Raw genomic sequence first — 47,176 nt, forward strand, 5'->3', positions numbered from 1 at the left:
AAGTGGCCAAACGCAGCAGACTGTAAATCTGTTCTCTGACGAGTTCGGTGGTTCGAATCCATCAGCCTCCACCAGTTATTCTCTCGAGCCATTAGCTCAGTTGGTAGAGCACCTGACTTTTAATCAGGGTGTCGTAGGTTCGAGTCCTACATGGCTCACCATTTAGGTGAAAAGTAAAGAGACCCCTTGAGGTCTCTTTTTGCATTGTACTTACTTATTTTACTTCATGATTGAAGTTTGTCGCGGACGGAGCGAAGCTTCTGGTCCATTGAAGCGTTTTTGTCTCGGCGGTCATCGATTTTGATCGATGTGGATACGCGTTTGGCTCCATGCTGGAACGGGGCTTCGTGCAACCGCTGAAGCACTTGAAATAAATCTGATAATTCTCCTTCGATGATGGTGCTCATCGGCATTGAATCGGTTCCGGGGCTTGTTCCAGCAGGCGGTGAAGATCGGCAACATATCCGCTTAAGCTGGTCGTTTCGGTTCCGATGGGAATGACGGTCACTTCGACTATAGCCAACGGTTCTCCCTCCTTCTAACTTGTAAACACGGCATGTGTTTATTTTACAGTAAAGGATGGGCAGGGTATAGTCACAACTCCATTCGCTTCATAGTCGCCTTGATATAATCGGCAGTTCGGGCCGCTAGCGCCATCACCGTATTGGTCGGATTGCCGCCTCCGGACGTTACGAAAATACTGGCATCGCATATGAATAGGTTCGGAATATCGTGCGTTTGCCCGTAAGAGTTCACGACGGACGTATCGGGATCGTTGCCCATACGGCAGCCTCCCATCAAATGGGCGGTATCGGGTACGACGAATTCGGGCTTGCCTCCTGCGGCGCTTAAAATTTCGCTCATCGTTCCGATCGCGTGCCGGATAAGCCGATCGTCGTTTTCTCCATAGCTGAAAGTGACTTTCGCGCGAGGCATGCCGAAAGTATCCTTTTCATCGCTCAAGGTAACGGCGTTGTCCGGATTCGGAAGCACTTCCCCGACCAACGTGACTCGCCCGTAGTAATTGTAGTCGAGTACCGTTTCCCGCAAACGTGTCCCCCAAACCGGACCATTTTTACCCGATTGGGTAATCCCGCTGGCAAAGCTCACGGGCCGGACCCCATGGGCGTGCAGCGTATAGCCACGGGCAAAATCGCGTTCAGGGGAAGTGGTGTAAAAGTCCTGCGTCGTTGCAAGCACCGGGGTTCCTTTATATAGGCGGACCTCCTCTTCAAATCGCGCATAGACATCGTGACTGCTGTGAGTCATGAATGCTTTCCCAACCCATCCGCTTCTGTTGGCAAGGCCGTTCGGAAACCGGTTGTTGGCTGAATTCAGGAGCAGCCTCGGAGTCTCTACGACATAGGCGGACAAAATGACCAACCGCGCCCGCTGCTCATAGGTCACATCGTTATGAACAAACGTCACTCCCGTGGCCCGGCCGCTGGCGTCCGTATTTACTTGGGTAACCCTGCAATCGGCTAGCAATTCCGCACCGGCTTCAATCGCTTTGGGAATATGGACGATCAGGGTGCTAAACTTGGCGTTCGGCATACAGCCTTGGTTGCAAAACCCGCGGTTGATGCAAGGCGGGCGGCCTTCGAAGGGCGCGGACAAAATGGCAAGCGGACTGACGACCCAGCGAATGCCGAGCTTTTCGCAGCCTCTGGCAAATACCTGCGCGTTCGGGCTGATCGGGTCGCGTTCGGGATAAGGATAGGGGCCGTGAAACTCGCCCCATGGGAAATCTTTTGGACCCGAGACGGCGATCTCCTTTTCGATCTTGGTATAGTAAGGCTCAAGATCGGAATAACTGATCGGCCAATCCTCTCCGACGCCGTCGAGCGTTTTGGTTCGAAAATCGCTTTCATGAAAACGCAAAAAGACTCCGGTAAAATGCGTTGTTCCCCCGCCAACCCCCCAGCCGGAATTGTTATGGCCCATTTGCAGCGGGTCATGACCATCCACGATACGTGCCTCCTGCCAACCCAAACTCTGCATAGATAGCTCATCGCTGGCAAAATCGTGCTGCGGGTCCCGAAACGGTCCGGCTTCCAGCACGACAACGCTCATACCGGCTTCGCTCAGCTCTTTGGCCAGCACACCGCCGGCAGCCCCGGCTCCAACAATGACGGCATCGACCGTCTCGCCCTCATATTTACGCTTCATGCTGTTTTTTCTCCTCCTTAGGCTCCCATGGATCAAGCTGCCCCGGATGCATACGTACATAGCCGCGGGGATAAGCGGGACCTCCGTATCCGATCTCCGACCATATTTCAGGATGAGAATAATAAGCCTCGACAGTGAGGTTCAGCAATTTCTTGAACAACGCGGCTTGCGGTACGTGCTGCCACACTTCGGGAGGCACCGCTTGATTACGGCTGACATCGAGCATGAGCTGTTTTTTTCGTTTCGGTTCAAGGTGAAAAAAGCGCTCGGTATGGATCGTTTGACATGCGGTATCCAGGGCATGAAGTCCTTCGCGCACCAGCACGGCCGCTTCAGGCTCACCGCTTTTACGCTGACTTTCTTGTCCGCCCGCCAGCGTCCGGTCGATATGATCCAATACGAACTGAATGATCTCCGGACGTTCGTCATCGACCAAGAGAGAGCACCAGGCCCGCAAATGTTCGGCCTCGACGGTCGTCAGGAACACATAATCGCCGGTAGTGTGCAAACGGGAAAGCACGATTCGCTGGGTATGATCGTCCCAAGCGTCTTTCTCGTGCATGACATCATAGGAAGGGTACCTTGTGAGCTTTTTCATCGTTTTACCTCCAATAATAGGCGAGAAGTCCAAGGACGCTCAACGCGCTGAACAAGACCGGAAGCACAACAGGAGGACCGACAAGAAAGTTTCGCATCGTATAGCCGCCGACGCGAACGCCTACCCCATGGAAATGAAAGTAAAACCCGATGCCGCCTGCAACAACACCGAACCACATAAGATAGGAAAAAAGGTAAAGCAGCCAATCCAGCCGATAATAGGCAAGCGTTACGGCAAGCAGGCTGAATATAGGGGCAGAGACGACGGGAACCCACATGGCTTTATGGTGAAAGTTTTGACGGTAATGTGAGATGGTTACTTGTATCCAAATGGCAAAGAAAGCGACGCCTACGAACAAAAAGACGACGCGTGCCAAGGGCCAACCGATCCAGTTCATACGAATCTTCCTCCGTTCCTGTTAGCGATGATGCCGCGGATAGGTTAGTGAGCCGAACGGCATGAGAGCCAGCTTCGTACCGGGGTCTTGCAGCAGAGCTTGGGTCGTCGCACTCAAATCATCGGCTGGATAAAAGCCTAGCAATTCAACCAAGTGACGAGGCAATGAGGAACGGACAAACACCCGGGCGCGGCGCAGCACTTCTTCCACATGCAAGATTTTGTGGGCACCGAGGACGAATCGTTCACGCAGCTTGTCCGTCATCTTTCGGCGATCGCCCATCGTTTCGATCCAATGCTGAAATAAGCCGTTTCCCATCCCTTCGGGACACTCCGCCACAAGAAGCAGGGAGCCTCCCGGCTTTACGAAAGCGGCGGCATTGCGGAGCGCTTTTAAGGCTTGATACATTTGTAAATCTTTCGGAGCTCCTCCGGCCGATACGACGACGACATCGTACAACTCGGTTACCTGCCGAGTAAACCAGCGGGCGGCAAATTCGGTTCCTATCTTATGAGCTTCCGCGGTATGTCCGGCTACGGCTTTCAGCACATGACGATCGTGGTCGACGATCACATTAAGCAGGAAATGGATAGGGACGAACCGCTCGGCTTCCTCTAAATCGAGGTGCAGCGGATTATACGGGTCGCCGGGAACGGCCGTGTACGTTAACGACAACGCATGATGGAATTCAATGGTGCGCTTGGATGCTACCCCGGGGACGAGCGCTTTGACGCCTCCGGAAATGCCCACCATCGCATGAGGCTCGATATTGCCCGTCGCAATGCGCAGCGGCGTCTCGGCGACCATGCGATTGATCTCGACCGGGGTGCCGAGCGACGTTGTCCCCATATAAACACAATCTTCCGATGCGGCGGAATGATTATGCACGCGGACTCTCGCGTAAATTTCGGCGCCGACCAGCCGCTTCAGTTCATCGGGCGTGTGCTTACGATGGGCGCCCAGCGCCACGACAATATCGACCTGATCGTCACGAAGGCCAGTCGCGTTCAGCTCTTCCAGCAGCGGAGGCAAAAGCAGCCTGGTAGGGCACAAACGGGTACCGTCGCTGATCAGAATGACGGCCCGGCTTGTCCCCTTGGCAAGCTCACGGAGTCTCTTGCTTCCTATAGGCGACGCCAATGCTTCGCAAATCCGGTTTCTGGACCATTCGGGAGATGTCTCTAAAGCTTCGAGCCCGTACGTCAATGTATCGTACGTCTTGCCCGAAGGCAGTTCCAGCGGGATAGTGGTGCAGCCATAACGCAGCTCGAGAATGGTACAATCCTCCTTCTCTTTGCAAATCAAGAATGGATGACGATGGAAAATATATATTTAGTATTACCGTATCTTAAGCTCTTATCCGCAGCTAAAAACGCGATTAATGATTTACGTCCTTAAGGCAGTTCCTTCTTGCGGTTCCTGGGCCTGATTGTGTTACAATGGATTGTACCTAGTTATTTTGAATAAAGATATAAGGTTGGGAGCGAGGAGATGGATTGGGAACAAGTGAGGGAGCAGCTTGAAGCCATACTGAATACTCCGGTTCAAACCACCAGATGGGCCTGGGAAGCGTGGCGGCGCGAAGTAAAGAAGCATAAAGCAGAGCCGGGGTCCGAAGGCGGAAGCTTGATCAAAGAGGGCAGGCTTCTTTTTTTGGCGCAAAAAGAAGAGCAGGATGCGCTGCTTCTGAGCATACAAGCAGATGCCGTATCCCCTGTGGAGCGGCGTCTCGTGGAGCTTACGCTGGAAAGCCGCAAAACGCAGGATAAAAAGTCTCCGGCGCTCGTCAACGAGGAGGAACGCAAAGCAGGGATGGTGCGCGATTGGCTTCGCACACAGCAGGAGCTTGGCTTGGCGCAGGCCGAGATGCCCGATTCCCTGGTATCGCAGTTGTCGCTCTACTCCAAAAAAATTCCGTTACTGTTGTATGGGGACTACACCACCTCGCGGCGGGCGCACGACCGGGAGCTGAAGAAGCTGCTGGAATCGTTCTTCGATGCGGATATGACCCTGATTCCTCTGACGGATAAGGAATGGCTCATTCTCGGCTCGGAGAAAATATTGTCGATAGTCTCTGGCGACGATAAGGAAGACTCGGATGGCGAAACGCTGGAAGACCGGCTTGCGGCCATCGGCTACGGCTTGCACGAAATGCTTGAGAATGAATGGGTAGGCGAATGCCATCTGGCCATCCACTACCCGATCATGCCGGCCCAATCGTTATATGCCGCAGTGCTTCAGCTCGGGGAGACGATGATGCTGGGACGCACATATCACGTGGGCAGCAATATGCATATGCCATGGGAGCTCCAACTGGAAAGGCTGGTGCATTTGGTGCCGGAAGCGGAGAAGGCTAGCTTTCTCGAGAACGTGGTAAAACGGCTCGATGTGGCGTTCGATGCGGAGACGATGACGACGCTCGAACAGTTTTTCCAGCTGGACTGCAACGTCAGCGAGACGGCCAAGAAGCTGTATATTCACCGCAATACGCTGTTGTACCGCTTGGACAAATTCAAGCAGGAGACGGGATTGGACGTACGGACGTTCAACAACGCCGTGCTTGTGAAGATTGCCATGCTATTGTACAAAGTAACGAAAAGGAAGTAATTTTTTTGTGAAGATTGTGCATAGTCATGATACGCCTTGTTACGGTATGATTTAAACAATGAACACGATACTAATTCGTAGGGGGAAACAATCATGGCAGGTGTACGTTTGAACCACATCGTCAAAAGATATCCGGGTGCAGAAGAAGCAACGGTAAAAGACTTCCATCTTGATATTCAGGACAAGGAATTTCTGGTTCTGGTAGGCGCTTCCGGTTGCGGTAAATCCACGACGCTGCGGATGATCGCCGGGTTGGAGGAAATTACGGAAGGCGAACTGTATATCGGCGACCGTCTCGTGAACGACGTCGCTCCGAAAGACCGTGATATTGCGATGGTATTCCAATCCTACGCTTTGTATCCCCACATGAACGTATATCAAAACATGGCATTCGGCTTGAAGCTGCGTAAATTCAAAAAAACCGACATCGACGCTCGCGTGCGCGAAGCGGCCAAAATTCTCGATATTGAGCACTTGCTCGACCGTAAGCCGAAGGCGCTCTCCGGCGGTCAGCGTCAGCGCGTTGCCTTGGGCCGGGCAATTGTCCGTGAGCCGCAAGTGTTCCTGATGGACGAACCGCTGTCCAACTTGGACGCAAAGCTGCGCGTACAAATGCGCGCCGAAATTACGAAGCTCGTAAAACGTCTCGAAACGACAACCATCTACGTAACGCATGACCAAACGGAAGCGATGACGATGGGCGACCGGATCGTCGTTATGGATAAAGGCATCATTCAACAAGCGGCATCTCCGGAGGACATCTACAACTATCCGGTGAACATGTTCGTAGCGGGCTTTATTGGTTCCCCGTCCATGAACTTCCTGCATGGCGCATTCGCTGAGCAAGGCGGCAGCTTGTACTTTAAAGCATCGGGCTTTAATGTCGAAGTACCGGAAGGCAAAGCCAAAATTCTCCGCGAGAAGGGCTATGCCAGCAAGGAAGTCGTGCTGGGCGTACGTCCGGAAGATTTCCACGAAGAAGCGATCTTTATGGAAGCTTCTCCGAACACGATCATCAACGCTCATATCGAAGTAGCGGAGAACCTTGGTCATGAAATGCTCTTGCACCTCAGCGGAATCGGCAGCCAAATCGCCGTGGTTCGTGTAGACGGCCGCTCGAACGCCAAAGAAGGCTCCAGCATAAAGCTTGCTGTGGATATGAACAAAGTTCACTTCTTCGATAAAGAAACGACGAATTCCATTTTGCTGAACGCTTAACGCGTATCAAACGGAATAAAAGGTCAGTCCTGACGGGCTGGCCTTTTTTGCTGCGGTTGGCATTGGAAGAGAAATCGCGATATGCTAGGCGTAGCCTCTATGAATGAAGGGTTCGTCCGAACAGCGCAACTGGCTGTACGGAGAACTGGGGAGTGGGGATTTCATGAGTATCGAGCAATTAAAAGTGTTTGTGACGGTAGCGGAGCTGCAGCATTTCTCACGTGCCGCAGAGCTGCTGCATTTGTCTCAGCCGGGAGTCAGCATGCATATCCGCAGCTTGGAAAACGAGTTCGGGACGAAGCTGCTGCATCGTTCGTCGAAGCGGGTGAAGCTGACGGAGGCAGGGGAAATCTTGTATCGTCAAGCGAAGGCGATACTGCTGCAATACGAGACGGCGAAGCATGAGATCGAGAGGCTGAACCAAGTCGTCTCCGGCAGTTTGAGCGTCGGGGCAAGCTTTACGATCGGCGAGTTTCTTTTGCCCAAGCTGCTGGCGAGCTATGCACGGCTGTATCCGGGGGTGGAGGTACAGGTCACCGTCGGTAATACGGATGAAATCGAGCGGCTTGTGCAGGCGCACGAGTTGGAGGTCGGGCTGGTCGAAGGAGAGCTGCAGCGGCCGGGGATTCGTTCGGAGACGTTCATGGAGGACGAAATGATCGTGGCCGTTCCGGCGGGACATCCGCTTGCGGCTTACCGGGAAGTGATGCCGGAGGCTTTGCAGGATCAAGTCTGGATTTTCCGCGAGGTCGGCTCCGGTACCCGGGCCTACAGCGACCGGCTGATCCGCGAGTGGGGACTGCGGGTGCAGCGGGCTTACGTGCTGAGCAGCACGCAAGGCGTCAAGGAGACGGTTGCTGCGGGACTGGGCATTGCCGTATTGTCGCGCTGGACTGTAGGACGAATGGTTGCGACGGAGGAACTGAAGGAGCTGCGAATTAGCGGCCAGCGGCTGACCCGTTTGTTGTCGCTGATTCAGGGCGAGGAGCGGGCGGGGACGCTTGCGCTGGACCGGTTCGTCCAGCAGGTGAGAGGGCTTCGCACGGCCTCTTCCGGTTGATTTATGCGGCTGATTCCTTTAGGATGAGGATATTGGGATAAAAAGGAGAAAGATCACGATGCCGAAAAAAGTGAAAGTATCGGATTTGGTGAGAGAGTTCCATCTGGAGATTATTTGCGGCGAAGAGGGACTGAAGCGTCCGATCGTCACGGCGGATTTGTACCGTCCCGGGCTTGAGATGGCTGGATATTACGAATTCCATCCGACGGACCGGGTCCAAATTCTCGGCAAAACGGAGCTGACGTTCTTCGACGGGTTGTCATCGGAGGAGCGAATGGACCGGATGCACCGACTGTGCGCGCCGGAGGAAACGCCTTGCATTATTATCAGCCGCGGGATGGACGCGCCGATCGAGCTGCTGGCGGCGGCGAACGACCATCAGATCACGGTTGTTCGGACGGCGATGGCAACGACGATTTTGGCCAGCCGCGTAACGAACTTTCTGGAAAACCGGCTTGCCCCTACGACAACGATTCATGGGGTGCTGGTCGACGTATATGGTATCGGTATGCTGATTTCCGGGTCCAGCGGGATCGGCAAAAGCGAAACGGCATTGGAGCTGGTGAAGCGGGGACACCGGCTGATCGCGGACGATGCGGTGGAAATCCGTCAAACGGCCGACCATCAGCTGATCGGCAACGCGCCCGAATTAATTCGGCATCTGCTTGAAATCCGCGGCATCGGGATTATTAACGTCATGACGCTGTTCGGCGCTGGTGCGGTGCGTACCGAGAAGAAAATATCCGTGGTCGTCAAGCTGGAGACATGGCAGCAGGACAAGCAGTACGACCGGCTCGGCCTGGACGAGGAAACGACCCAGATTATTGATACGAACATACCGCTCGTGACGATTCCGGTCCGGCCTGGACGAAACTTGGCGGTTATTATTGAAGTTGCGGCGATGAACTACCGCTTGAAACGGATGGGTTATAACGCCGCCCTGCAGTTTACGAATAAATTGACCGAGTCGCTGGCCGAGGACATGGACGATTTGTAAGGGAAGCCCGATTTGACGGGTGGACAATTTTTGGCATAAGGAAGGAGTTACAAGCATGTTTCTCGCGATTAATCCGATTGCTTTTTCCATCGGTCCGTTAAGCATCCGTTGGTACGGCATCATCTTAGGGACGGCGGCGCTGGTCGGTTTGCTGCTCGCGATTCGAGAAGGGAAACGGTTCCGCATGTCCCCGGACTTCTTCATGGATCTGGTGCTAATCGGGGTGCCGTCGGCGATCGTTGGCGCAAGAATTTACTATGTCGCTTTCAAATGGGAGGATTACCAAGATAATCTGTGGAAAGTCTTTGCCGTTTGGGAAGGCGGTATTGCCATCTACGGAGCGTTGATCGGCGCCATTATCGCGGCGGTCATTTATGTGCGGCGGAAAGGTTACTCGTTCTGGCGCATCGCCGATATTTGCGCGCCGGGCTTAATCATCGGACAAGCGATCGGGCGTTGGGGCAATTTCATTAATCAGGAAGCGCACGGCGGGCCGGTGGCGGAGTCGTTCCTCAGGAACAACCTTCATCTGCCGGATTGGATCATCAATCAAATGCTTATTGAAGGCCAGTATTACCATCCGACGTTTTTATATGAGTCGCTTTGGAACGTCGCAGGGCTCCTCCTGCTGTTCGTGCTGCGGCGGCGTTCGTTTTTACGGGCGGGAGAGCTCTTCTTCAGTTATTTCATCTGGTATTCGATCGGGCGGTTTTTCGTAGAAGGCCTGCGGACGGACAGTCTCGATTTTACGGGACCAAGCTGGCTGGTCGCGCTGATGAACGGCATGTGGTCGCCGATGACAGCTTTCGGCTTCGAGCCAGGATTCATGACCTACGGAGGCAATGTGCGAATTTCTCAGCTTCTGGCGGTGCTGATCGTGCTGGCCGCGATTGCGCTGATCTTCGTTCGCCGCCGGACGGGCGCAGCTTCGGAGCGCTATAGCGATCCGATTGTACGGATCGGACAAGTCTCGGAGGAAGCGAGCAAAGCCGGCGATGCAGACAATCGGCCGGATGCCACCAAGGAAGCAGACATAAAGGCAAAGGAGTAGCAGCATGATACAAACGGTGTTATTTGATCTGGACGGAACGATTGTCGATACGAACGAGCTCATTATTCAGTCGTTCTTGCATACGTTCGAGGGAATAACCGCAGAGCCGGTAACCCGGGAACACATTGTGCCGAACATGGGACGGCCGTTGATCGAGCAGATGGTGTTCTTCTCCGGACGGGAGCAGGTGGACGATCTGGTGCAAAAGTACCGGGCGTTTAACGTTGTGCATCATGACGAGCTGGTGCGGGAATTTCCTTATGTTCGCGAGACGCTGGCCAAGCTCCATGCCGCCGGCGTCAAGCTGGGCGTGGTGACAAGCAAAATCCGGCAGACGACGGAAATGGGGCTGAAGCTGACGGGGCTATACGACTACTTCGGCACGATCGTGACGGTGGACGACGTCGGGAAAGCGAAGCCGGACCCGGAAGGGATTCATAGAGCGGTCCGGGAGCTTGGCGGCGATCTCTCGTCCGTGCTAATGGTCGGCGACAGCCACTATGACATCGAAGCGGCGCACAATGCGGGCATTCCGTCGGTAGCGGTCGCTTGGTCGTTGAAAGGGACCGAATATTTGAAAGAGTATCACCCGACCCATATCATTCAGAATATGCGCGATATTGTGCCGATTGTCGGGATCGAGGGGAAGTAGCGCTTGAGAAACACGGACAAATATCCGGTGGAAGGGCCAAACTCGCTGTGGCAGGTATATAAGACGATCAGCCGTTTCAAGGCGGTCCGCAATTTTATTTTTATCCAAATTTCCAGGTATGCGCCCTCCTTGCCGATGAAACGGTGGATTTACCGCCACGTGCTTGGGATGAAGGTAGGGGAGCATGCCTCCTTTGCGTTAATGGTGATGGTGGATGTGTTTTTTCCGGAGAAGATCGAGGTTGGAGACAATACGATTATCGGTTACAATTCGACGATTTTGACGCATGAGTATTTGATCAAGGAATACCGGCTCGGGCGGGTGAAAATCGGGTCGCATGTGATGATCGGAGCGAATACGACGATTTTGCCCGGGGTGACGATTGGCGATCATGCGGTCGTGGGCGCGGGCTCGGTCGTGCATAAGGATGTTGCGCCGTACAGCTTTGTGGCGGGGAATCCGCTTCAGGTGATCCGGGAGGATGTGCGCATGACGGAGCAGGATAGATGAGCTGGCATGTTTTATCGGTTGCAAATTTAAAATTTTGCAAAAGTTAACAATATGTTCTATAATACGGCTTATACAATAAAAAGGCTTGCAAGGGCGGTCGGCTAATCTCCCGGAAGGGAGGTGGTGCCTGTGGAGGCTAAGGACACGCTAACTTTAATGATCGGCTTCGGGATGCTGCTTATTGCGCTGCTCACGCTGATAGTTAACATCATTGTCGCTCTTATCCAAAACAAAAAGAAATAGACCGCCCATCACACAGGGAATACGGTCTATTTCGCAATCATTCCTTATTCAGCCGACCGCCTTTGAAGCGGTTATTGTGCCAAGGGAGAACGGTAGCAGCCGTTGCTCCCTTGTATTGTTTATTATATGCTCTTGCCTTTATTCGTGCAACCGGCTCCATGCGATCGGATCATTGACGAATCAAGCGTTCCCGTGATAAACTTACGATTACATTCTTTATTTTGGTAGCATGGTAGCGCACTAAAGCAAAATTAAAGATAGCAGGGTGAAGACGGTGTCCAAACCGAAGGTGTTTGAAAAGCCAACAGGCGTAAAAGATTACCTCCCCGAAGCGGCGGCCAAGCTCCGCCGCATCGAATATAAAGTCATGCAGTGCATGGAGCGCTGGGGCTATAGAGAAATTATTACTCCTACTCTGGAGTATTACGATACCGTTGGGGTGGCCAGCTCGACGGAGGACAAAAAGCTGTTCAAGCTGCTGGACCGGAATGGCACGACGCTTGTGATGCGTTCCGATATGACGGCGCCAATCGCCCGGGTTGCTTCCTCGCTGCTCAAGGAGCATCCGTTTCCGCTGCGGCTCTCGTATCAAGCGAACGTATTTCGGGCGTTCGAAGCGGAGGCGGGACGGGATGCGGAGTTTTTCCAGACGGGCGTGGAGCTCATAGGCGATGCTTCCAGCGAAGCCGATGCCGAGGTGATCGCTTTGGCGATTGCTTGCTTGCAAGCAGCGGGTGTGCAGCAGTTCAAGATCGCCCTCGGCCATGTGGGCTTCCTCAACGGCTTGTTCCAAGAGATGCTGCAGCAGCGTCAGGATGCACAGACCGCGCTGAAAGCGTGTCTGCTCAGCCGCGATCACGTCGGCTACCGGGAGACGATCAAGTCGCTTGGCCTTCCTCGCGAAGTGCAGCAGGAGTTGGAAGGCATTCTCCGGCTGCGCGGCGGGCGGGAAATCTGCAATCAGGCGCGGCAGGTAACGAAGGACCCTGTTGCCCAGCATGCGATTGCGCATCTGTGCGAAATCTGGGATGTGCTGGAAGCGCATGGCGTCACCGAGCATGTGCTGATCGATCTGACGATGATCGGCGATTTCTCGTACTATACGGGGATGACGTTCGAAGGCTACGCTGCGGATCTGGGCTTTCCCGTGTGCAGCGGGGGACGGTACGATAACCTGCTGGCGCAGTTCGGGCGTCCGGCACCGGCGACGGGCTTCGGGCTGAAGACGAACCGGATCTTGGAAGTGATCGGCAAAAGCAAAACGGAAGAAGTCCCGCAGCGGGTGCTGATTGTCTACACGGAGCGTCATCGGGCGGCAGCACTGGCTAAGGCAAGGGAGTACCGCTCGCGAGAAGGCTTTATTGCGGAGACGCGTCTTCTGGCGGACGGACAACAAGGGCTGAATGAAGTTCGGCAAGCAGACGGCGCACTGCAAGTGCACGGCTCCCGCTATGGCGACATCATATCGTTTACGGAGTAAGGAGGGGCAGCGCATGCAGGACTTATTGAAGGTGGCAATGCCCAAAGGGCGTATTTATAAACAGGCATCCAAGCTGTTCCGCGAAGCGGGCCTCGCCATCCCGGAGGAGACGGACGATTCGCGCAAGCTGATTATTGCCGTGCCGGAGGCGCGGATGGAATTCATTATGGCGAAGCCGGTCGATGTGCCGACCTACGTCGAATATGGCGTGGCGGATATTGGCGTCGTCGGCAAAGACGTGCTGATGGAGGAGAACCGGGACGTATACGAGCTGCTGGATCTCGGGATTGCGCGCTGCCGCATGTCGGTCATCGGGCTGCCGGATTGGCAGCCGGTGCTGAACCCGCGGGTGGCGACGAAATATCCGAACGTGGCTTCGCAATATTTTCGGGAGCAGGGTCAGCAGGTGGAGGTCATCAAGCTGAACGGCTCGATCGAGCTGGCGCCGCTGATCGGTTTGGCCGACCGGATCGTCGATATGGTGGAGACCGGCAGCACGATCCGGGAAAACGGGCTGGCGGAGCATGAGCAAATTTTTGCGATTACAAGCCGGCTCATTGCCAACCGTGTCAGCTACCGGATGAAGAACGACGCTATTCAGGCGCTCTGCGACCGGCTGCAGCCGGTCATTGCCGCTGTGATGGCAAAGGTATAGCCTCATAACTGGCTGTATAGCCGGAAGAATAAGAAGAGAAATTCGCATACATCAAAGGAGGCGTGGTCATGAGAGTGATGCCCGCATCGGAATTTTCGCTGCAGCGGGAGGTCGAATACGGCACGCCCGAGCAAAACGAGAGCGTACAGCGCATTATCGAAGAGGTGCGCCGGGACAGGGATGCCGCACTGCGCAAGTTCGCGCAACAGTTTGATGGCGTCAAGATAGGAGAGCTGCGCGTCACACAGGAGGAGATCGAAGCCGCCTATACGCAGGTGGATGAAGGCTTCCTGGCGGCGCTGCGCGAAGCGGCCGTGAATATACGCCGCTTCCATGAGAAGCAGATGCGCAATTCGTGGATGGACCTGCAAGCCGACGGCAGCATTCTCGGCCAAGTGATCCGCCCGCTGCGCCGGGTCGGGCTGTATGTGCCCGGCGGCAAGGCAGCGTATCCGTCGTCGGTGCTGATGAACGCGATCCCGGCACAGGTTGCGGGCGTGCCCGAAATCGTGATGGTGACGCCACCGGCTACGGCCGGGGTGGAGGGCATCAACCCGCATATTCTCGTTGCAGCCGCGGAAGCAGGCGTGCGTGAAATTTACCGCGTCGGCGGCGCGCAGGCGGTAGCTGCGCTGGCGTACGGGACGGAGTCGATTCCGGCGGCGGACAAAATCGTCGGCCCCGGCAACATCTACGTCGCGCTGGCGAAGCGCAGTGTGTTCGGCGCGGTGGACATCGACAGCATCGCCGGGCCGAGCGAGATCGTCGTTCTGGCGGACGAAACGGCGGATGCCGCCTATGTGGCGGCGGATCTGCTATCGCAGGCCGAGCACGACGAGATGGCCTCGGCCATTCTCGTCACGCCGTCGCAGGAGCTGGCCGAAGCGGTCCGCCTGGAGGTGGACCGTCAGTTGAGCGAGCTGCCGCGCCGCGATATTGCCGCACAATCGATTCGCGATTATGGCGCGATTTTGACCGTGGATAGCCTCGAGGAAGGCGTCCGCGCTGTGAACCGGCTGGCGCCGGAGCATTTGGAAATCATCGTGCGTGAGCCGTTTGATTATTTGAGCCGGATCGAGAACGCCGGAGCGATTTTCCTCGGGCCTTACAGCTCGGAGCCGGTGGGGGACTATTTTGCGGGACCGAACCACGTGCTGCCGACGAATGGAACGGCACGGTTCTCGTCGCCGCTGAACGTCGACGACTTTCTGAAAAAATCGAGCGTCATCTATTATAGCAAGGAAGCGCTGCTGCGCGACGGAGAGAAAATTATAACGCTAGCCCGTCACGAAGGGCTGGATGCGCATGCGCGGGCAATCGAAATTCGCTTGAAGAAAGAAGGGGACCAGCGTGGCTGAGCAAAACCAGCTAGGGGCCGGGCGACAGGCCGAAATCGCGCGCAAAACGAACGAGACGGACATCCGGCTCGCATTTAACGTGGACGGTACCGGCGTATCCGAAATCGAAACGGATGTGCCGTTCTTGAATCATATGCTCGATCTGTTCACGAAGCATGGGCAGTTCGATTTGAAGGTGGACGCCAAAGGCGACGTCGATATTGACGATCATCATACAGTCGAGGATATCGGCATCTGCCTCGGACAGACGCTGCGCGAGGCGCTGGGCGACAAGAGGGGAATCAAGCGCTACGCCAACGTATTCATTCCGATGGACGAAGCGCTGGCGCAGGTGGCGATCGATATCAGCAACCGGCCGCATTTGGAATATCGGGCCCAATATCCGTCGGCGACGGTCGGCAGCTTTACGACGGAGCTGGTGCACGAATTTTTGTGGAAATTTGCGCTGGAGGCGCGGATTACGCTGCATGTCATCGTGCACTACGGACATAACACGCACCATATGGTCGAAGCGGTATTCAAGGCGCTCGGACGGGCGCTCGACGAGGCGACGAGCATTGATCCCCGCGTACAGGGCGTGCCGTCGACGAAAGGGGTTCTGTAATCCATGATCGCCATCATCGATTACGGCATGGGCAACCTGCACAGCGTCGCTTCAGCGGTGGAACGGCTTGGCTACCGCGGCGTGATCGTTTCGGACGAGCAGGAGCTGCTTCAGGCGGAAGGAGCCATTCTTCCCGGCGTCGGGGCGTTCGGCGATGCGATGGACCACCTGCGCGAATCGAAGCTGGATGCGGCCGTGAAGCGTTATGCGGCAAGCGGGAAGCCGCTGCTTGGCATCTGCCTGGGCATGCAGCTTTTGTTTAGCCGCAGCGAGGAGCACGGTTTGCATGAGGGGCTGAACCTACTGCCCGGAGACGTCGTCCGCTTCCGCGGCGATTACAAGGTGCCTCATATGGGATGGAACAAGCTCGAATTCCGGCAGGCAAGCCCGCTGTTTGAAGAGGTAGAAGAGGGGCATGTGTACTTCGTTCACTCGTTTCATGTCAAGCCGGAGCAGCCAGGTGATCTGCTGGCGGTAACGGATTACTACCAGCAGGTGACGGCCATCGTCGGCCGCAATAACGTATTCGGGATGCAATTTCACCCCGAAAAAAGCGGCAGCGTCGGCATGAATCTGCTCGGCAATTTTCTTGCGCTGTGTACGCGTAAGTAGACGAGCCGTGCGCTTGGCTCCGGTACGCCGGACCGGGCTTTCAAACGATCGGCGCGATTCATATTTCCAAGGTTGGAGGAACGTTTTCATGTCTTCATTCATCATTTATCCCGCCATCGATATTCGCGGGGGCAAGTGCGTGCGCCTGGTCCAAGGCGATTACAATCAGGAAACCGTGTATAACGAAAATCCGCTGGAGGTCGCCAAAGCTTGGGAAGCGCAAGGAGCCAAATGGATTCATCTCGTCGATCTGGACGGAGCGAAGGCAGGCTATCCGGTTAACGACAAGCTGGTCGGGGAGATAGCCAAGGCCGTTAACGTTCCGGTGCAGCTCGGAGGCGGCTTGCGCACGGAAGCGGACGTGGATCATATTTTATCGCTCGGCGTCTCGCGCATCATTCTCGGCACGGCGGCCATCGAAAACCGCGAGTTCGTGAGCCGGGTGCTTCAGAAGCACGGGGACAAAGTCGCTATCGGCATCGACGCCCGGGACGGGTATGTGGCGACCCGCGGCTGGCTCGAAACGTCCGCGGTCAAAGCGGATGAGCTTGCCGCCGAGCTGGCGAAGGAAGGCGCGAAGACGTTTATTTTCACGGATATTTCGCGCGACGGCATGATGGGCGGTCCGAACGTGGAGGCGATCGTCCATTTGGCGAAAGTATCGGGGCAGTCGGTGATCGCTTCCGGCGGCGTAAGCCGTTACGAGGATTTGGAGCGGCTGGCGCAGCATGCGGCGGATGGCGTTGGCGGGGCTATCGTCGGCAAGGCGTTGTACACCGGCAGCATCAAGCTGGAGGAAGCGCACGGACGGGTGTAAAGGCAGAAAGGAGGACGGCTTATGCTGGCCAAACGGATCATCCCTTGTCTTGACGTGAAGGACGGGCGGGTCGTCAAGGGAGTCAATTTTGTCAATTTGCGCGATGCCGGCGATCCGGTCGAGCTCGCATCGATCTATGACCGCGAAGGAGCCGACGAACTGGTGTTCCTGGACATCTCCGCCTCCCATGAGGGACGGGCGACGATGGTCAACGTCGTGCAGCAGACGGCCGGTCAAATTACGATCCCGTTCACGGTCGGCGGCGGAATTTCGAGCGTGGACGACATGAAACGGCTGCTGCGGGCGGGCGCGGACAAAATCGGGATCAACACGGCTGCGGTCCGCAATCCTCAGCTTGTATCCGACGGTGCGCGCCGCTTCGGCTCGCAGTGCATTGTCGTCGCGATCGATGCCCGGTACAATCCGGAGTGGAACGAATGGGAAGTATTCACCCACGGCGGGCGGAACGGCACGGGTATCCGGGCGCTCGAATGGGCCAAGCGGATCGAAGAACTCGGCGCCGGTGAAATTTTGCTGACGAGCATGGATGCGGACGGCACAAAGGACGGGTTTGACCTGCGGCTCACACGGGCGGTTTCGGAGCTTGTATCAATCCCGGTTATCGCCTCCGGCGGAGCGGGCAAGAAGGAGCATTTCTACGACGTGTTTGCGGAAGGCAAGGCGGACGCAGGACTGGCTGCCACGATTTTTCACTATAAAGAGATGACGATCGAAGAGGTTAAGGACGACCTCAGGCATAAAGGAGTGGAGGTCCGGTGAGCGGGCAAACGGCAGGAACCTTAGAGGAGTTAACGGCGGCGATCAAATGGGACGCGAACGGCCTCGTGCCAGCCATCGTGCAGGATGCAGCAAGCAAGGACGTGCTGATGATGGCCTACATGAACCAGGGGTCGCTGAAGCTGACGCTGGAATCGGGTGAAACGTGGTTTTGGAGCCGTTCGCGCAGCGAGCTGTGGCATAAGGGCGCGACGTCCGGCCATGTGCAGAAGGTCAAGGCCTTGAAATACGATTGCGACGGCGACACGCTGCTGGTGCTTGTGGATCAAGCGGGGCCGGCTTGTCATACCGGGCGCTACAGCTGCTTCTACAACGAAGTGAAGCTCGGGGCTTTGGCGGATGGCGGGGAAGCTGCGGCAGAATCGCCGTCTGCGGACCGTTTTGCCATGCTTGGCCGACTGGAGTCGGTGATCGCGCAGCGCGACGCGGAACGACCGGAAGGCGCTTATACGACGTATCTGTTTGAAAAAGGCATCGATAAAATATTGAAAAAAGTCGGCGAGGAAACGGCCGAGGTCATCATCGCGGCGAAAAACCGCGACAACGACGAGCTGCGGTACGAAGCGAGCGACCTTATTTTCCACCTGATGGTGCTGCTGCGCGAAGCGAAGCTGCCGCTCGACGAGGTGATGCGCGAGTTGGACCGCCGGCATAAAAAATAACGGCGCCGAAGAAGGGGCAGGCTGGTGATCATGCCGCCCTCCGCCGCCTAAAAGGAGAATTCACCCGAATGCGCATCGATTATCATACGCACCATGTGCGGTGCGGACATGCGTCGGGAGAGCTGGAGGAATACGTGCTGAAGGGCATTGAGATCGGACTGGACCAACTGGGGCTGTCCGATCACATGCCCTTGCTGCATGTGGACCCGGCTTCCTATTACCCGGGCATGGCCATGCCGATGGACGAACTGCCGAACTATGTGGAAGAAGCGCTGCGTTTGCAGCAAAAATACAAAGATCGGATCGATATCCGGGTTGGACTCGAAGGCGATTATATCGAAGGCTGCGAAGCGGAAATCGAGCGGATCATCAAAGCGTATCCGTGGGATTATGTGATCGGGTCCGTTCATTTTCTCGGGGAATGGGATATTTCGGATTATCGGCAGACGGACGGCTGGAAGGAGCGGGACGCCTACGAGGTCTATGTGCAATATTACGACGCCGTTGGCAAAGCATGCCGGACCGGCTTTTACGACTACATCGGGCATATCGACGTGATCAAGCGGTTCGGCTTCAAGCCGGAGCAGAGCGTGGAGCATTTGGAGCGTCAGGCGCTGGACGCTGTCCGGCACGCGGGCATGGCCATTGAGCTGAACGCATCGGGCTTGCGCATGCCGGTAGAGGAAATGTTCCCAAGCCTCCGTATGCTGGAGTACGCCCGCGAGCTCGGAATTCCTGTGACACTCGGCTCGGACGCGCACCAGCCGGAGCGGCTCGCGCAGTACCTTGACCAAGCGACCAACCTGCTGCGGCAGGCAGGATTTAACGAATTAGCCACATTTAAAAGCAGGAAACGCGCCATGGTGCCTATTGGATTCGCTTCATTTCATGTATAATGGGGACGTGGGCATTAAATATTGTGTAAACCGGCCAACCGAAGCCTTTTTGAGAAGGTCCATCCAACGTCAAATGACCCATTGTAACATAAGCAAAAGCGGAGGTAACCATGTATAGCGACAAAATGAAGATTTTCTCGGGTTCGTCCAACCCGAAACTGGCGGAGCGCATATGCGATGAGCTGAAAGTGCCGCTCGGCAAAATCAAGCTTTCCCGATTCAAGAGCGGGGAAATTTACTGTCTCTACGAAGAAAGCATCCGGAACTGCGACGTCTTTCTGGTGCAAACGTTCTCTCATCCGATCAACGAGAATTTCATGGAGCTTCTCGTCATGATGGATGCCGCTAAACGGGCTTCGGCGAGAACGATCAATCTTGTCGTTCCTTACTATGGTTATTCCCGCCAAGAGCGCAAAGCCGCGCCTCGGGAACCGATCTCGGCTAAGCTGGTGGCGGACCTGCTGACGGCAGCGGGTGCGGACCGTGTCATCACGATCGATCTGCATGCCCCGGCGATTCAAGGCTTCTTCAACATCCCTGTGGACCATTTGACTGCGCTGGACTTGGTTAGCGATTATATTAAAAAGCTTAATATCCAAAACCCGATCATCGTCTCCCCGGATGCGGGACGCGCGACGACAGCCGAGAAGATGGCGAACATTCTCGATGCGCCGTTTGCGATGATGATCAAGAAAAGACCGGCTCACAACGAAGCGGTCATTACGCATGTCATCGGTGACGTAGCCGGCCGCACGCCGATCATCATCGAGGATCTGATCGATACCGGCTCGACCATCGTCAATGTCGTGGAAGGCCTGAAGGAACGCGGAGCCCACGACGCTTATGTCTGTGCGACGCACCCGGTATTCTCCGGACCGGCCTTGCAGCGACTGGATCATCCGAACATCAAGGAAGTCGTTATTACGGATTCCATCGCTATTCCAGACGACCATCCCAGCCGATTCCGGGTGCTCTCGGTTGCCCATCTGCTTTCGGACGCGATCAACATCATCATGTCCGGCGGTTCGCTTAGCTCGCTGTTCAAATACGGCGGCGTATAATAATTATTACCACACGACTCCGGCTGTCGAAACCTTACGGTTTTGGGCCGGATTGTGTTATACTTAAGAATCATTATTACTCCGGCGATGTAGAAATGAAGCTCTGAAATGCACAGGCGGGTTTCTCATGTAATTCCGGACGGGTCACGGAGGTGCCTGAATTATGGAGAAGAAAAAACGTGTGCTGCCGAAACCCAGCACCAATGTCGTACCGATGAAAATGGACGCCACGTTCTTTTTCGAAAAAGCCGTTCAGTCCTTGGACCGTTATCATTACGATAAGGCATTGAAATATTTTCGTCGTGCGGCTGAGTACGAGCCGGAAAACCCGGTCAATCACTGCAACTTGGCCGGGCTGCTGTCCGAGATGGGGAATTACGAGGAATCCAACCGCATTTTGCAGCACGTACTGGACCGGATCGATCCGACGATGACGGAATGCTACTTCTATATGGCGAACAATTTTGCTAACATGGAAAATTTCGAATCGGCGGAAAAAGCGATTATTCATTACCTTGAGAACGATCCGACCGGACAGTTTCTGGAAGAGTCCGAGGAAATGATGGAGTTGCTCAGCTACGAGTTGGACCGCCCTGCGAAGCTGTCGACGATCAAGAGCCGGGAAGGCTTGTTCGATCACGACCGGGCGCGCTCGATGCTGGAGGAAGGAAAGTTCTCCGAAGCGGTTCGTCTCTTGGAAAATATCATCAGCAAGCATTCCGATTTTATGGCCGCGCGCAACAACTTGGCCTTGGCCTATTATTATATGGGACATTTCGACAAGTCGGTCGACATGATCCGGCAGGTGCTGGAGATGGAGCCCGGCAATTTGCATGCGCTCTGCAACCTGGCAATCTTCTACCAGCATTTCGGCGATCAGGAGAGCTTGGCGGAACTGCTCGGAGTGCTGCGCAAAACGTACCCGTTTCATCAGGACCACGTCTTTAAGCTGGCCACAACGATGGGGATCTTAAGCGAGCATGAGAAAGCATTCCGTCTGTTCAAGCGGCTGTTGAAAACAGGCGAAGCGGGTCTGGACCCTTGCTTGTTCCATTACACCGCCGTGGCCGCTTACAATACAGGGCGGTACGAGGAAGCTCATAGGCAGTGGAAGCAGGCGGAGAAATTCGATCCGGGCTCGGATATCCCGAAGTTCTATCTGAATTTGCTGGATAAGCACCGGGAGGAAACGAGAAAGCCTCCGGTCAGCTATCACTACCATCTGCCGTTCGAGGAGCAATTTCGCGGGCTGGAGCGCGCCGAGGGCGGGCTGCCGGAGCATATGAAGCGTGATCCGCTGGTCCGGTCGTCGTTCTTCTGGGCGCTGCGTCACGGAGACGGAGATACGAAGCTGCAGGTGATCCAAGCGTTCGGTCTGATTGCGGACGACGAAGTGAAGGATGCGCTGACGGAATTTATTATGCTGCCGGACGAGGACGATTACTTGAAGCAGGTGGCTATCTTCGTGCTGCGCAGTATCGGGATGAAGGAGCCGTTGAGTGCCATGCTGAACGGCAAGCCGACGACGGTCGAGCCTTCGCCGTTCTCCCCGGGGCTTCCTGTGTGGGAAAGCAAGTGGCAGGCCATCATGGAAACGGCACTGCGGCATATGGCCCGGCGTTACGATATGGTGCAGCAGTACGATTTGCAGACGCTTTGGGTAGAATATTTATCGCGGGTGTTTCCGAACGTGCCCAAGATGACCAAGGTCGAAGGCTGGGCGGCTGCGCTTGAGTATTTGACGGCCAAGATGCACCGGCGTCCGATCAGTTATCACGAGGCGGCGCAGCGTTACGGGGTGTCGGTGGCGACGGTGAGCAAGAATGCGAAGCTGATCGACGAAGCTTGCGGTTTGAAAGAGAAAATGGATGCCATTTTCAAAAAATGGACCGGCATGGAGTCTCAATCTTAATATAGAGATCAAGAAGATACGACAGGAGGAAGCTCTATGTACAAATCGATCGTAATCGGAACCGGCCCGGCGGGACTCACGGCTGCCATTTATTTGGCCCGTGCCAACTTGAACCCGCTCGTCATCGAAGGACCGGAGCCGGGCGGACAATTGACGACGACCACCGAAGTCGAGAACTTCCCGGGATTCCCCGAAGGAATCATGGGTCCGGAGCTCATGGACAACATGAGGAAGCAAGCGGAGCGTTTCGGCGCCGAGTTCAAAACGGGCTGGGTCAACAAGGTCGATCTGTCCAAGCGTCCGTTCAAGCTGAATGTGGAAGGACTCGGCGATATCGAAGCCGAATCGCTCATCATCTCGACCGGCGCTTCGGCGAAGCTGCTCGGTATTACGAACGAGAAGGAAAGCATCGGCCGCGGCGTCAGCACCTGCGCCACGTGCGACGGCTTCTTCTTCCGTGGCAAGAAAATTATCGTCGTAGGCGGCGGGGACTCGGCGATGGAGGAAGCGAACTTCCTGACGCGTTTTGCGACGGAAGTGCGCATCGTGCACCGCAGAAACGAGCTGCGCGCCTCCAAAATCATGCAGGACCGCGCGCGTCAAAACGAGAAAATTACATGGAGCCTGAACCGCACGCCTCTGGAAGTCATGTCCGGCGAAAAGGGCGTGACCGGCTTGAAGGTGAAAAACAACGAGACCGGTCAAGAGGAATTGATCGAAACGGACGGGATCTTTGTGGCGATCGGCCACAAGCCGAACACGGACTTCCTCGGCGGGCAAATCGTTACGGACGAAGTCGGTTACATTTTGGTCAAGCCGGGTACGTCCCTGACCAACGTCGAAGGCGTCTTTGCCTGCGGCGACGTGCAGGACAGCAAATACCGCCAGGCGATTACAGCGGCCGGCAGCGGCTGTATGGCGGCGCTCGACTGCGAGAAGTTCCTGGAAGGGCATATGGTGCACGACTGGAGCAAGTCCCTGTAACAACGCCATATAGGCGTGGAACCCCGCGTTCTGCGCCTTTTTCATGCTTCAAAAAATAACGTTCCGACTTAAGCTTCTCGGGAGCGCTCTTCCGTGATTAAGCGGCTGGAAAGCGGTCATTGACACTTTCTCGACACACTCTTGGAGGAGTCTCCTGCTTCCCCTTGGCTAATCTTGACCTTCTAGGGAGGTTGGCTTATAGTTGGAACAGGTGCTTATAGATAACGGATAGGGTACGAGGTGATTCGACAGGTATGGGAGAACGTGTTTATGTAGGAGTCGATTTGGGAGGAACCGCGATTAAAGTCGGATTGTGCGACGAGCAGGGTAAGCTGCTGCAAACGTACGAGGGCCCGACCGGTACCGAACATGGCGCAGAGGTAGTGCTGGAAAATATCGCGCAGTATGTGCGTAAGCTGGTTGACGAATCTCCATACGAGTGGGAGCAGGTCGGCGGCATCGGTGCGGGAATCGCCGGGTTCATGGATATTCCCGAGGGCTTCATCAAGCTGTCGCCCAACCTGGGCTGGCGCAACGTGCCGGTGAAGAAGATTCTGGAAGAGAAGCTTGGCAAAACGGTCAAAATCGATAACGACGCCAACGTCGCAGCGCTCGGGGAAGCATGGAGCGGCGCAGGCGCGGGCATTCCGAATGTTGTCTGCTATACGCTGGGGACCGGAGTAGGCGGCGGGGTTATTATCCATGGCCGCATCTACCAGGGCTACAACGGTATGGCCGGCGAGCTCGGCCACATGGTTGTTGTGCCGGACCTCGAAGCCATCGAATGCGGCTGCGGCAAGAAAGGCTGCCTGGAGACCGTATCGTCGGCGACCGGTATCATCCGCATGGCCAAAGAAGCCGTGGAGCGGGGCGAGCATACGTCTCTGGCGCTTGTCGAGAACATTATGGCGAAAGACGTGTTTGACGCGGCCAAAACGGGCGACGAAACGGCGCTGCGGATCATTAACCGCGCCGCGCTATATCTCGGTAAATCGATGGCGGCGATTTCCGTCGTTCTGAACCCGCAGCGCTTTATCGTGGGAGGCGGCGTATCCAAGGCAGGCGACATCCTGTTCGATGCGATTCGCAAGTACTACAACGAGCATGCCCAGGAAACGGCCAAAGAAGGCGTGGACATCGTCCCTGCCGTTCTCGGCAACGATGCCGGCGTCGTTGGCGCAGCGGGCCTCAACCTGCACAGCTAGACGCAGGCGACGGACCTGTACGGCTGATGATATGCGAAGTTTAGCAATGGACTGAGCAGACGCACAAGGGCATGCGATTGGCAAGCTTGATCCGGCCCACGCTAGTGCCCAGAAACCCGGGCTTAATTTTCACGTATAAACAACCGGCGCGCAAATTACAGCGCGCCAGCAGATATATTTATAGCGAAGGTCGGGTCTGCGTAAGCAGCAGGAAAGATACTGGAGAGTTTACGTGGTCCCTTTTAAATCGTGTTCCGACCATTTTATTGTTATTCCGGGAACACGATTTGAACAGGAGCCGAAGGTACTTTCCTGCTGCGACAGCGAAAAGACCCGAACGGAGCGTCCTCAGGAGGAGCAGCCATGGAAGAAATGCAAACTCTCGGAAAGCTGGTCATCATTACGGGCATGTCCGGAGCCGGCAAGACGATTGCGGTGCAGAGCTTGGAAGACTTGGGCTTTTTTTGCGTGGATAACCTTCCTCCGGTGTTGATTCCCAAATTTGCCGAGCTGATCGAGCAGTCCAAAGGCCGGATCGGCAAAGTGGCGCTGGTCATTGACCTGCGGGGAAGAGAATTTTTCACTTCACTGTCCGAATCGCTGCGCTACTTGAGCGAGAACTACACGCTGACACACGAGATTTTGTTTCTTGACGCGATGGATGCGACGCTTGTGCAGCGTTATAAAGAAAGCCGACGCAAGCACCCTTTGGCTCCGACGGGCGCCCCGCTGGAAGGGATTCATCAGGAGCGCAAGCTGCTGGAGGAGCTCAAAGGTCTGGCAACACAGGTGATCGATACATCCAACCTGAAGCCGGCGCAGCTGAAGGAAAAAATCATATCCCGGTTCACCAATCTCGAAAAAAGCGGGATTTCGATCAACGTCATCTCGTTCGGTTTTAAGTACGGCATTCCGATCGACGCTGATCTTATTTTTGACGTCCGCTTTTTGCCGAACCCGCATTATGTGGATAATCTGCGCCCCAACACCGGGCAAGACCCGGATGTGTACGATTATGTCATGAAGTGGACCGAAACGCAGGAGTTTCTCGCGAAGCTGCTCGACATGCTCTACTTTCTCGTTCCCCAGTACAAGAAAGAAGGCAAAAGCCAGATCGTCATCGGCATTGGCTGTACGGGCGGAAAGCATCGTTCGGTGGCGATTGCCGAATATCTCGGTAAAATGATGGGCAATAGCGAAACGGAAGTCGTTCGGGTCAGCCACCGCGATTCTGAACGCGACCGGGTTGAGGTGAAGAAATGACGTTTGACCGGGAGAGGGAAACGTACATTCCGCGCATCGTCGTGATCGGCGGGGGAACCGGGCTGTCGGTCATGCTCCGGGGGCTGAAGCATAAACCCGTGGACATTACGGCGGTCGTCACCGTAGCCGATGACGGAGGAAGCTCGGGCATCTTGCGGTCGGAGCTGGAAATGATCCCGCCGGGCGATATCCGCAACGTCTTGTCTGCGCTGGCGGACGTAGAGCCGCTGCTCGGTCAGCTGCTCGATTACCGTTTTGATAAAGGGAACGGATTGGCAGGCCACAGTTTGGGCAACCTAATGTTGGCAGCCATGTGCGATATCACCGGCGATTTCGTCACCGGTGTGCGCGAGCTAAGCCGGGTGCTGGCCGTACGGGGACGCGTTCTCCCGGCTTCCGATCACTCGATCGTGCTGCGGGCGCTTATGGAAGACGGCTCGATCGTCGAAGGAGAGTCCAATATCCCGAAGGCAAGAGGCGTTATACACCGGGTGTCGATCGAACCGCAGGACGTTCGGGCGCTCCCGGAGGCGCTGGAGGCTCTGCGGGAGGCGGACGCGATTCTGGTCGGTCCGGGAAGCTTGTATACGAGCATTTTGCCCAATCTGCTGGTGCCGGAAATCGCGAAAACGATCGTCGAGTCGAATGCGCTCAAAATTTTTATTTGCAACGTGATGACGCAGCCGGGCGAAACCGACGATTACAAGGTCAGCGACCATCTTAAAGCAGTGCGCGACCACGTCGGCATCGACCTGTTCGATTATGTGATTGTGAACAACGGGGACATCCCGGAGCAGGTGCAGAGCAAGTATGCCGAACAGGGGGCCAAGATCGTTCCGCTCGATTTGGACGAAGTGACTAAGCAGGGCTATAAGGTCATTGCCGACCAGCTCGTTCTGTTCCGGACTTATCTGCGTCATGACGCCGAGAAGCTGAGTCAACACATTTATCAACTGGTGGAGAGCTGGATGTTCAAGAAGAGGTGATTCCCATGTCCTTCGCCGCCCAGACGAAAAAAGAACTGACCATGATGGAGTCGGAGTGCTGCTGCGAGAAAGCCGAGCTGTCCGCTCTTATCCGCATGAACGGGGCTGTGCAGTTGACCAGCCAGAAGATCGTGCTCGATATTTCGACGGAAAACGCCGCAATTGCAAGACGCATTTATTCGCTGCTCAAAAAATCGTTCAAGGTGCACACCGAGCTGCTCGTCCGTAAAAAAATGCGGCTCAAAAAAAACAACGTGTATATCGTACGCGTGCCGAATCAAGTGCAGAACCTGCTGTCGGAGCTGTATATCGTCTCCGAAGGCTTTTTGTTCACCCCCGGCATCGAGCCGGATATCATTAAACGCAGCTGCTGCAAGCGCGCTTATTTACGCGGGGCGTTCCTTGCTGGCGGCTCCGTGAACAACCCGGAGGGGACGTCGTACCATCTGGAGATTTATTCGATGTACGAGGAGCACTGTCAGGCTCTGGTACGGCTGGCCAATGAGTTCGATTTGAACGCCAGATGCATCGAGCGGAAAAAGGGCTTCGTCCTGTACATCAAAGAAGGCGAGAGGATCATCGAGTTTCTCAGCCTGATCGGCGCTCACCAAGCGCTTCTCCGGTTCGAGGACGTCCGGATTATGAAGGATATGCGCAATTCCGTCAACCGTCTGGTCAACTGCGAAACCGCCAATCTGAACAAGACGATCGGCGCCGCCGTCCGGCAGATCGACAACATCCGGCTGCTGCAAAAGGAAGTAGGGCTGGACAACCTGCCCGACAAGCTTCGGGAAGTGGCGGAGATCCGGCTTAAGCATCCGGATATGAACCTTAAAGAGGTCGGCGATCTGCTGAAAGGCAAAGTCAGCAAATCCGGGGTGAACCACCGGCTCCGCAAAATCGATGAATTGGCTGAAAAGCTGCGGAAATCGTGAGTAGATCCGGCCAATTATAGATTTTTTGTGTAAATTTGCAATAATTCTAGTGTAAACTGCCGAAAAATGATATAATGTTTGAAAAATCGTTTGTTTAAATCGGTTTCGGATAGACTACCCTCCAGATTGCACATCCATGCCGAAATCGTTGGTAAATCGTTTGTCTAGTCCTGCAGGACGATGGTTTCGTTTACGCTGAGGGCGTTACGCCCTTCCTTATTTTAGGAATTCAAAGATTGTAGGGGGTATTGGTTGCATGTCGAGACGCCCAGTTGTCGTCAAGTTGAAAACAGGCCTTCACGCCAGACCGGCAGCGCTTTTCGTACAGGAAGCGAATAAGTTTTCTTCAGAGATTTTTGTGGAGAAGGACGAGAAGAAGGTCAACGCCAAAAGTATTATGGGCATTATGAGTTTGGCCATCAGCACAGGAACCGAAGTTCACATAAGTGCAGAAGGTTCGGACGCCGAACAGGCTGTAAACGCTTTAGTCACATTGGTCAGCAAGGAAGAGCTGGAAAACCAATAAACCGCCACAGGGCTTCCGATCCGGAAGCTTTTTTCTTTGCGGCGTTCCTTATTTTGTCGCATAGGATACTCGCAAATAAAGTGAAACCTTTTTTGGGCAATTCGTTGCATGCAAAAAAGCCCGGCCATTCGTACGGAGGCATACTCAGATGCGCCGTGGACTGGCCGGGCTTTTCGTGCTGACCGGATCGGGTTATACGCGTTCGATAACTTTGTCGATCAAGCCGTAGTTTTTTGCTTCCTCTGCGGACATGAAGTTGTCGCGGTCGGTATCTTTCTCAATGCGCTCGATCGATTGGCCCGTACGCTCGGCGAGAATCGTGTTCAGCTTGTCGCGCGTTTTCAGGATGCGCTTCGCGCGGATCTCGATATCGCTGGCTTGGCCTTCGGCTCCGCCGAGCGGCTGGTGAATCATAACCTCGCTGTTCGGCAGCGCCAAGCGTTTACCTTTCGCTCCCGCGGTGAGCAGAAAGGCGCCCATTGATGCCGCCATGCCGACACAGATCGTGGACACGTCCGGTTTGATGAATTGCATCGTGTCATAGATCGCCATCCCCGACGTAATGGAGCCGCCAGGGCTATTGATATACAAGCTGATGTCTTTATCCGGATCGGTTGCGGCCAGGAATAGCATTTGGGCAATAATCGAATTGGCTACAACATCGTTGACCGGACTTCCGAGAAAAATAATCCGGTCCTTGAGCAGACGCGAATAGATGTCATAAGCGCGTTCTCCTCTTGCATCCGGTTCGACGACCATTGGAATAAAACTCATGGGCTGCAGCCTCCTTTTATATTCAAACTATAACCATCATATACGAAAAACAAACAAAGGTCAAGAAAGGTCAAACCAATGAAATAAAAAAATCAGTTTTGTTAAAACTGACTGTGTGTGAATGGCGCGCCCGCAAGGAATCGAACCTTGATCTCAGGCTCCGGAGGCCTACGTCATATCCATTGGACCACGGGCGCATATTTAATTTGGTGTGCTGTGTTTCATAAGTGACAGCAAAAATTATTATAAGCTATGTGCCCAAGAAAAGCAACCTTTTGGCGATAAAAAAAATTTCCACACTTAAATTGCCGCAAGAATAGCGGTTGCGGACGGTTAACGGAATGTCGAACGGTGACGAAGGCACTTGATGTGAGATGAGGAATGGGTTATAATGGGGACACTAAGTGAAACAACTTAGTACTTTTTTTAGAGTATGTGGGACTTAAAATGCAGCGCTGGGACAAAAAACGTCCAACGAAGCTGCGATCTTAAGCAGGTGTGAATCCATGAGAGAAATCCTCGACATTCAAAAGCAGCTTTTGCCCGATCTGGTTGACACCATGAAGAAGCGATATACGATCTTGCATCACATCATGATATCCGGTTTGGTGGGCCGTCGGACGCTGGCGCTGTCGGTGGGAGCGACGGAGCGGGTGCTCCGCGCGGAAGTGGATTTTCTGAAGGAGCAGGGCTTGATCGAAGTCGAAGCTTCCGGCATGCGGATCAGCGGAGCGGGCAGAGAGCTGTTAGAGCGGCTTGAACCGGTCGTTAAAGACTTGTTCGGTCTGACCGAGCTGGAAGAACGCATACGTTCGCACTTCGGCTTGAAGCAAGTGATCATCGTCCCAGGCGATTCGGACGTTTCCCCTCATACGAAGAAAGAGCTTGGCCGCGCCGGCGCCTCCGTCTTGCGGAAGCTGGTTGGTGAGGACGAAACCATTGCCGTAACCGGCGGCTCTACGATGGCTGAAGTGGCCTATCATTTGACGCCGGCGACTCCGATGAAGGGCTGCTGGTTCGTGCCGGCCCGCGGCGGACTCGGGGAAAGTGTCGAGCTTCAGGCGAACACGATCGCCTCGACGATGGCGAAGAAAGCGGGCGCCCGCTACCGGCTGCTGCACGTGCCGGACCATCTCGGCGAGGAAGCGTATCAATCGCTGATGCAGGACAGCCACATTGCGGAGATCATCGCCTTCATCCGCGGCGCTCGGATTGTCGTTCACGGCATCGGAGAAGCTATGGTAATGGCCAGACGGCGCAAGGTGGACCCGGAGACGACCGAAAGTTTGCGGCATGACGGCGCGCTTGCGGAAGCGCTCGGGTACTATTTTGACCGGGACGGAAACATTTTGCACAAAATGCCGACTATCGGGCTACGCATCGAAGACATTCACAACATGGACCATGTGATCGGAATTGCCGGAGGCAAAAGCAAGGGCGAGTCAATCGCTTCGGTATTGAAACACGGTCATGAGGACGTGCTGGTCACCGATGAGGCGGCTGCTTTGGAAGTTGTCAATCGCTTGCTATCTTGACGGGCTCTGCCTGTCTTGACATATCGCTGCCGCGGTCGTAATTATACAAAACCTTGCCGGGAGCAGCGGAAACCAAATCATTTCTAGGAGGCTTTCAACATGGTAAAAGTTGGTATTAACGGTTTTGGACGTATCGGTCGTAATGTATTCCGCGCAGCACTTGGCAATCCTGAGGTGGAAATCGTTGCTATCAACGACTTGACGGATGTAACAACGTTGGCTCACCTGCTCAAGTACGACACGACTCACGGTCGTCTGAACGCTACGGTGGAAGCTACCGAAGGTGCGCTCATCGTGAACGGCAAAACCATTAAAGTATTCGCCGAGCGCAATCCGGAAAACCTGCCTTGGGCTGCAAACGGCGTTGAAATCGTTGTTGAATCCACAGGGATCTTTACCTCAAAAGAGAAAGCCGAGCTTCACCTGAAAGGCGGAGCGAAAAAAGTTATCATCTCCGCGCCTGCAACGAACGAAGATATCACGATCGTTATGGGCGTTAACGAAGATAAATACGATCCGGCTCAACATACGATCATCTCGAACGCATCCTGCACAACGAACTGCTTGGCTCCTTTCGCGAAAGTGATTAACGATAAATTCGGTATCGTGAAAGGCATGATGACAACGGTTCACTCCTACACGAACGACCAGCAAGTGCTCGACCTGCCGCATAAAGACCTGCGCCGCGCTCGTGCAGCCGCTGAAAACATCATTCCTTCGACGACGGGCGCTGCGAAAGCTGTTTCCCTCGTGCTGCCGGAGCTGAAAGGCAAGCTGAACGGTATGGCGATGCGCGTTCCTACGCCGAACGTATCGGTTACGGACCTCGTTGTTGAGCTAAGCAAAAACGTAACGGTGGACGAAGTGAACGGCGCTCTGAAAGAAGCCGCTAACGGTCCGCTGAAAGGCATCCTGAACTACTCCGAAGAGCCGCTCGTATCCAGCGATTACAACGGTGATCCGGCTTCTTCCACGATCGATGCGCTGTCCACGATGGTTGTCGGCGACAACATGGTGAAAGTGGTATCTTGGTACGACAACGAGTGGGGCTACTCCAACCGTGTCATCGATCTGGCAAGCTTTATCGCGAAAAAAGGTCTGTAATGGTAAAATTGTGGTGATGTTCTGAAAACCTGCTTGAAAGACAGCTCGCTTATTGTACGCAATGGGATGTGTCTCCGGGTTCTGTTGATTCAAAGGAACCGCGCTTGCACTCTACGACACATCCCATTTGTGCTCGCGCGAGCTGCCTTTCAATAGTGGAAACAGGTACATTCCCACAATTTTTGTATGTGGGTAGGAAAGACAAAACCGCTGGGAGGCATGGAAGATGAATAAGAAAAGCGTTCGTGACGTAGAAGTTAGCGGTAAGCGCGTATTTGTCCGGGTCGATTTCAACGTGCCGCTGGAGAACGGGAAAATTACTGACGATACGCGGATTCGCGAAACGCTGCCGACGATCAAGTATTTGACGGATCGCGGAGCGAAAGTCATTCTGGCCAGCCATTTGGGTCGTCCGAAGGGACAAGTCGTTGAAGACATGCGGCTGACTCCGGCTGCATCACGCTTGTCCGAGCTGCTCGGCAAGCCGGTTGCGAAGGCGGACGAAGCGATTGGCGACGCGGTCAAAGCGCAAATTGCCAAGCTGAACGACGGCGACGTGCTGCTGCTTGAGAACGTGCGCTTCTATGCAGGCGAAGAGAAGAACGATCCGGAGCTGGCGAAAGCTTTTGCCGAGCTGGCGGATCTGTACGTCAACGACGCATTCGGCGCCGCGCACCGGGCTCATGCTTCCACGGAAGGCATCGCGCATCATCTGCCGGCCGTATCCGGATTGCTGATGGAAAAAGAACTCGACGTTCTCGGCAAAGCGCTCAACAACCCGGAACGTCCGTTTACCGCGATTGTCGGCGGAGCGAAGGTCAAAGACAAAATCGCCGTCATCGAGAAGCTGATCGAGATCGCGGACAACATCATCATCGGAGGCGGGCTGTCCTACACCTTCTTCAAAGCGAAAGGCTACGAGATCGGCAAATCCCTCGTGGACAACGACCGTCTGGAGCTGGTGCAGGAATTTGAGCGCAAAGCGAAGGAAAAAGGCGTGAACTTCCTGCTGCCGGTTGATGTTGTTGTCGGTGACGATTTCAGCGCTTCGGCGAATACGAAAATTGTAAATGTCGACCAAATTCCGGCGGATTGGGAAGGCTTCGACATCGGACCGAAAACCCGCGAGCTGTTCGCCAAAACGATTGCGGAATCCAAGCTGGTCGTATGGAACGGACCGATGGGCGTATTCGAATTGAAGCCGTTCGAAGATGGAACGAAAGCGGTAGCGGAAGCTTGCGCGGCGACGGCCGGTTATACGGTCATCGGCGGCGGCGACTCGGCGGCGGCTGTGGAGAAATTCCATCTCGGCGACAAAATGGATCACATCTCCACTGGCGGTGGAGCTTCTCTTGAATTTATGGAAGGCAAGGCGCTTCCAGGCGTCGTGGCTTTAAACGATAAGTAGGAGGCGGGGCATATGCGCAAACCAATCATTGCGGGCAACTGGAAAATGTTCAAAACGGTAGGGGAATCGCTGGCCTTTGTCAGCGAGGTGAAGGGCAAGGGCGAAGTAGCGGGCGTTGAAAGCGTCATTTGCGCGCCGTTCACGAACCTTCCGGCCTTGGTAGAAGCGGTGAAGGGCACGACGTTGAAGGTCGGTGCTCAAAACCTGCATTTCGAAGACAACGGCGCGTTTACGGGCGAGATCAGCGGCGTGATGCTGAAAGATCTCGGCGTAGAGTACGTGATCATCGGGCACTCCGAGCGCCGGGCTTATTTTGCCGAAACGGATGAAACAGTGAACAAAAAAGTGCATGCGGCGTTCAAGCACGGCTTGACTCCGATCGTATGCGTCGGCGAGAAGCTGGAAGAGCGCGAAGCGGGCCAAACGAAAAACGTATGCAAGGTGCAGACCGAAGCGGCATTTGCCGGTTTGAGCGCGGAGCAAGCGGCGAAAGTCGTCATCGCTTACGAGCCGATCTGGGCGATCGGAACGGGCAAATCGTCGACGGCGGCGGACGCGCAAGACGTGATCGGATACATCCGCGAGCTGGTTTCCGGCTTGTATGGAGCCGAGACGGCAGCAGCGGTGCGGATTCAATACGGCGGCAGCGTGAAGCCGAACAATATCGCCGAGTACATGCAGCAGCCGGACATCGACGGTGCGCTTGTAGGCGGAGCGAGTCTGGAGCCGGCATCCTACATCGATTTGATCAAGGGGGCCGAGTAAAATGGCCAGACCGAAACCGGTAGCACTGATTATTTTGGACGGCTTCGGCCTTCGTAACGATACACAGGGTAATGCGGTAGCGCAGGCGAGCAAGCCGAATTACGACCGGTATTGGAACCAGTTTCCCCATACGACGCTAACCGCTTGCGGCGAAGCGGTCGGGCTGCCGGAAGGGCAAATGGGCAACTCCGAAGTGGGCCATTTGAACATCGGCGCCGGACGGACCGTGTATCAGGACTTGACGCGGATTTCCAAGTCGATTCGCGAAGGCGAATTTTTCGAAAACGAAACGATACTCGGCGCTGTACGCCATGCCCGAGAGCACGGCAAGAAGCTTCATCTGTACGGTCTGCTGTCCGACGGCGGCGTACATAGCCATATCGCGCATCTGTTCGCACTGCTGGATGTGTGCAAGAAGGAAGACTTCCATGAAGTCTACATTCACGCGTTCCTGGACGGTCGCGATGTCGCGCCGGATAGCGCTGTGAATTATATAGAGCAATTGACAAACAAAATTGCGGAGCTCGGCGTCGGCCACATCGCTACGGTGCAAGGACGTTACTATGCGATGGACCGCGACAAGCGCTGGGAGCGTATAGAAAAGTCGTACCGCGCGATGGTATACGGGGAAGGACCAGCCTTCGAGGACCCGATGAGCGCTATCAAGGAATCGTACACCCGTTCCGTATACGACGAGTTCGTCATGCCGACGGTTATCGTGAAGAAGGACGGCACGCCTGTCGGTCTGGTAGAGTCCGGCGATTCGGTCGTGTTCTTCAATTTCCGGCCGGACCGGGCCATCCAGCTGTCGCAGGTATTCACGAACAGCGACTTCCGCGGCTTCGACCGCGGGGACAAGTGCCCGAAGGATTTGTACTATGTGTGCCTGACGCTCTTCAGTGAAACGGTGGGCGGTTACGTTGCGTATAAACCGAAGAATCTGGACAATACGCTCGGCGAGGTGCTGGTGCAGAACAACCTGAAGCAGCTCCGCATTGCCGAGACGGAAAAGTACCCGCACGTCACGTTCTTCTTCAGCGGCGGCCGCGACGTTGAGCTCCCGGGCGAAACGCGTATTCTCATCAGCTCCCCGAAGGTTGCGACGTATGACCTGAAGCCAGAGATGAGCGCTTACGAGGTAGCGGAAGCGGCGGTGAAGGAGATCGAGGCCGAGCGTCAGGACGTCATCATTCTAAACTTTGCCAACCCTGACATGGTCGGACACTCCGGTCTGCTGGAGCCGACGATTAAGGCGATCGAAGCGACGGACGAGTGCCTCGGCAAAGTCGTCGACGCCATTTTGGCGAAGGGCGGGGTCGCGCTGATTACGGCCGACCACGGCAACGCCGATATTGTGACGAATCCGGACGGTTCGCGCAATACCGCGCATACGACGAATCCGGTCCCTTTCATTATGACCGATAGTCATGCTACACTAAGAACCGATGGTATTTTGGCGGATATCGCCCCGACGATGCTTGAGCTTCTGGGCTTGACGCAGCCTGCGGAAATGACCGGTAAATCGATCGTTGCAACACGCAGTTAACCCTTGTGCAAATGGATTAAAAAAAGAGAAGGAGTGTTCTAGCAATGACTGTAATCTCCAATGTATACGCTCGTGAAGTGCTTGACTCCCGTGGTAACCCGACTGTTGAAGTGGAAGTGTATCTGGAATCCGGAGCGCGCGGCCGCGCTATCGTTCCATCCGGCGCATCGACCGGCGCTTACGAAGCCGTAGAGCTTCGCGACGGCGACAAAGGCCGTTACCTCGGTAAAGGCGTATTGAAAGCTGTAGAGAACGTCAACGACGTGATCGCGCCGGAAATCATCGGCATGAACGCCCTGGATCAAGTCGGCATCGACAAGCGTATGATCGAGCTGGACGGCACGCCGAACAAAGCGAAGCTTGGTGCCAACGCCATTCTCGCCGTATCCATGGCGGTAGCCCGCGCAGCGGCTGAAGCGCTGGATATCCCGCTGTACGTATACCTCGGCGGGTTCAACGCCAAGACGCTTCCGGTTCCGATGATGAACATCATCAACGGCGGCGCACATGCGGACAACAATGTGGACGTGCAGGAGTTTATGGTATTGCCGGTAGGCGCTCCGACCTTCAAAGAAGCGCTGCGTACGGGCACAGAAATTTTCCACAGCTTGAAAAACGTATTGAAAGAGCAGGGCTTGAACACGGCGGTAGGCGACGAGGGCGGCTTTGCTCCGAACCTGAGCTCCAACGAAGCGGCGATTCAAACGATCATCACGGCGATCGAGCGCGCAGGCTATAAGCCGGGCGTCGACGTATTCTTGGGCATGGACGTAGCTTCCACCGAGTTCTTCAAAGACGGCAAATACCATCTCGAAGGCGAAGGCAAGTCGTTCACTCCCGCCGAGTTTGTAGACTTCCTCGCTTCCTGGGTAGATAAATACCCGATCATCACGATCGAAGACGGTTGCTCCGAAGACGATTGGGAAGGCTGGAAGCTGCTCACTGAGAAGCTTGGCAACAAAGTGCAGCTCGTCGGCGACGACTTGTTCGTAACGAACACGAACCGTCTGTCCAAAGGCATCGAGCAAAATATCGGCAATTCCATCCTCGTCAAAGTGAACCAAATCGGTTCCTTGACCGAGACGTTCGATGCGATCGAAATGGCAAAACGCGCTGGCTATACGGCAGTGATTTCACACCGTTCCGGTGAAAGCGAAGACAGCACGATCGCCGATATCGCCGTAGCTACGAACGCAGGCCAAATCAAAACCGGTGCGCCTTCCCGTACCGACCGCGTGGCGAAGTACAACCAATTGCTCCGCATCGAGGATCAACTGGCAGGCGTCGCTCAATACGCAGGCAAATCTGCATTTTATAACCTGAAAAACTTCAAATAAGTTGCAGTTGTAAAGTACAGGGATTAATAATAAAATAGGTTTGAATTGCTTTCGACAACCGGAGTTGGAGATCCGTGTGTCTGCCGGAACATAGCACCATAGGCAGACATCATGGAAACGGCAACGGTTGTCGATTTTTGCACTCCAAACGCTGATACTTACCCGGAGGGGATCACATGAGTAATCTGATAAAGACCGTATTTTTCTTAATTTTATCGGCCTTTCTTACGCATTTGATTCCCTTCAGCGATTTTTTCCGCAATCTCGATACGACGATTCACGAGTTCGGCCATGCGATCGTGACGTTGGCGCTCTCCGGTAAAGTGATGTACATTGAGCTGTTCGCCAACCATAGCGGCGTGACGTATTCGCAGGTGACGAGCCGATGGAGTCTTCTTCCGATTGCGCTGGCCGGGTACACGACGGCATCGCTTTTTGCGCTCTTCATGTTCCGGATGTGGGCCGGCAACAAGCAGCGGCTCGGACTGCAGGTATTGACGGCGATCGCCATCGTGGCGCTTATCTTGTTCGTGCGCAACGAGTTCGGAGTCTTCTGGCTGCTCGGTTTCATTATCTTGAATACGATCATGCTGGCGTTTATGCCTCGCTGGCTCAACGACCTGTATTACTTGCTGCTGGCATTCCTTACGCTGGAAGAGTCGGTTTTCGGGCCGTTCTCGTTGATCCTGTATGCTTGGAACGATCCGGCGAAGGCGGGCGATGCGACGAACCTCAGTCTGGTGACTCCGATCCCGGCTATTGGGTGGGCGTTGCTGTTGACGCTGTTTTCCTTGTGGTGCGCGGTACGGGCGCTGAAGTGGTTTCTCAGCGGACGGAAATCGCCGCGATCGCCACGATCCTCGCGTCCTGGGTACCGTCAGCAATTCGGAGAATAAAGATTTTGTAAAATACGCATGGGACGATCCAACAGGATTTGTTAATGCGTATTTTTTGTGGTATACTAAGCATGCTGTCTATTTTCGGACAAGTCCGTTTATTTTTGCAGGAGGTGGAATCATGGAATTAGCATTGAAGATCATCCTGGTCATCGCTTCACTTGGCTTGATTGCGGCCGTTTTGCTGCAGCCGGGAAAAAGCGCAGGTTTGTCCGGTGCCATCTCCGGAGGGGCGGAGCATCTGTTCGGAAAGAAGAAGGCGCGGGGGATGGAACTGTTTTTGTCCCGTTTGACTATGGGTCTCGCCGTTGTATTCTTCGTCTTATCTTTGGTTGTGGCGTTCTTTGTAAGAGGCGCGTAAACATAAAAAGGCGACAGCAGGGGAATATTACTCCTGCTGTTTTTTTGTAGCTTTTCACATGGATAGATCTCGCGAGGGCCGCATGCTTCAGAGGCGGTCCGGTAAATCCCGAAGGCTGCGAGGCGGAGGCGGGGCGCTTGAAACGAGTATACACAACAACGGAGCCTTTTCGGCTGGAAGGTACCGGTGAGCGGGCTTCGACGCAGTTGCTGCTCATTCAGTGGTTTTACGGGTTCCCCGTCGGAGTTTCGGCGGCTTGGCTATGATTTGAACGATCTGGGCTATACTGTTAATACTATCCTGCTGCCGGGGCATGCCACGACGCCGGAGGATATGTATGATCCGTACCGGCCGGGATGATTGGTCCGGTCATGTGCTGCACAGCTATGATGCGATGGCTGCCAGGCGGGCTGGCGAGGGCAAAATTGTGGCGATCGGTCATTCTATGGGAGGGCTGCTGGCTTTGGAGCTGGCGATGAAGCGAAGGCTTGACGGCGTGGTTTCGCTGGCGGCGCCGATGTTTTTGTCCAGCCACAAAACCTCGCTGGCCCTGCTGATGCAGTGCTTTATCAAATACATCGAACGGAGGCCGACGGCGGCCGCGCATCTGATCGAGGAAGCCTGTACATATGACAAGACGACGGTCCGGTGCGTGGTCGATCTTCGGAAGCTGATGAAGCTCGTAAAGGCGGACTTGGACCAAGTGTAGGCGCTGTTATTTTGTCGGGCAGGGAGAAGAAGACGGGATGGCCCTTCCGAAAAGCGCAGAGTACATTTACCGGCATGTATCCTCGCGCGTCCGTCAAATCGAGTATTACCCCCATTCCTCTCATGGCTTGCTGCTTGATGAGTGGCGGGAACGGGTATACGAAGATATATCCCGTTTTTTGGCGAGGCTTGACCAGGTCGGGACATGGAAACAGGCGGTCGTGGAAATTCAGACATAGGTTATAGAAAGAAAAGGCAGGTGAGAACATTGATAACGCGTGAAGCTTTGCTAGATTTTATGAAAGAGACGGCTTATAAGCCGATGACGTATCATGAGCTGGAGCAGCACTTCGTGCTGGAGAGCGCGCAGGAATTCAAAGCGTTCCTGAAGCTGCTCAATGAGCTCGAGAATGAAGGACTTATTCTTCGTACGCGCAACGAACGGTACGGGGTGCCGGAGCGGATGAATCTGCTGCGCGGCAAGCTGCAGGCGCATGCCAAAGGCTTCGGCTTTCTCATACCCGACGACCGCGATCATCCGGACGTGTATATCCATGCCAACGATATGGGGACGGCGATGAACAGGGATATCGTGCTCGTGCGGATCACGTCCAAGAGTCCGTCCGGCGGCCGGATGGAGGGCGAAGTGGTAAGGGTGGTCAGCCGGGGCAATACGCAGATCGTCGGTCTGTTTCGGTCCCATGAGGAGTATGCGTTTGTCATTCCGGACGACAAGCGGGTGGTACGGGATATTTTTATTCCGAAGGAATCGTTCGGCGGCGCCATGGACGGGCACAAGGTCGTGGTGAAAATCGTATCGTACCCGGAAGGACGTGCGGCGGCGCAAGGCGCAGTGGTGGAGATTCTGGGTCATAAAAACGATCCGGGCGTGGATATTCTCTCGATTATCCGCAAGCACCAGCTGCCTGAAGCGTTCCCGGACGAGGTGATGGAAGAAGCGTCGGCTGTGCCGGACGTGATCTCGGAAGGGGATTTGAAGGGCCGCCGCGATTTGCGCGGGAAGCGTATCGTTACCATTGACGGAGAAGACGCCAAAGACTTGGACGATGCCGTCAACGTGGAGCGGCTGCCGAACGGCAACTATGTGCTCGGCGTGCATATCGCCGATGTCAGCTATTATGTGCGCGAAGGCTCGCCGCTGGACAATGAAGCGTACAATCGCGGGTGCAGCGTATACTTGGTGGACCGGGTCATTCCGATGCTTCCGCACCGGCTGTCCAACGGGATCTGCTCGCTGAATCCGCAGGTGGACCGGCTTACGATGTCTTGTGAGATGGAATTCGACGCGGATGCGAACGTGGTGCGCCACGATATTTTTACAAGCGTGATCAAGACAAGCGAGCGGATGACGTATACGAACGTCCGCAAGCTGCTGGCCGAGGAAGCGCCCGAGCCGGAGCTGCTGGAGAAATACGCGTACCTGTTGGAAGACTTCCGTTTAATGAAAGAGCTGGCGATGAAGCTGCGGTCGAAGCGGATGCGCCGCGGTGCGATCGACTTCGATTTTCAGGAATCGAAAATTTTGGTCGATGCGGACGGCAAGCCGACAGATATCGTGAAGCGGGACCGGACGATCGCCGAAATGATCATCGAGGAGTTCATGCTGGCAGCGAACGAGACGGTGGCGGAGCATTTTCATTGGATGAAGGCGCCGTTCCTGTACCGGATTCACGAGGACCCGGATGGAGAAAAGCTGCAGCATTTTATGGAGTTCATCACGAACTTCGGCTATGTTGTCCGGGGCAAAGGCAATTCGGTGCATCCGCGGGCGTTGCAGACGCTGCTTGAGGAAATTAAGGGAACGAAGGAAGAAACGGTCATCAGCACGGTGATGCTGCGCTCGATGAAGCAGGCGAAGTACGATTCGCAAAGCTTGGGCCACTACGGTCTGGCCGCGGAATTTTACTCGCACTTCACGTCGCCGATCCGGCGTTACCCGGATCTCATCATTCACCGCGTCATTCGCGAGGTGCTGGAAAGCGGAACGCTCAGCGAAGCGCGGCACGAGTACTTGACTTCGCGGATGGACGATATTGCGAAGCAATCGTCCGAGCGGGAGCGGGTGGCCGTCGATGCGGAGCGGGAGACGGAGGCGCTGAAGAAGGCCGAATTCATGCTCGACAAAGTCGGCGAGGAGTTTGGCGGCATTATCAGCAGCGTGACGAGCTTCGGGATGTTCGTGGAGCTGGAAAACACCGTGGAAGGGCTCATCCGTCTATCCGATTTGTCGGACGACTATTACCACTTCCACGACGCTCAGCACGTGCTTATCGGCGAGCGCACGTCCAAAATTTATCGCCTTGGCGATGAAGTGAAGGTACGTATCTCGCGGGTAAACATGGAGGAGCGTACCATCGATTTTGAGATGGTCGATATGAAGCCGCGGCCGCAGAAGATGAGCTTGGTCGACGCGCTGGATGCCGTGCGCAAGAACAAGCGCGCGGGCCGCGCAGGCAAAGCCGCCGCAGGCGGAGTCCGCGCGGGACGCAGCGAACGCGCCGGGAAGCGCGGCGCAGGCGGCAGCGGGCGCGGGAAAGGCCCGGCAGCGGCGAAGACGCGCGCGCTGGAGCCGGTGCGCACCGGCGAGGGCGCCACGGCGACCGGCCGCGCGGCAGGGCGCAAAAGCGCCAAAGCCGTGGGCAAGGCGGCCAAAGGCGGCGGCGTGGGCATCGGCTTCGCCAAGAAGAAGCGCAAAAAGACCGTCAAGCGCTAATTCCCCTTGATTTCCGGGGATGGAGTTGGTACAATGGACTCCATCCCTCTGTTTGGAAATCGGTATGGGAAGGAGCGGCTACGGGGCATGAGCAAAAAAAGCGATGGAAAAGTGCTGGCGCAGAACAAAAAAGCGTCTCACGATTATTTTATCGAGGATACTTACGAATGCGGCTTGGTGCTGACCGGGACGGAGATCAAATCGCTGCGGCTCGGACGAGCCAATATCGGCGATGCGTTCGCGACGATCCGCAACGGCGAAGCATTCGTGCACAATATGCACATCAGTCCGTTCGAGCAAGGCAACCGGTTTAACCCCAGCGATCCGACGCGGGCCCGCAAGCTTCTTCTCAAGAAAGTCGAGATTAACAAACTGCTGGGCCAATCGAAGCAGGAAGGTTATACGCTGGTGCCGCTCAAGGTATATGTGCGCAGCGGCTACGCGAAGCTGCTGCTCGGCTTGGGCAAAGGGAAGAAGCAATATGACAAACGCGATACGGAGGCGAAACGTGACGCTCAGCGGGATATTCAGCGGGCGCTGCGCGAGAAGCAGAAGGTCGCACGGTAACGTCTTGGCGGGAATACGCCAATATGTTTAAGTTTTGGTATCGCTTCCAACAACTCTCCCCTTCATTTTGCTCAAGGATATGTTATAATGAAGGAGCACTTGGGGAAGTGCACAGCTTTTATAGCAAAAGTCAGCAGAAGTTGTAGGTAAGTTTTATTTCATAACCTTTTTAATTAGGGTCTCCCCTCCTATGGGAGGCCCACCTATGCGGGGACGTTCTTGGATTCGACGGGGATAGTTCGAGCATGGGTTGCGGGTAGTGGGGACGCGTCCGCTTTATCAACGCTAAAGCCAATTAAATGGCAAACAACAACAATCCTACGCTTTCGCAGCTTAATAACCTGTGAGCGTGCTTCTACCCTGCATCGCCCATGTGCCGGGATAGGGGCTCAACTTTAGTGGGATACGCTGTCTAGTCTCCGCCTGCGGCTAGCTGAAGAAGACAATCAGGCTGACCCAACGCGTAGCCGGTTACGGGGCGACGCTCGGGTGACATCAAAACTGTGACTACACCCGTAGAAGCCTGTGTGGCGTTATCTTCGGACAGGGGTTCGACTCCCCTCGTCTCCATTAAGCAAATCCACAAAACGAAAAGGAGCTTTGCTACTGAAATGGTGGCGATGCTTCTTTTCTTTTTATATTATCTCAACTATCTGTATTTTAATAAGAGGTAAGGATATAATTAGATTAGACGAAGTTAAGTGGGGTGTAAAGGATGAATAAAATGAAGCAGTTATCCTTATTTGATGATATAGATGTTGTTGAAACGACTGATGATTCGAGTGAGACATTAATTACAGACCCATTCGATCCAGCTAAGATCGATATAACCCAAAAATCATTAACCATTGATTTATTAGTTAAAAGATTAAAAGAAAAAGAGATAAATTTATTGACTGATTTTCAACGTAAGGGTGGATTGTGGGATGATTCCCAACAGAGCAGACTAATCGAGTCACTAATAATTAGAATCCCTCTCCCAGCTTTTTATTTTGATGGTAGCAATGATAATAATTGGCTTATTGTCGATGGACTTCAGCGTCTTACAGCTTTAGAAAGATTTGTAATTGATCAGGAATTGAAACTTCACAATATGGAGTATGTAACCCAATTCGAAGGACTTCTATATAATGAGTTACCCAGACATATACAACGAAGAATTGAAGAAACTCAAATAATTGCGTTTGTAATCAATTATGGGACTCCACAAGAAGTAAAATATAACATTTTCAAGAGGATTAATACAGGAGGTGTTCCATTGACACCTCAGGAGATACGACATGCTTTAAATCAAGGAACTGCATCAACATTTCTAAAGAGTTTAGCTGAAAGCCGCGAGTTTTTAGAAGCGACATGTCATTCAGTTAAGACTGATAGAATGGAAGATCGTGATTTTGTACTAAGGTTTCTTGCATTTACTATGACTCCATATCCAAAATACTTTCCTGATCTTGAAAACTTTCTTAATTCTGCTATGAATACGCTTAATAAAAAGTCTGAGCAAGAATTAACCGAATTGCATAGCAAATTTAAAAAAGCAATGGTTAATTCATTAGCGATCTTTGGTGATGATGCTTTTAGAAGAAGATATAATGCTAAGGATAGCAGGAAACAGATGAACAAGGCGCTTTTTGATACTTGGTCAGTTAATCTAGGATTACTTAATGATGAACAAAGTGAAAAAATAGTAAGTGAACGTGAAACAGTAAAAGCAATGTTTATAAATCTAATGAAAGATAAGGAATTCGATGGATCAATCTCACAAGGTACTGGCGATCCTAGAAGGGTTCAGTATAGATTTTCAAAAGTAGAAAGGCTGATAAAGGAAGTGTTATCATGATAACAAAAATGCATTTACAAAACATAAAGTGTTTTCAAAATCAAGAAATAAATCTCAAGCCTTTAACACTATTGACAGGATTAAACGGGGCGGGAAAATCTACTGTAATTCAATCATTGCTTTTACTGAGACAATCTTTTTTACAAGGAACAATTTTCAATGAGGGTTTATCTTTAAATGGGGATCTGTTGTATGTAGGTACAGGACAAGATTTATTAAATGAAAATGCCGAAAAAGAAACAGTAAGTATTACGTTACAAAGTAATTCAGGAGAAGAGATTAACTGGACTTTTGGATATGAAAAATCCTCAGATGTATTACCGCTTATCTCTTCAAATTACAATAATCAACCTGTAGAGGTTTTTTCCGAAAGATTTCAGTATTTAAGTGCTGAAAGAATCGGTCCACGTACGTATTTTAATAGATCAAACTACAAAGTAAGGCAACAGAATAGTATAGGTATTAACGGAGAATATACAACACATTATCTATCGGTTTTTCAAAACGAAATTGTACAAAATAAACTTTTAATTCATCCTGATGGTGTTTCAGAAAGTTTAAAATCTCAAATTGATGCTTGGCTCAGTATAATTACACCTGGGACAAAAATTGTTATTGGTGACCATACTGAAATGGACATTTTAAGTTTGAGGTATAGATTTACTAGTGATAGAGATATAAGTAATTCATTTAGAGCAACAAATGTTGGTTTTGGTTTAACGTATATATTGCCTGTACTTGTTTCTTTGCTTGCTGCTAAACCGGGCACCATATTACTAATTGAAAATCCTGAAGCACACTTACACCCTAAAGGGCAGTCAATTATTGGGAAATTAATGGCTTTTGCTTCTATGGGAGGCGTCCAAATCATGACTGAGACACATAGTGATCATGTATTAAATGGAATTAGGTTAGCAGTTAAGGATGGCTACGTTGATCCAGGGAATGTATCGATTAATTTCTTTTGTAAACGAGATATTCAAGGTAAGTCATTTCACTCAATTGAAAATTTATTAATAGATAAAAATGGGCGAATTGATAACTGGCCAGAAGATTTCTTCGATGAATGGGATAAAAGCTTAGATCAATTACTCTTTTAATTCCGATTAACTAAGGAGAAAATTTTATTGTGGATTTAATCTTCAATGAATTATCATTATCAGAGCCTGTAAATAATCAAGTTCTTGCTCGGCAAAGGATGAATCAGTTTGTTTTATTAATCCAGCATTTGTTTAGTCTTGGGGTAAGCAAGGATTTAAGGGTGGCGGATGATTTTATTCATCTTTTTTTAGCAAATGAATATAAAATCGTTCAATGGTTAAATGACCACGATGTTGATATTGAGTTAAAGCGATTCTTTAAAGCTAGGATTTCAAGAAAACCATACATAGATGAGCATTACGAGTCAAGTCTTTACCAAAATTTTATTTCATCTGAATTTAAATACAAAGAAAAAGTATGTAAAGGTTTAGGGATAGCCCATTTAGTTGATGGAATCGCAATTAGTTTTTTCGAGGAAGAGTGGAATACTCATGCTTTGAATCTTACATTCATAGAGTTAAATACATTAGGCGAAATATTTGAAGAAATTATTGAAATTCGTCATATAAGTGATATTAAGCATCTCGATCCGCATAAGTTCTTTTTTGAAAATCGTAGTAAATTAGACTTTGGGATTCGGAATGGAGAAATAATTTGGAACTATTATTCCCCGCATTAATATTCTGCGAAAGAACTTTAGCCCAACTATTTGAATTTAATAAAGGCGAGCTAATTCTTAAACAGATAAGGAATAAGTTATGGGATTTAAATGATTACTTCATTAAATGGTCTGACGGTGGGTTTGATCCTCAGTTACTACCATTTAAAGTTACTCCGGAAAGTCAGAGAACTTTAAGTCATTGTAAAGAGGGGCATACCTTTTTATGCCCAGATGGAGAATATAAAACGTTTTCTTGGCATTTAAGAATGACTCCTGGTGCTGGTAGAATTTTTTTTATACCTGACGAAAAAACGAGAAAATGTATTATAGGACACATTGGAAATAAGTTAAAAACTATAAACGACCCAACATAAGTTGTTTCGAAAAATTGTGGATTTACCCAGCCACGGCTCGTCTCCATAAGTATTACCAGAAGGGATGTCCGCTGAGGGCATCCCCTTTGTTTTTCTTACTACGTTGAGGTTCCTGAGGCCTTGCTTTCAGGCTTCTGCTTATGGTATCCCATGCTGTGCAAAAGCTGAGGGTTGGGAGCTTCCTGATCCAATAGACTGAGAAAGGTCTGGAGCCTCATTAATGCTATACGGAGCCGAGTTGCGACAAGTTCTTCGGTGCGCCTAGGTAAGCTGGGTGCTTTCAGTAGGTGCAATTCCCACCCGAGCAAAGGGAAGAGCCGCCCTACCCGGAATCGAGTTCTTGTAGGGCACTCGTTCATTAGAATGAAGAAATATGCTGAATCATAGGGAATGGTGAAACAAGGATTCCAAAACTGGGATTTATGGCCTATAATACAACTAGGCATGTAGTGGGGGGCCTGGTGGCACGCCCTTCTTCTGTAGCGTGTAAAACTTAGTTGATCTTTTGATAGACTCATGATCATTCCATTGAGATTTAAGAAATTACTTGGAAAAGGTGGTTACTCCCATGTCTAATTTCGAGCAAATACCATTTGCAGCAGAATTCGCTGAAAATCCTGAACCAAGATGTCCTTGTATACTTCTCTTGGATACATCAGCCTCAATGAATGGTATCCCTATAAACGAGCTAAATAACGGGCTCATTGCATTCAAGGATGAGCTAATGGCAGATAGTATGGCAGTTAAAAGAGTTGAGGTGGCTGTGGTTGGATTTGGCCCTGTACAGGTCATATCGGATTTTCAAAGTCCTGACCTTTACTATCCACCTACGTTAATTGCCAACGGAAATACACCTATGGGCAGCGCAATAGAACAAGCAGTGAACATGTTGAACAATCGTAAAGAAGTATACAAACAAAATGGTGTATCGTACTATCGTCCGTGGATATTTCTAATTACAGACGGGGCTCCTACAGATAATTGGCAAAGGGCTGCTGCATTAGTAAAGGAAGGAGAAACAGCTAAGTCATTCATGTTTTTTGCTGTAGGTGTAGAAGACGCAGATATGAACACATTAAGACAAATTTCTACCAGAGAACCAATCAAGCTGAAAGGTTTGAGATTCCGAGACTTGTTCTCATGGTTGTCAAATTCACTGAGTTCAGTTTCTCATTCAGCACCAGGGGATCAGTGTAATGCTCCCCATTGTCAAGACACGATTTTTCGAGGGATAAGTTATGTCCTCCATTCTCGTAATCTATTAAATTA

Annotated in this window: 48 protein-coding genes, 2 tRNA genes, 1 other RNA gene and 1 pseudogene; 45 read left to right on the forward strand and 7 right to left on the reverse strand. The window is 53.3% G+C overall.

The window, feature by feature from the left end; all coding sequences use genetic code 11:
* Positions 1–85 precede the first annotated feature (85 nt).
* Positions 86–161, forward strand: a tRNA-Lys gene (locus NLX71_RS21205).
* Positions 162–224: 63 nt separating this feature from the next.
* On the opposite strand, the pseudogene NLX71_RS21210 reads toward NLX71_RS21205, so the two are convergent.
* From NLX71_RS21210 to NLX71_RS21230, 5 genes and pseudogenes are all read right to left on the reverse strand, one after another.
* A pseudogene (locus NLX71_RS21210) lies at positions 225–523 on the reverse strand (MTH1187 family thiamine-binding protein).
* Positions 524–594: 71 nt separating this feature from the next.
* The gene (locus tag NLX71_RS21215) at positions 595–2,169 is read right to left on the reverse strand and encodes a GMC family oxidoreductase (protein ID WP_254365763.1); all 1,575 of its coding nucleotides are present in this window, start codon (positions 2,167–2,169) and stop codon (positions 595–597) included.
* The gene (locus NLX71_RS21220; RefSeq protein WP_254365764.1) at positions 2,159–2,767 is read right to left on the reverse strand and encodes a gluconate 2-dehydrogenase subunit 3 family protein; all 609 of its coding nucleotides are present in this window, start codon (positions 2,765–2,767) and stop codon (positions 2,159–2,161) included. The genes NLX71_RS21215 and NLX71_RS21220 overlap by 11 nt, the downstream gene beginning before the upstream one ends.
* A 4-nt stretch (positions 2,768–2,771) precedes the next feature.
* Positions 2,772–3,164 carry a hypothetical protein gene (locus NLX71_RS21225; protein ID WP_254365765.1) on the reverse strand — a complete coding sequence of 131 codons (393 nt, stop codon included), beginning with the start codon at positions 3,162–3,164 and terminating at the stop codon, positions 2,772–2,774.
* Between the two features lie 21 nt (positions 3,165–3,185).
* On the reverse strand, positions 3,186–4,469 hold the full coding sequence (locus tag NLX71_RS21230; RefSeq protein ID WP_254365766.1) for a nickel-dependent lactate racemase family protein: 1,284 nt from the start codon (positions 4,467–4,469) through the stop codon (positions 3,186–3,188).
* 186 nt (positions 4,470–4,655) lie between these two features.
* On the opposite strand from NLX71_RS21230, the gene NLX71_RS21235 reads away from it, so the two are divergent.
* The 25 genes from NLX71_RS21235 (at position 4,656) to NLX71_RS21355 (ending at position 28,256) form a co-directional block, all read left to right on the forward strand.
* Positions 4,656–5,771, forward strand: coding sequence for a PucR family transcriptional regulator (locus NLX71_RS21235; RefSeq protein WP_254365767.1), 1,116 nt, complete (start codon positions 4,656–4,658; stop codon positions 5,769–5,771).
* A gap of 93 nt (positions 5,772–5,864) precedes the next feature.
* Positions 5,865–6,989, forward strand: a complete 1,125-nt coding sequence (locus NLX71_RS21240) for an ABC transporter ATP-binding protein (protein ID WP_254365768.1) — start codon at positions 5,865–5,867, stop codon at positions 6,987–6,989.
* A gap of 163 nt (positions 6,990–7,152) precedes the next feature.
* Positions 7,153–8,049, forward strand: a complete 897-nt coding sequence (locus tag NLX71_RS21245) for a LysR family transcriptional regulator (RefSeq protein WP_254365769.1) — start codon at positions 7,153–7,155, stop codon at positions 8,047–8,049.
* Between the two features lie 58 nt (positions 8,050–8,107).
* Entirely contained in the window at positions 8,108–9,046 is a 939-nt protein-coding gene (gene hprK / locus NLX71_RS21250; RefSeq protein ID WP_090674156.1) for an HPr(Ser) kinase/phosphatase, read from the forward strand.
* A gap of 55 nt (positions 9,047–9,101) precedes the next feature.
* Positions 9,102–10,097, forward strand: coding sequence for a prolipoprotein diacylglyceryl transferase (gene lgt / locus NLX71_RS21255; protein ID WP_254365770.1), 996 nt, complete (start codon positions 9,102–9,104; stop codon positions 10,095–10,097).
* A gap of 4 nt (positions 10,098–10,101) precedes the next feature.
* Positions 10,102–10,749, forward strand: a complete 648-nt coding sequence (ppaX, locus tag NLX71_RS21260) for a pyrophosphatase PpaX (RefSeq protein ID WP_254365771.1) — start codon at positions 10,102–10,104, stop codon at positions 10,747–10,749.
* 3 nt (positions 10,750–10,752) lie between these two features.
* Entirely contained in the window at positions 10,753–11,259 is a 507-nt protein-coding gene (locus tag NLX71_RS21265) for an acyltransferase (protein ID WP_090674153.1), read from the forward strand.
* 129 nt (positions 11,260–11,388) lie between these two features.
* Complete coding sequence (locus NLX71_RS21270; RefSeq protein ID WP_143006920.1) at positions 11,389–11,502, forward strand: putative holin-like toxin; 114 nt, start codon at positions 11,389–11,391, stop codon at positions 11,500–11,502.
* A 274-nt stretch (positions 11,503–11,776) separates the two neighbouring features.
* Entirely contained in the window at positions 11,777–12,982 is a 1,206-nt protein-coding gene (locus tag NLX71_RS21275) for an ATP phosphoribosyltransferase regulatory subunit (protein WP_254365772.1), read from the forward strand.
* Between the two features lie 13 nt (positions 12,983–12,995).
* A complete protein-coding gene (gene hisG / locus NLX71_RS21280) occupies positions 12,996–13,637 on the forward strand; it encodes an ATP phosphoribosyltransferase (protein ID WP_254365773.1) in 642 nt (213 codons plus the stop codon).
* A gap of 68 nt (positions 13,638–13,705) precedes the next feature.
* Positions 13,706–14,995, forward strand: a complete 1,290-nt coding sequence (gene hisD, locus NLX71_RS21285) for a histidinol dehydrogenase (protein ID WP_254365774.1) — start codon at positions 13,706–13,708, stop codon at positions 14,993–14,995.
* Complete coding sequence (gene hisB / locus NLX71_RS21290; RefSeq protein ID WP_254365775.1) at positions 14,988–15,599, forward strand: imidazoleglycerol-phosphate dehydratase HisB; 612 nt, start codon at positions 14,988–14,990, stop codon at positions 15,597–15,599. The genes hisD and hisB overlap by 8 nt, the downstream gene beginning before the upstream one ends.
* A 3-nt stretch (positions 15,600–15,602) precedes the next feature.
* The gene (gene hisH, locus NLX71_RS21295) at positions 15,603–16,211 is read left to right on the forward strand and encodes an imidazole glycerol phosphate synthase subunit HisH (protein ID WP_254365776.1); all 609 of its coding nucleotides are present in this window, start codon (positions 15,603–15,605) and stop codon (positions 16,209–16,211) included.
* 88 nt (positions 16,212–16,299) lie between these two features.
* A complete protein-coding gene (gene hisA, locus NLX71_RS21300; protein WP_254365777.1) occupies positions 16,300–17,028 on the forward strand; it encodes a 1-(5-phosphoribosyl)-5-[(5-phosphoribosylamino)methylideneamino]imidazole-4-carboxamide isomerase in 729 nt (242 codons plus the stop codon).
* Between the two features lie 21 nt (positions 17,029–17,049).
* Positions 17,050–17,808 carry an imidazole glycerol phosphate synthase subunit HisF gene (gene hisF / locus NLX71_RS21305; RefSeq protein WP_054974985.1) on the forward strand — a complete coding sequence of 253 codons (759 nt, stop codon included), beginning with the start codon at positions 17,050–17,052 and terminating at the stop codon, positions 17,806–17,808.
* Complete coding sequence (gene hisIE / locus NLX71_RS21310; RefSeq protein WP_254365778.1) at positions 17,805–18,488, forward strand: bifunctional phosphoribosyl-AMP cyclohydrolase/phosphoribosyl-ATP diphosphatase HisIE; 684 nt, start codon at positions 17,805–17,807, stop codon at positions 18,486–18,488. Before hisF ends, hisIE begins: the two co-directional genes overlap by 4 nt.
* Before the next feature lie 68 nt (positions 18,489–18,556).
* The gene (gene hisJ / locus NLX71_RS21315; RefSeq protein WP_254365779.1) at positions 18,557–19,384 is read left to right on the forward strand and encodes a histidinol-phosphatase HisJ; all 828 of its coding nucleotides are present in this window, start codon (positions 18,557–18,559) and stop codon (positions 19,382–19,384) included.
* A gap of 110 nt (positions 19,385–19,494) precedes the next feature.
* Positions 19,495–20,445: a ribose-phosphate diphosphokinase gene (locus tag NLX71_RS21320; RefSeq protein WP_254365780.1), complete on the forward strand. Its 951-nt coding sequence runs from the start codon at positions 19,495–19,497 to the stop codon at positions 20,443–20,445.
* A 163-nt stretch (positions 20,446–20,608) separates the two neighbouring features.
* Positions 20,609–22,357 carry a tetratricopeptide repeat protein gene (locus NLX71_RS21325; RefSeq protein WP_254365781.1) on the forward strand — a complete coding sequence of 583 codons (1,749 nt, stop codon included), beginning with the start codon at positions 20,609–20,611 and terminating at the stop codon, positions 22,355–22,357.
* A 36-nt stretch (positions 22,358–22,393) separates the two neighbouring features.
* Positions 22,394–23,341: a thioredoxin-disulfide reductase gene (trxB, locus tag NLX71_RS21330; protein WP_254365782.1), complete on the forward strand. Its 948-nt coding sequence runs from the start codon at positions 22,394–22,396 to the stop codon at positions 23,339–23,341.
* 254 nt (positions 23,342–23,595) lie between these two features.
* A complete protein-coding gene (locus NLX71_RS21335; RefSeq protein WP_254365783.1) occupies positions 23,596–24,546 on the forward strand; it encodes an ROK family glucokinase in 951 nt (316 codons plus the stop codon).
* A gap of 363 nt (positions 24,547–24,909) precedes the next feature.
* The gene (rapZ, locus tag NLX71_RS21340; RefSeq protein ID WP_254365784.1) at positions 24,910–25,809 is read left to right on the forward strand and encodes an RNase adapter RapZ; all 900 of its coding nucleotides are present in this window, start codon (positions 24,910–24,912) and stop codon (positions 25,807–25,809) included.
* A complete protein-coding gene (locus NLX71_RS21345; protein ID WP_254365785.1) occupies positions 25,806–26,795 on the forward strand; it encodes a gluconeogenesis factor YvcK family protein in 990 nt (329 codons plus the stop codon). The genes rapZ and NLX71_RS21345 overlap by 4 nt, the downstream gene beginning before the upstream one ends.
* A gap of 5 nt (positions 26,796–26,800) precedes the next feature.
* Positions 26,801–27,730, forward strand: a complete 930-nt coding sequence (gene whiA, locus NLX71_RS21350; protein WP_254365786.1) for a DNA-binding protein WhiA — start codon at positions 26,801–26,803, stop codon at positions 27,728–27,730.
* A 256-nt stretch (positions 27,731–27,986) separates the two neighbouring features.
* Positions 27,987–28,256 carry an HPr family phosphocarrier protein gene (locus NLX71_RS21355; protein WP_010500412.1) on the forward strand — a complete coding sequence of 90 codons (270 nt, stop codon included), beginning with the start codon at positions 27,987–27,989 and terminating at the stop codon, positions 28,254–28,256.
* Between the two features lie 192 nt (positions 28,257–28,448).
* On the opposite strand, the gene clpP is transcribed toward NLX71_RS21355, so the two are convergent.
* Positions 28,449–29,030, reverse strand: a complete 582-nt coding sequence (gene clpP / locus NLX71_RS21360) for an ATP-dependent Clp endopeptidase proteolytic subunit ClpP (RefSeq protein ID WP_090674124.1) — start codon at positions 29,028–29,030, stop codon at positions 28,449–28,451.
* Positions 29,031–29,152: 122 nt separating this feature from the next.
* Positions 29,153–29,227, reverse strand: a tRNA-Arg gene (locus NLX71_RS21365).
* Positions 29,228–29,536: 309 nt separating this feature from the next.
* Between NLX71_RS21365 and NLX71_RS21370 the strand changes: the two genes are divergently transcribed.
* The 19 genes from NLX71_RS21370 to NLX71_RS21455 all read left to right on the forward strand — a co-directional run.
* On the forward strand, positions 29,537–30,565 hold the full coding sequence (locus NLX71_RS21370) for a sugar-binding transcriptional regulator (RefSeq protein ID WP_254365787.1): 1,029 nt from the start codon (positions 29,537–29,539) through the stop codon (positions 30,563–30,565).
* A 99-nt stretch (positions 30,566–30,664) separates the two neighbouring features.
* Complete coding sequence (gap, locus tag NLX71_RS21375) at positions 30,665–31,669, forward strand: type I glyceraldehyde-3-phosphate dehydrogenase (RefSeq protein ID WP_254365788.1); 1,005 nt, start codon at positions 30,665–30,667, stop codon at positions 31,667–31,669.
* 226 nt (positions 31,670–31,895) lie between these two features.
* Entirely contained in the window at positions 31,896–33,077 is a 1,182-nt protein-coding gene (locus tag NLX71_RS21380) for a phosphoglycerate kinase (protein ID WP_254365789.1), read from the forward strand.
* A gap of 12 nt (positions 33,078–33,089) precedes the next feature.
* Positions 33,090–33,842, forward strand: coding sequence for a triose-phosphate isomerase (gene tpiA, locus NLX71_RS21385; protein WP_254365790.1), 753 nt, complete (start codon positions 33,090–33,092; stop codon positions 33,840–33,842).
* A 1-nt stretch (position 33,843) separates the two neighbouring features.
* Entirely contained in the window at positions 33,844–35,388 is a 1,545-nt protein-coding gene (gene gpmI / locus NLX71_RS21390; RefSeq protein ID WP_254365791.1) for a 2,3-bisphosphoglycerate-independent phosphoglycerate mutase, read from the forward strand.
* A gap of 44 nt (positions 35,389–35,432) precedes the next feature.
* Complete coding sequence (gene eno, locus NLX71_RS21395) at positions 35,433–36,725, forward strand: phosphopyruvate hydratase (RefSeq protein WP_254365792.1); 1,293 nt, start codon at positions 35,433–35,435, stop codon at positions 36,723–36,725.
* Between the two features lie 176 nt (positions 36,726–36,901).
* Positions 36,902–37,621 (forward strand): M50 family metallopeptidase, encoded by a 720-nt coding sequence (locus NLX71_RS21400; RefSeq protein WP_254365793.1) that lies wholly within the window; start codon positions 36,902–36,904, stop codon positions 37,619–37,621.
* Positions 37,622–37,742: 121 nt separating this feature from the next.
* On the forward strand, positions 37,743–37,982 hold the full coding sequence (gene secG / locus NLX71_RS21405; RefSeq protein ID WP_254365794.1) for a preprotein translocase subunit SecG: 240 nt from the start codon (positions 37,743–37,745) through the stop codon (positions 37,980–37,982).
* A gap of 137 nt (positions 37,983–38,119) precedes the next feature.
* A complete protein-coding gene (locus NLX71_RS26690) occupies positions 38,120–38,248 on the forward strand; it encodes a hypothetical protein (protein WP_302058383.1) in 129 nt (42 codons plus the stop codon).
* Positions 38,249–38,319: 71 nt separating this feature from the next.
* Complete coding sequence (locus tag NLX71_RS21410; protein ID WP_254365795.1) at positions 38,320–38,691, forward strand: alpha/beta hydrolase; 372 nt, start codon at positions 38,320–38,322, stop codon at positions 38,689–38,691.
* 37 nt (positions 38,692–38,728) lie between these two features.
* Positions 38,729–38,929: a hypothetical protein gene (locus NLX71_RS21415; RefSeq protein WP_254365796.1), complete on the forward strand. Its 201-nt coding sequence runs from the start codon at positions 38,729–38,731 to the stop codon at positions 38,927–38,929.
* 29 nt (positions 38,930–38,958) lie between these two features.
* A complete protein-coding gene (rnr, locus tag NLX71_RS21420) occupies positions 38,959–41,424 on the forward strand; it encodes a ribonuclease R (protein WP_254365803.1) in 2,466 nt (821 codons plus the stop codon).
* 87 nt (positions 41,425–41,511) lie between these two features.
* Positions 41,512–41,991 carry an SsrA-binding protein SmpB gene (gene smpB, locus NLX71_RS21425; RefSeq protein ID WP_254365797.1) on the forward strand — a complete coding sequence of 160 codons (480 nt, stop codon included), beginning with the start codon at positions 41,512–41,514 and terminating at the stop codon, positions 41,989–41,991.
* Positions 41,992–42,200: 209 nt separating this feature from the next.
* Positions 42,201–42,564: a transfer-messenger RNA gene (gene ssrA, locus NLX71_RS21430) on the forward strand.
* A gap of 142 nt (positions 42,565–42,706) precedes the next feature.
* Positions 42,707–43,831 carry a DUF262 domain-containing protein gene (locus NLX71_RS21435; protein ID WP_254365798.1) on the forward strand — a complete coding sequence of 375 codons (1,125 nt, stop codon included), beginning with the start codon at positions 42,707–42,709 and terminating at the stop codon, positions 43,829–43,831.
* A complete protein-coding gene (locus NLX71_RS21440) occupies positions 43,828–44,931 on the forward strand; it encodes a DUF3696 domain-containing protein (RefSeq protein WP_254365799.1) in 1,104 nt (367 codons plus the stop codon). The genes NLX71_RS21435 and NLX71_RS21440 overlap by 4 nt, the downstream gene beginning before the upstream one ends.
* Before the next feature lie 29 nt (positions 44,932–44,960).
* Complete coding sequence (locus NLX71_RS21445) at positions 44,961–45,551, forward strand: hypothetical protein (protein WP_254365800.1); 591 nt, start codon at positions 44,961–44,963, stop codon at positions 45,549–45,551.
* Entirely contained in the window at positions 45,527–45,907 is a 381-nt protein-coding gene (locus NLX71_RS21450) for a hypothetical protein (protein WP_254365801.1), read from the forward strand. The genes NLX71_RS21445 and NLX71_RS21450 overlap by 25 nt, the downstream gene beginning before the upstream one ends.
* Positions 45,908–46,475: 568 nt before the next feature.
* A partial coding sequence (locus NLX71_RS21455; RefSeq protein WP_254365802.1) for a vWA domain-containing protein occupies positions 46,476–47,176 on the forward strand: 701 nt, incomplete at its 3' end.

This window comes from Paenibacillus sp. MZ04-78.2, from assembly GCF_024213375.1.
Taxonomy (GTDB): domain Bacteria; phylum Bacillota; class Bacilli; order Paenibacillales; family NBRC-103111; genus Paenibacillus_G.

Coding starts and splice junctions, on each gene's coding strand:
- NLX71_RS21225 (WP_254365765.1), bottom strand. CDS start 3,164: ATGAACTGGATCGGTTGGCCCTTGGCACGCGTCGTCTTTTTGTTCGTA.
- NLX71_RS21415 (WP_254365796.1), top strand. CDS start 38,729: ATGGCCCTTCCGAAAAGCGCAGAGTACATTTACCGGCATGTATCCTCG.
- NLX71_RS21335 (WP_254365783.1), top strand. CDS start 23,596: ATGGGAGAACGTGTTTATGTAGGAGTCGATTTGGGAGGAACCGCGATT.
- hisD (WP_254365774.1), top strand. CDS start 13,706: ATGAGAGTGATGCCCGCATCGGAATTTTCGCTGCAGCGGGAGGTCGAA.
- NLX71_RS21240 (WP_254365768.1), top strand. CDS start 5,865: ATGGCAGGTGTACGTTTGAACCACATCGTCAAAAGATATCCGGGTGCA.
- clpP (WP_090674124.1), bottom strand. CDS start 29,030: ATGAGTTTTATTCCAATGGTCGTCGAACCGGATGCAAGAGGAGAACGC.
- NLX71_RS21345 (WP_254365785.1), top strand. CDS start 25,806: ATGACGTTTGACCGGGAGAGGGAAACGTACATTCCGCGCATCGTCGTG.
- NLX71_RS21370 (WP_254365787.1), top strand. CDS start 29,537: ATGAGAGAAATCCTCGACATTCAAAAGCAGCTTTTGCCCGATCTGGTT.
- eno (WP_254365792.1), top strand. CDS start 35,433: ATGACTGTAATCTCCAATGTATACGCTCGTGAAGTGCTTGACTCCCGT.
- NLX71_RS21410 (WP_254365795.1), top strand. CDS start 38,320: ATGATCCGTACCGGCCGGGATGATTGGTCCGGTCATGTGCTGCACAGC.
- NLX71_RS21320 (WP_254365780.1), top strand. CDS start 19,495: ATGTATAGCGACAAAATGAAGATTTTCTCGGGTTCGTCCAACCCGAAA.
- gpmI (WP_254365791.1), top strand. CDS start 33,844: ATGGCCAGACCGAAACCGGTAGCACTGATTATTTTGGACGGCTTCGGC.
- smpB (WP_254365797.1), top strand. CDS start 41,512: ATGAGCAAAAAAAGCGATGGAAAAGTGCTGGCGCAGAACAAAAAAGCG.
- gap (WP_254365788.1), top strand. CDS start 30,665: ATGGTAAAAGTTGGTATTAACGGTTTTGGACGTATCGGTCGTAATGTA.
- NLX71_RS21400 (WP_254365793.1), top strand. CDS start 36,902: ATGAGTAATCTGATAAAGACCGTATTTTTCTTAATTTTATCGGCCTTT.
- rapZ (WP_254365784.1), top strand. CDS start 24,910: ATGGAAGAAATGCAAACTCTCGGAAAGCTGGTCATCATTACGGGCATG.
- hisG (WP_254365773.1), top strand. CDS start 12,996: ATGCAGGACTTATTGAAGGTGGCAATGCCCAAAGGGCGTATTTATAAA.
- NLX71_RS21435 (WP_254365798.1), top strand. CDS start 42,707: ATGAATAAAATGAAGCAGTTATCCTTATTTGATGATATAGATGTTGTT.
- ppaX (WP_254365771.1), top strand. CDS start 10,102: ATGATACAAACGGTGTTATTTGATCTGGACGGAACGATTGTCGATACG.
- lgt (WP_254365770.1), top strand. CDS start 9,102: ATGTTTCTCGCGATTAATCCGATTGCTTTTTCCATCGGTCCGTTAAGC.
- NLX71_RS21380 (WP_254365789.1), top strand. CDS start 31,896: ATGAATAAGAAAAGCGTTCGTGACGTAGAAGTTAGCGGTAAGCGCGTA.
- trxB (WP_254365782.1), top strand. CDS start 22,394: ATGTACAAATCGATCGTAATCGGAACCGGCCCGGCGGGACTCACGGCT.
- NLX71_RS21215 (WP_254365763.1), bottom strand. CDS start 2,169: ATGAAGCGTAAATATGAGGGCGAGACGGTCGATGCCGTCATTGTTGGA.
- hisF (WP_054974985.1), top strand. CDS start 17,050: ATGCTGGCCAAACGGATCATCCCTTGTCTTGACGTGAAGGACGGGCGG.
- secG (WP_254365794.1), top strand. CDS start 37,743: ATGGAATTAGCATTGAAGATCATCCTGGTCATCGCTTCACTTGGCTTG.
- hisH (WP_254365776.1), top strand. CDS start 15,603: ATGATCGCCATCATCGATTACGGCATGGGCAACCTGCACAGCGTCGCT.
- NLX71_RS21220 (WP_254365764.1), bottom strand. CDS start 2,767: ATGAAAAAGCTCACAAGGTACCCTTCCTATGATGTCATGCACGAGAAA.
- whiA (WP_254365786.1), top strand. CDS start 26,801: ATGTCCTTCGCCGCCCAGACGAAAAAAGAACTGACCATGATGGAGTCG.
- hprK (WP_090674156.1), top strand. CDS start 8,108: ATGCCGAAAAAAGTGAAAGTATCGGATTTGGTGAGAGAGTTCCATCTG.
- tpiA (WP_254365790.1), top strand. CDS start 33,090: ATGCGCAAACCAATCATTGCGGGCAACTGGAAAATGTTCAAAACGGTA.
- NLX71_RS21325 (WP_254365781.1), top strand. CDS start 20,609: ATGGAGAAGAAAAAACGTGTGCTGCCGAAACCCAGCACCAATGTCGTA.
- NLX71_RS21245 (WP_254365769.1), top strand. CDS start 7,153: ATGAGTATCGAGCAATTAAAAGTGTTTGTGACGGTAGCGGAGCTGCAG.
- hisA (WP_254365777.1), top strand. CDS start 16,300: ATGTCTTCATTCATCATTTATCCCGCCATCGATATTCGCGGGGGCAAG.
- hisJ (WP_254365779.1), top strand. CDS start 18,557: ATGCGCATCGATTATCATACGCACCATGTGCGGTGCGGACATGCGTCG.
- NLX71_RS21440 (WP_254365799.1), top strand. CDS start 43,828: ATGATAACAAAAATGCATTTACAAAACATAAAGTGTTTTCAAAATCAA.
- NLX71_RS21355 (WP_010500412.1), top strand. CDS start 27,987: ATGTCGAGACGCCCAGTTGTCGTCAAGTTGAAAACAGGCCTTCACGCC.
- NLX71_RS21235 (WP_254365767.1), top strand. CDS start 4,656: ATGGATTGGGAACAAGTGAGGGAGCAGCTTGAAGCCATACTGAATACT.